Raw genomic sequence first — 57,671 nt, 5'->3', positions numbered from 1 at the left:
TTAAAAGGATACTCAAGATTTTTGTGGTGATAATTGGATTCCTTTACATCTTAAGTAATCTAAGATTTGATATAACAGCATTGTTGGCCGGTATATCGATAGGTGGTTTAGCCTTTGCTTTGGCCGCTCAGGACACCATCAAAAACTTCTTTGGATCGCTAATGATTCTATTTGACAAACCTTTCCAAATCGGTGACTGGGTAACTGCTGGGGATATTGACGGAACAGTTGAAGAAGTTGGTTTCCGCTCAACTAGGGTCAGGACTTTTAGAAACTCCTTGATTACTGTACCCAATGGTAAACTAGCTGATATGGCTGTGGACAATCATGGTTTAAGGAATTATAGAAGATTTTTTACTACAATTACTATTACTTATGATACCCCTGCTCATTTAATAGAGGCATTTACAGATGGATTAAAGAAAATTGTTGAAGAACATCCCAAAACTTGGAAAGACATGTATCACATCCGTTTCAATAACATGTCGGCATATTCCTTGGATATCATGTTTTATATCTTCTTTGATGTGCCAACATGGGGAGAAGAATTGCAACATAAGGAAGAAGTCCTTTTGAGTATAATGAAATTAGCAAAGGAGCTAGGAATTAATTTTGCATTCCCAACACAAACTTTACACATGGAAAACTTCCCTGGGCAGCCCTCGTTATCTCCAGAATATCAAGAGAAGAATCAGATTTCTGAAAAATTGAAAAATTACTTTTCGACATCAACCAGAAAATAAGGTTTATTTTTAATTTCAAAATTAAAAAAGTAACTAATGAGCAAGTCTAGTAAGTACAGATTTGGTACTAAAGCAATTCATGCAGGAGTAGAACCAGATTCTGCTACAGGAGCCATCATGACGCCAATCTACCAAACATCTACCTATGTTCAATCCGCTCCAGGCCAACATAAAGGATATGAATACAGTCGGTCACAAAACCCCACAAGAGAAGCGTTAGAGAAAAGCATTGCTGCTTTAGAAAATGCTGAATTTGGATTTTGTTTTGCTTCGGGACTTGCGGCCATTGATGCAATAATCAAAACATTAAAGCCTGGCGATGAAGTTGTAAGTACTAATGACCTATACGGGGGTACCTATAGAATATTCACTAATATTTTTAAGGATTTTGGCATCCATTTCAATTTTATTGGCATGCAAGATGCAGCTACGATTGCACAACATATTACAGATAAAACAAAATTAATTTGGGTAGAAACGCCCACTAATCCAATGATGAATATCATTGATGTTAAGGCAGTTTCTGAAATAGCAAAAAAACATAAGGTCTTGTTAGCAGTAGACAATACATTTTCTACACCCTACTTACAAAATCCCTTGGAATTAGGTGCAGATTTAGTCATGCATTCAGTTACTAAATATATTGGTGGTCATTCGGATGTCATAATGGGGGCATTGGCTACAAATGATGAGCAATTAGCTCACAGACTAAAATTTATTCAAAATGCCAGCGGAGCCGTCCCTGGTCCACAAGATTGTTTCTTAGTATTGAGAGGAATTAAAACCTTGCACCTAAGAATGCAGCGACACTGCGAAAACGGAGCAGCAGTGGCCAATTTCTTAAAATCCCATCCAAAAGTAAATAAAGTATTTTGGCCCGGATTTCAAACGCATCCTAATCACGAAATTGCCAGCAGTCAAATGCATGACTTCGGAGGAATGATTTCATTCTCATTAAAAGAAAATACAAAAGAAGCAGCAACGGAAATTCTAAAAAGATTTAAATTGTTTACTTTAGCTGAGTCTTTAGGCGGAGTTGAGTCTTTAAGCGGACACCCTGCAACTATGACCCACGCCAGCATCCCTAAAGCTGAGCGTGATAAAATCGGTCTGTCAGATTCTTTGATCCGCCTTAGTGTAGGAATAGAAGATATAGAAGACTTAATTTATGATTTAAAGCAAGCATTGTCCTAAACTGATATGAAGCTAAAACGCTACAGAAGCAAAAGAAAATATGACCCTATTTTACCCGGGCCACGTGAGTGGCCTGTAGTGCAATTAAGTCGTAACAGGAAGGAATTTCTCAAAGAAGTAGCCGAAGAAGCTTACGGACGCATTAAAAATAATACTAGAACTAAGACTGCACTCATTGAAGAGCTGGAAACGACTCTTTACAAAGAAAAAGCTAGAATAAGACAAAACCCATGGAAAGTAGATCCAGATGATGAACATCAATTTTGGGGGAAAGTCAAAAATGAACTTCTAGAGATTTCTCAACAAAAAGCTAAAGACGAGGAGAAAGCCAATAAAATCCTTTACGATATCATTGAGCGATACGCAGATGAGATTGCAGGAAATTTCAACACTAGTCACTATCGTTTTGCCAGAGGAATTGCCACATTTGGATTTAATAGGCTTTTAAACGCTGCAAGAGTAAAAAAACTAGGTGGTTTTTGGAGCAATGAGCTTACCATGAACGATAAAATCCAGATTAATGGTGAAGCTGAAAAGTTACGCACACTGGCTAAAAAAGGAACTGTTGTAATTGTTCCTACACATTCCAGTAATCTTGACTCCATTTTAATTGGCTGGGTGATCTACACTTTAGGATTACCACCAGTAATTTACGGAGCCGGACTTAATTTATTTAACATCAGCATTATTTCATATTTCATGAACAGCTTAGGTGCCTACAAAGTAGACAGGCGAAAAAGAAATTTGATCTATCTTGAAACACTAAAATCCTATTCAGCATTAGCCCTTAAGAAAGGTTGCCAGAGCTTGTTCTTTCCTGGTGGAACGCGCTCAAGAGATGGCAGAGTAGAAAAAGAACTGAAGCTCGGTCTCCTAGGAACTGCAATAGAAGCTCAAAGATCAAATTACGAAGAATTTGGAGAGAATGCTGAAAAGATATTTATTGTACCAGCAAGTTTGAACTATCACTTTGTGTTGGAAGCACCCAGTTTGATTCGTCAATATCTGGAAAAGCAGGGTCAAGAACGTTACTATGTAGAAAATGACGAGTTTTCCTCTTCCTATAAAATCATCACATTCCTTTTCAAATTCTTTACAAAAGGATCTGACATTAGTGTTTCCATCGGAGAACCTATGGATATTTTGGGAAATAAAGTAGATGATGATGGAAGAAGTTTTGATACAACTGGCAGGGAAATCCATCCTAAAGATTACTTCACTTTCCAAGATAAAATAACAGTAAATAAGCAAAGAGAAGCAGAATACACTAGAATGCTTTCAAAAAAAATAGTTGAGCAGTACAGTAAAATTGCACGTGTTTTTTCAAGTCACTTGATTGCCTTTACTGCTTTTGAAATGATTAGAAAAAGAAATAAAAAACTAGACCTTTTTGCTTTGCTAAGACTTCCTGAAGAAGATTTGGTGATTACTTTTAGTGAATTTAGGACCGTTTGTCAGAGAATTAAAAATAAAATTGAGGAAAGAATTAGTGAGGGTAGAATGTCGCAAGCGGAGCATATGAATGATAAAATCGACAATATCATTGAACACGGCTTGTTGAATTTGGGTATGTATCATTCAAAGCGACCTTTAATTAAAACCAAAGAAGGTGACATTACAACTATGGATATGAATCTTCTATACTTTTACAGAAACAGATTAGATGGATATGGCCTCGAAAAACACATTTGAAAAACCAATTGGAGTAATCGGAGCAGGGAGTTTTGGACTTTCCGTTGCCAATCTATTAGCTGAAAACTCTCAGGTGTTGCTTTATGCCCGAAATAAAGAAGCCCGTGAAAGCATAAACAAAAACAGAGAATGGAATGAATATCCAATTCATAACAACATTACTGCCATAGATGATTTAGAGCAACTAGCATCCTCATGTGATGTCATTTTTCCGGTAGTTCCCTCGGCAAATTTTAGGGACATGATAAAGGACCTTTCTCCTTTTTTATATCCTTATCATATCCTTATACATGGCACTAAGGGATTAAATCTTAACTTACCCGAAGGAAAAAAATTGGAGGATATGGAAGTGTTAGAAAGACGCCATATCAAAACCATGAGCGAGGTCATCATGGATGAAAGCGTAGTGGTGAGGATTGGTTGTCTAGCAGGACCGAATTTAGCAAAAGAAATAGCTCAAGGACTTCCTGCCGCAACGGTGGTGGCAAGCCCCTTCAACGAGGTCATTCAAATAGGACAACAATTATTGCGTAGTGACAGATTTCAAGTGTATGGTAATCCTGATCTAATTGGAATTGAGCTTTGTGGAGTATTGAAGAATATAATAGCTATCGCTTCAGGTGCATTGTCAGGACTAGGCTTGGGAGAAAATGCACGTTCTCTCTTGATTAGTAGAGGCATGGTAGAAATGATTTATTTGGGTAAAGCACTAGGAGGAAATGTAAGGACATTTATAGGATTAGCGGGAATCGGAGATTTAATGGCTACCTCCCATTCCACCCTAAGTAGAAACTTTACCGTTGGGAGAAGATTGGCAGAAGGTGAGAAATTAGAAGCCATCCTAGCCGATATGCGAGAAGTTGCCGAAGGAGTAAACACTATAATGATAGCTAAAAAAATTGCTGAAAGTTTTAAGGTGAGGGCTCCAATCACTGAAATTTTGCATAGAGTATTATTTGAAGGCCTAACTATGGAAGAAGCGGTGCAATATTTAATGAAATATCCTCTGAATGTTGATGTAGATTTTATATAAATCTGCCTAAAGCAAATTAAAAATCCATTCTATTTCTCATATAAAATTTTATCTTTGTGGTTCGCTAAAAAATTTGGTAGCTGATATTTACAATTGCTCAATTTTACATTTTTTGAACAAACCAAAACAAAAAAAGATCAGCTTGCCGAATAACTTTTAAAGCTAAAATTTATAAAAAATATGGGTAAAGTAATCGCTATAGCTAATCAAAAAGGGGGAGTTGGTAAAACCACATCGGCAATTAATCTTGCAGCCAGTTTAGCTGCTTTAGAGTATAAGACACTTATTGTAGATGCCGACCCACAGGCCAATTCCACTTCTGGAATAGGTTATAACCCCAAAGAAATAGAGAGCAGCATTTACGAATGCATGGTGGATGAAGTTGATGCCCAGGATATTATAGTAGAAACTGATCTTGATTACTTACATATTTTACCATCTCACATCAACCTCGTTGGTGCGGAGGTGGAAATGGTAAATATCAAAAACAGGGAAGAGCGAATGCGAGATGCCTTGAAAAAGGTGCGTAAGAAATATGATTTCATAATCATAGACTGCTCTCCTTCCTTAGGTTTAATTACAATTAACGCACTTACTGCAGCTGACTCAGTCATCATTCCGGTTCAATGTGAATATTTTGCACTGGAAGGATTAGGTAAATTGCTTAATACAATTAAGATTATTCAAACTCGTTTGAATAAAGATTTGGAAATTGAGGGTATCTTATTGACTATGTATGATGTTCGTCTTAATCTTTCCAATCAAGTAGTAGATGAAGTAAAACAACATTTTAGTAAAATGGTATTTGAAACCTTGATTCCTCGAAATATCAAATTGAGTGAATCACCAAGTTTTGGATTACCTGCAATTGCTCACGATGCAGAAAGTAAAGGAGCAATTAGTTATTTAAATTTAGCAAAAGAAATTATTAACAATAACGGATTAGGAAAATAGCGGATGGCGAAGAAAACCAGAAAAGCATTAGGAAGAGGCTTAGGCGCTCTTTTAGAAGATTCAAATACAGATCAGAAATCCTCTAGTAAAGAAAACAAGGATTTCACTGATATTTCTACAGGAGCTTCTATTAATGAAATTCCTTTAGATGCAATTGAAGTGAACCCATTTCAGCCTCGTACTGATTTTGATAAACAAGCTCTAGAAGAATTGTCAGAATCAATAAAGGTACAAGGTATTATTCAGCCGATAACGGTTAGAAAGTTAAGCAAAGATAGCTATCAACTTATATCTGGGGAAAGAAGAACACAGGCCTCTAAATTGGCAGGACTAAAGTCTATCCCAGCCTATATAAGAACTGCTGACGATCAGCAAATGCTAGAAATGGCATTGATTGAGAATATTCAGCGTGAAAATCTTAATTCTATTGAAATCGCATTAAGCTATCAGAGATTATTGACAGAATGCGATCTAAAACAAGAGCAATTGGGTGATAGGGTTGGAAAAAATAGAACCACTGTCAATAATTATTTAAGGCTATTAAAGCTTCCACCAGATATTCAATTGGCTATTCGCGATAAAAGAATTAGCATGGGACATGCTCGTGCTATCATCAATATTGAAGATGTAGACAAACAATTAGATGTTTTCAAGAAAATATTGAAGGATGATTTATCCGTACGAAAAGTAGAAGCCTTAGTACGGGAGTTAACAAGTGGTGAAGGAAAGGAAAAGGATAAAACTTCAAAAGTGGAAATGCCATATGAAGCCAAGCAAGTGCAAACTAAGCTCTCTTCTCACTTTGGCACAAAAGTTGGTATGAAAATCGACAAAAATAATAAGGGGGAGATCAAGATTCCATTTCTATCAAAAGACGATTTAAATAGGATATTGGATATTCTTTCAGTTGAATTGTAATATGCGCACTTTAGTTTTCTTTACTTTTATAATACTGCTTCCAATAGTTTCGATGGGGCAAGAAATACAGCCTACAGATTCCACTTTCTTAAGATTAGGAGATGGGAGTGACGATATCGAAACATTTCAAACACAAGACACGGTACATTCCCCGAGACTTGCTGCATTATATTCAGCAGTTGTACCAGGAATGGGACAGTTTTACAACGAAAAGTACTGGAAAATACCTATTGTTTACGCCTTGGGAGTATTAGCCGCATCTCAAATCAAATCTAACCATCAGAATTACCTCCTATTTAGGAACGTTAGCTTTATAATAGAAGATCTCAACCCCGATAATGATGCTGAGGTTCAAGATTATACCAATCTTTTATCAGCCGAAAATATTCAAAGGAGATACGACCGATATAAGAGAGATCGAGATTATTGGATTATTTTGGCAGGGATATTTTATGTTTTGAATATTGTTGACGCCACCGTAGATGCTCATTTGCGAGAATTTAACATCAATGAAGACCTCAGCTTAAATATTAAACCAAGTTTTCAACGAAGTCAATACAATGATATGCAAGCGGGTTTATCTTTAAATTTTAGATTAAAATAATGAAGATTCTATTAATCGGACATGGTAAAATGGGGCAAGCCATTGAGGAGTTTGCCATCCAAAGAGGACACAGCTTAGTAGCTACAGTAGATGTGAACGACACCTTGATGCCAACACTTGCAGAACAAGCTGATGTCGCTATAGAGTTCACCCATCCTGATTCAGCCTTTGACAATATCAAATTTTGTTTGGAGAATAAATTACCTATTCTTTCCGGTACCACTGGCTGGTTAAATAAAATGCCGGAAATCGAAAAAATATGCAAAGAAAATAACGGGACATTCCTCTATGCTTCTAATTTCTCTATTGGCGTTAATTTATTCTTTAAACTCAATAAGTTTTTAGCCAAGTTGATGAACCCTCAAAATCAATACAAGCCCTCGATGCTTGAGGTTCATCATACACATAAGAAAGATGCCCCTAGTGGCACTGCTATTACTTTGGCAGAAGGAATTATTGGTGAACATGAACAGTATAGCAGTTGGAAAAATGATACTCCAATGAAAGCTGGTGAGATCCCGATTTCCTCAGAAAGAATTGGTGAGATTCCTGGTACCCATAAAATAACGTATAAATCAGAAGTAGATCAAATTAGCATTGAGCATGAAGCTTATAGCCGAGATGGCTTTGTACAGGGCGCAGTTTTTGTAGCAGAATGGTTGCCTTCACAAAAAGGGATAGTTAATATTGATGACTTCTTAAAACTATAAAAATGAAAATTCCATTTTTCAATAAAAAGAAAAAACCAGCCAAGCCAAAATCTAAACTTAGAGAGTGGATAGATGCGTTAGTATTTGCTGTAATTGCAGCCACGCTAATTAGATGGGCTACCTTAGAGGCATTTGTAATCCCTACTCCATCTATGGAAGGAACTTTATTGGTAGGTGACTACCTTTTTGTAAGCAAATTACATTATGGCCCCAGAACGCCTAAAACCCCTTTACAATTACCTCTGACCCATCGAAGATTTTATGGGACTGAGGATGTTCCGGCTTACCTCGATTGGATTCAATTGCCACAAGTAAGGCTCCCGGGATTTAGCGAAGTCAAAAGAAATGATGCGGTAGTTTTTAATTACCCTGAAGAATTACAGTACCCACTTGATTTAAGGGAATACTATATCAAAAGATGTGTAGGTATTGCAGGAGATAAAATTCAAGTAATAAATGCTGAGTTATACGTCAATGATACAAAAACGGATCTTCCCGAAGATGTGCAGTTCAGCTATTTCATTAAAACAAAACAAAGCATTCGAGATAGAGTATTTGAAGAATATAATATTTGGGATAAAATGTATGAACCAGGTTATGGCTACAGAGTTCATGCTGAACCAAAAGAAATAGAAAAGATGAAATCCCTTACTTTTGTGGATGACATTATCTTCTCCCCTACTTATAAAAATGGTCAAATTTTAAGCACCGATAGTAGTGATGTTGACGATGCTACTTTCCCAAAAACTCCAGAGACTAATTGGAATAAAGACTTTTACGGACCCATCACTGTTCCAAAGGAAGGTCAAAAGATTGAGATTAACCATGAAAACTTGCTAATGTACGGTGATGTTCTGCGTTATTATGAGCACTTGGAAGACGTTCAGATAAAAAATGACAAGCTTTATATTGATGGAAAAGAAGTAAAAGAGTATACTTTTTCTCAAGACTACTTTTTCATGATGGGAGACAATCGTCATAATTCATGGGACAGCCGCTTCTGGGGATTTGTCCCTAAAGACCATGTGGTGGGTAAAGCCTTATTCATCTGGATGAGTATGGATCCTAACGAATCATTCTTTAGCAAGATCAGGTGGGAACGGCTATTTACCGGAATTAATTAATCTTATTTTATCATACTAGGGATACCTTCAAAACCCTTCAGGTTTGTACTTGATAGTATTGGTGAAATTGTTGTCTTAAATTTCTACAAAGCTGACAGGTTTTATTTCTGCGAATAGAAATGAACACCACTTTGGCGGTGTTTGTACTTGCAAAAATCCACCAGAAAATATTAGCCAATTTAGAAGTTGTTTAGGTAAAAACACCTAAACATTGGAAGGGAGCACTTAGACCGGAAAGCTTTCATTTAAAATTTTAAACCCCTCTTGAAATAATTTAAAAGGGTTTTTTGTTGATAATCAAGATACTAACTTGTAAACTTCAATTCTTATGCGGAATTTTACGCAATGAATAAAAAATCAGTACCTGCCAACCAGGAGCTAAACAGCTATATAATTCAAGAAGAAACAGAATTATTGAAGCATTTGATTGCCACCTATCCTCATAGAAAAAAGCCCTTATTGAAATCCGTAATGGGAGGAGGTCAAATCAGAATTAATGGTGACGTGATCACACAGTTTAATCATCCGCTTAAAAAAGGGGATGAAATACAAATCAATTGGGCAAAGCCTTCCAAAAAAGTAAAGCTGCAAAAACTGAACATCATTTATGAAGATCAGGATTTGATTGTAATTGAAAAAGAGGCAGGACTCCTTTCAGTTGCCTCTTTAAAAGAAAAAAACAAAAATGCTGTACAGATCCTGAAAGAGCATATGGAGGCAATTGACCCCAGAAATAAAGTCTACATTATTCATCGGCTTGAGAGAGAAGCTTCTGGAATTCTTCTGTTTGCCAAAAGTCAAAAGGTTCAGGAACAACTTCAAAACCACTGGGAGGATTATGTCATTGATAGGAAATATGTTGCAATAGTGGAAGGTAAAATCAAAGACTCTGAAAAAACCTTAAAACACTATTTAAGAAGTAATAAACACAATCAAGTATACATCGTAAATACTCCAGATAGCGCTACGGAAGCCATCACGCATTTTAAATTACTAAAGCAAAGCAACGCTTATTCTATGCTGGAATTTAAGCTTGAAACAGGCTTTAAAAACCAGATTAGAGTACAGATGGCTCACTATGGGTTCCCAGTAACGGGAGACAAAAAATATACAGCCAAGAAAAATCCTTTGGGAAGAGTGGCGTTACATGCAAACTTAATTGAACTGAAGCATCCAATAAGTGGTGAACATTTGAAGTTTGAGTTAGTTCCTCCTTCTAACTTCAGAAATTTAGTTGCAAAAGGTTAAATTTACAATATGCCAACAAAAAATATTCTAACCTACGGTCATTTATCAGAAGGTTTTCAAGCCTTTATAGCAAATGAATTCCCTGATTTAAATTGCTTATTAGCAAGCAGCAAAAGTGAAGTTGAAGAACTACTTCCAAATTCACATTACGTTGCTGGCTTCAACTTTTTGAGTAAGCTAGATATAAGTCATTTAGAATGGATACATTCTTTTGGAGCCGGAGTAGATGCCTTTATGAAATTGGATCTTCCAGAAAATTGCACTGTAACCAAAACGAAAGGTAAAATGGGGCAAAGGATGGCTGAATACTGCCTAACCTACATTCTTAAAGATCTGAACAAAACCGACTTATACAAAATTAATCAAGCCACTAAGGCTTGGGAGCAGGTTGTGCCCAAATCCTTATCAAAGCAAAGTGTGGTTATATTTGGCACTGGGAATATCAGTACAGATATAGCACAGGTTCTCCAGCCTATGGTTAAAAACATCGTGGGAGTGAATACGAATGGCAAAAACAAAGAGTTTTTCGATGTCTGTATTTCATTTGATAAAATGGAAGTTGAAAATCTTGAAGCTGGTTCGATCATAATTAACACGCTACCAGCAACAGAAAAAACGACAAATTTATTTAATAAAACCTTCTTCTCTGGACTTGAAGATGCACTTTTTATCAATATTGGCAGAGGAAACTCAGTGAATGAGGAAGATTTGATCGAAGCCTTAAATCAAAAAAATCTAAGACAGGCAATTTTAGATGTATTTAAACAAGAACCTTTACCCAGTGACTCTCCACTATGGGCACATCCAAAATCTATTGTTACCCCACATATTTCGGGAATTACATTGTTAGAAGATATAAAGCAAAGTTTTAGAATTGCCTACAATGCTATAAAGTCAGGAGAGCAAAGTAAATTATTGGTAGATACTGGGAAGGGTTATTGATATATTTTTGCCTACAAATTCTTGTTTAAATTATTTATACCCTTTCCAAAATGAAACATTTAGGAAAGGGTACTTGAATTAGAATAGCTTTAAAATGGCAATTCATCATCTTCACTTGGAGGTGGCGCATCTTGTTGTGAAGTCATCCCTCCAGTGGCAGGTGGGAAATTATCACTTTGAGCATTTGGAACACCTCCTACATTTCCATCTGAAGCCCTATCAACAGCCCAAACTTTCACATTAGTATACCATTTCCCGTTATACTCTCTACTGTCAATATTTATTTTAGCAGTTAGCTCTTCCCCTTCCTTGATATTAAAACCATCAATTTTATCTCCCCAAACCTCGGCACAAATTTTCTTTGGATATTGCTCCTGCGTTTCAAAAATATAAGATTGCTTTCTCCATTCTCCATTTTTACCCTGACCTTTTTCCTCGGGTAAAATATTTATAACCTTTCCTTTAAATTCCATATAAGTAATTTTTATAAATCGTGGCACAAAAATGTCAAATTTTAACTCCCTCACCTAATCAATTTTGCATTTTATATATGAAAAGTATTGGTTTACATATTAGGCAACCCTTTCTTTGTATTTCATTTAAAAGTATTTATTAAAATGATTAAAAACTTAAGAGTTATAGCTATTTTAGAAGGTATCTCCTACATATTGCTTGGCGTAACAATGCCGCTAAAATATATGCTGAATATGCCACAACCCAACTATTTTGTAGGAATGGCACATGGTGTACTTTTCATTGCTTATTGCGTTCTGGTAGTATATGCAGCTTATAAAAGAAATTGGACAATGAAGTTAACACTGCTTTCACTAGCCGCTTCTTTAATTCCTTTTGGCACTTTTTACGCAGAGTGGAAATGGTTCAGAAAAATGAGTATTCAACAATAACTCACCGTTTGGAAGATATCAGCTGAAATCCATTAATCTGAGATCAATTATCAATACTGTAAATCGTAACAGTTAAGTATTCTATTTCATATTAACTGCTTCAATAATCATAAAATACCTATCTTTGCACCTTTAAATTTTTATGCTCATGGATTTAACTACTTTAAGTGCCATTTCTCCAGTTGATGGTCGGTATAGAACAAAAACGCAAAGTCTTGCTCCCTACTTTTCTGAGTGGGCATTAATTAAATACAGAGTCCATGTAGAAGTAGAATATTTCATTGCCCTTTGCGAGCTTCCATTACCACAACTTAAAGCCTTTGATCATACCTTGTTCCCAAAAATGCGTGCTTTGGCATCTGATTTTAATGAAAAAGATGCGTTAGTGATTAAGGAAATAGAGAAAACCACTAATCATGATGTGAAGGCGGTAGAATATTTTCTAAAGCAAAAATTTGATGAGCTGGGGATCGGTGCCCAAAAAGAGTTTATCCATTTTGGACTAACCTCTCAAGACATTAACAATACGGCCACTCCACTTTTATTAAAGCACGCCACGGAAAAAGTGTATTTACCCTTTTTAACAGAAATAAAAGGTATTTTAGGGAAGTATGCCAATGAATGGAAAGATGTTCCAATGCTTGCAAAAACCCATGGACAGCCAGCTTCTCCAACTAGGTTAGGAAAGGAAATTGCTGTATTTGAAATTCGCTTGCAGGAGCAATTGAAGTTGGAGAAAAACATTCCTTTTGCTGCAAAATTTGGTGGAGCCACAGGAAATTTTAATGCTCATCATGTTGCCTATCCCGATATTGATTGGAGAAAATTTGGGAATAACTTCTGTGAGAAATATCTTGAGCTTAAGCGTTCAGAACCTACTACTCAAATTGAGCATTATGACCATTTAGCCGCTCACTTTGATACATTCAAACGATTAAATACCATCTTAATAGATTTAAGTAAAGATGTTTGGCAATACATTAGCATGAATTATTTTAAGCAAAAAATTGCCAAAAATGAGGTGGGTTCTTCTGCCATGCCACACAAAGTCAACCCTATTGATTTTGAAAATGCCGAAGGAAATCTAGGTATAGCCAATGCAGTTTTTGAACACCTATCAGCCAAACTTCCTATTTCAAGATTACAAAGGGATTTAACAGACTCTACAGTTTTAAGAAATATCGGAGTGCCGCTTGCCCATTCAATCATCGCTTTTGAATCATTGAAAAAAGGGCTAGGTAAGTTAGAACTAAATCCATCAGCCATTGAACAGGACTTAACAGAAAATTGGGCTGTTGTTGCGGAGGCCATACAAACCATTCTGAGAAGAGAGGCTTATCCTGCTCCTTATGAAGCACTAAAAGCTTTAACTCGTAAAAATGAGAAAATTACACAAAGTACCATTTCAGAATTTATTGAGCAGCTGGATGTGACTGATGCGATTAAAAATGAATTAAAAGATATTACACCATTTAATTATACAGGCATCTAGTATTGCTTAATCGGTCTTGTTTTACCTGGGCGATTTTTAGATTAACTAACATTGCTCCTGCTTAGAATATATTTTTTCACTGCATCCAACAAGTTTTGAGCTTTTGGTGCAGTGAAGTTCGCTTTCTCCTTCCCGCCTACTAATATACCCTTCACTCCTGCCTTTTCAGAAGCTTCTAGGTCTCTTAGAGAATCTCCTATCATATAAGATAGGCTTGGATCAATACTCCATTTGGCTACAGCTTTCTCTATCATCAGACTGTCAGGCTTTCTTAACAAAGATTCAGTTGTAATAGGGTGATGAGGAGAGAAAAAAATATCATCTATTAAGCCTCCTGTTTCCGCCTGTAAATAGTTGTGGCAAATCATCACATCTTCCTTTTCATAGCGCCCTTTGGCAATACCTGCTTGATTAGTAATTACAATTAACAAATAACCCAAATGCTTCAGCAGATTTAATGCTTCCTTAACACCATCAATAATCTCGAACTCGTCAATCTGAAAAGTGTAATCTCCTCTTTCTTTATTTAAAACACCATCTCTATCTAAAAACACACATTTATTTCTACTCATTGAATTCTTTTGTTTAATTGGTCCGCAATATCTGAAAAGATTTTATAGTTTTGAAGTTGATTAAGATTTATGAAGAATAATTTAGTCATCATACCAACTTATAATGAACGCGAAAATATAGAAGACATAATTCGTGCTATATTTCTATTATCAACAAGATTTGACATTTTGATAATTGATGACAATTCTCCTGATGGCACTTACGACATTGTTAAAAAATTACAGAGTGAATATTCAGATCAGCTCCACATCATTGAAAGATTAGGGAAACTAGGATTGGGCACAGCGTATATTGAAGGTTTCAAGTATGCTCTAAAACACAAATATGAGTATATCTTTGAAATGGATGCAGATTTTTCTCATAATCCGTTGGATTTACTTGAATTACTAAAATCTTGCAGTAGAGAAGATGTTCAGCTTTCCATCGGCTCAAGATACAAAACGGGTGTAAATGTTGTAAACTGGCCTATGGGTAGGGTGTTGATGTCCTATTTGGCCAGTAAATATGTTCGCTTCATCACGGGCTTACCAGTGTATGATGCCACTGCTGGTTTTATTTGCTACCATAGATCAGTTTTAGAAACTATTGAGCTCGATAAAATAAAATTTATTGGTTACGCATTCCAAATTGAAATGAAATTTACAGCATGGAAACATGGTTTTGGAATTGAAGAAGTGCCCATCATCTTTACAGATCGAAGTAAAGGCGTTTCAAAAATGTCAAAAAAGATATTTAAGGAGGCAATTTTTGGAGTAATTCAGATGAAGGTCAAGAGTTGGTTCAAAAAATACAAGCAAGCCAATACATTTGGCAAGGCCCAAAATGCTACTGCTCAATAATTTTTTTTAATGAATCCACATGAATATCATGTTTACCCTGAAATTCAATCTGCTTCACTTGCACATCTAATTTTTCGATTAATGCCTGTTGTTCAGCTTTCCTTTCTTCATTAATAAACTCATCTTGATCTCCTCTTAGCATAAAAACCTGCTTGTCTTTTAGTTGATTTCCAAGTCCCGAAAAATCAATATCAGGCGGGAAAGCACCTGAATGTAAAATTAATCGACTGAAAGCAAAATTGAGCTTTTCCGCCCATCTACAAACAGTAGCAGAGCCTTGTGAAAAACCAAACAAAGTAATTTTCACATCCTTATCACAGCTCAGAACTTCCTCTGCAACTGAATTAAGATAATTTATATAGTTCTCTATATCGAGCAATCTTTCCTCTTTAGTCATCCAAGTACTTCCAACTCTTCCTGAAAACCCGTCCAAGTAAAAACGTGATAGTCCACCAGGGGCAACAATAATCCTCTCTTTAGTTGAGATTTCCTTAAATTTCCTGATGAAGTACTGTGGGAGCTGTCCATAACCATGTAAAACAAACCAAATCTCATTTGTAGAAGAACTAATAGGTTCACTTTGGTAAAAGACTGCTTTGTGCTGAAAATGAACGGTATTTCGCATGAAGAAAAATTCAGAGAATAAAAAAAGCAGGCTAGGCCTGCTTCTAAATATATTAAAACTATCAAAAATAAATTACTATCTCTTAAATCCTAAAACACTTCCTCCGCAGTAATTTGAACTGCCTTCAAATGTAAAGGTTATATAATAAATCCCTGTGACTTGACACGGAAATGCAATACTAGACAAAGTTGATCCCTCATACATCGTTGAAGCTACTTTTTTCCTATTTGAATCATACAAGGTTAATACTATACCATCAGTCGCAGCACCATCGTTGCAAATCATTACCTGGTATGTTGCCCCTTTTGTAAATACATAAGAATATTCTACTTTGTCCTTAGCACCGCCTTGTCCATCTATGTTGTAGCTTTTCAAAAAAGTAAAGCCTGATTGTAATTTAGGAATACAAGCTTCTATATGCTTCTCAGTATTACACTGAGCGTACGTTTGCTGTACAGAGGCTGATATAAATATTATTCCTAATGCAAAGATTAGCTTTTTCATATAATTTCTTAGTTAATAATGTTCTCTCTAATTTCGTAAACCTGATTTCTTATTGCTTCAATATTCTCATCTTTCATGATGATTTCACTTGTACTGTTGTCTTTAACAACAAGCATGCCATCTACAACTTCATATGTCGGTTCACGATAAACAGTCTTTATTTCAATCTTATTAAATTCTTCTTGAAGCTTCTCAAATCTATCGGACAACTGTCTAATATTAGGATCGTTCTCTTTATAAAAAGACATCAATAAGACAACATTATCCATGATAACCTTTTGCTCAGCGATAGTCTCTTTAAGTTGCTCATTATCGGGATTTTTTTCTGAAACCCTAGCCACAATATATAAAGCTTCCAACCAACCACCTGATAATAACAGTATGCTTAAGTTAGAACGCTTTTGTTCTTGCAAATAATTATTAATGTTGTTGAAATTTTTGGTAGTTATTAACAAAAGTGAATCCAGATTTTTACTGTTGGTAGCTAATCTTTTTATAGTACCTATGTCAAAAAACTGCCCAATACTTAAATCATCCGCCAAAGATTTAATGGAATTCAAATAGAATAAAGCATCTTGGTTTTGCTCATAGATATTAGTATATCCTAAATCAGTACCATAAACACCTAAAGCCAATGCCTTTTTATAATTACTATTATAATCAGATATTTTTTCAGGGTCATTAAGATATTCTTTGTCGTATTTAGTTTCCGACTCCTTCAATAAAGTAGATATTTCTAAAGGAGAAGGAATCTGCTGAATAATATCAGAAATAACATCTTCGGAAATAGAGGGTTCCTCTATTTTAACAGAATCCAGAACACCGGATATTTCTTCTGCTGAAGGTTTTTTCTTCGAGTCACAGGAGGCTAGAACAGTAACAATTACAAGTAGCCCCAAGAGTATGTTTTTCATAAAAATGTTTTTTATCATAACAAAAATAGAAATTCCTTAAGTTAATACAAATTCTCTTTTTTCATAAATCCACTTTTTTCAATATATACCTTTTATATAAGCATCAAAAAAGTGAATTTAACAACAATTATTTATGATTCTTTCTTTTTCAGCTTAATATTCCCGAAAAATGAAATTGCCTTACCGAAAAGTTCAAAATACAAAGTAATATAAAGAATTAAAGACATGAACCATATTACAATAATATTAAAATAAAATGTATCAATGTAGGCTCCGGCAAAATACTTTTCCGGAGCAAAAAAGTGAGTTCGATAATTAAGAAGGTTATCTGGTTCCTTAGGCTTGTTAAATACAGGGTCAATTTGTTGAATTAACTCGCCTTTAAATTCAATTACTCGGTCTTCAACTGTTAAATTCCTCACTAAATCAGCCAAACTCTCATTGTAGTATTTATCTTTTGCTTCATTCAGGTCAAACTGGTATGAAGAATCATTTTCCATTAGAAATTGTAAAGTCTCTTTTTTCTTGATAGCCAAATTAAACTTTTTCAAGTAGTGATCCCTTAACTGATCTGTATAACTACTGATCTTATTAATCTTTTCTTGGTTAATTTTCTCAGGATCAAGGATTTCTTTCAAATCCTCCCCTTCCAAACTACCTTTGAATGGCTCTTTCTCAAGTGCGTTAAAAATTACTCTGGTTGCATACTCTATTTCCTGCTCCGCTTGCTCTTTATCAGATCCTAAATTATTTTCAATCACTCTCAATTTTTCCCTGATCTTCTTGGTCATAAAAGAAGATTTAAAATCCGCGGTCTTTTCATCGGATTCAATATCAAAAAAGAATTCTTGATAGGTATTATTTTTAAACATATCAACAGCCAATGCCTCATATGCCCATCTTGATGTCATTAAATCAGCCACTATGGGCACTTTACCTTTCGTGCTTATAAAATCATTCAATTTATCGAAACTAAACAACAAGCCACTTAAAATCATTTGCGGGATAAGTAAAAGTGGAATTAGGATATATACCGTAACAGCTGATTTGAATGCGGCACTTACATTTAATCCCAATACATTCGCAAAGCAGGAGGTGGTAAATAAAATAGCCCACATACTAAAAGTAGCATCTCTTATTTCCAGTACCAGCACTCCAATGATTACATAGGTCAGTGTTTGAATAGCAGATAATGTAAATAAAATTGTGATTTTAGAAAGTAAATAGCTATTCCAACTTAAATTCAGGAACGACTCACGTTTCAATATTTTCCTATCTCTGATTATTTCTTCCGCACTGACTGTAAGCCCCATAAACAAGGCAACAATAATACTCATTAAGAGGAAGGCCGGAAGGTTATCATTAAATCTAAAGATATACTCCTCACCTGATGGGGCACTCCTGTACTTGATTATGAAAGCCAGCAAAAGCGCCAAAAACGGTGCCTCCAACAAATTGATTAGTAAATACTGCTTATTACTTAATTTTGATAAGGTATCTCGTATGGTAAATATTACTGTCTGCTTGAGCTTGTTGGGGATAGCCAGAGTAGATGGTGGGGCTTCCTCTTCATCTTTTACAGGTTTGTGATCAAAACTTTCTAAGTAAAAGTCCCGCCATTGACTAGGGTTGATTTTTCGCTTATTGGTTAATTGACCATACTCATCTACCACTTTTGCCTCAACGATATTAAATATTTGTTCAGGATTCACATTACCACAAGTAGGACAAACCCCTCGATCGGCATCTACCTGATTTGTAGTTTTCTTAAAATAGGTAACCGCTTCTACAGGATGGCCATAGAATATTTGATATCCTCCAGTATCCATTATAATCATCTTATCAAACATTTTGTATATGTCTGATGAAGGCTGATGGATAACTACGAAAATTAGTTTCCCCTTAAGTGTTAATTCTTTTAAAAGATCGATTACATTTTCAGAATCACGAGATGACAATCCAGAAGTTGGTTCATCTACAAACATTACCGCTGGCTCACGAATTAATTCCAAAGCGATATTTAGCCTTTTTCTCTGACCACCTGATATCGTTTTATCCAACACGCCACCCACTCTTAAATCCTTCCTAGCTTCGAGTCCTAAGTTTTCTAAAGTATCCATTACTCTTTTATGGATTTCTTCCTCAGTCATCTTAGCAAAGCAAAGCTTAGCATTATAATACAAGTTTTGATAAACGGTTAATTCCTCAATCAATAAATCATCTTGAGATACGTATCCGATTATTCCCTGCAGCTCATCTTGATCTTGATTCAAATCAAGACCATTAATCTTAATATGACCTGAAGTAGGCGCCTGAATTCCGGCTAGAACATTTAAAAGAGTAGTTTTACCTGCACCTGAAGCACCCATTATACCCACTAATTCACCTGGGCCCTCAAAAACATTTACATTTCTGAGTCCAAGTTCTCCATTAGGAAATTGAAGGACAATATCTTCAGCATTAAAAGACAAATTGACTTGCTCTCCATCTGATAAGAATTTCCGTATCAACTCGGAATAATATAATGCCGCGCCTTTAGGCGTTTTAATTGTACTTCCATGAGAAAACAAATAAACTCCATCTGTTTTCATGATGAAGCCATTAAGATTTATTTCCTCTGAACCGGTATATTTAACGAAGTACATATCTACACTTCTTACATTCAAGAAGAGTATTTCACCATCGATATCAGCATGTACATGTAGATTATCTTCAATGGGGGTATCATTATTGACCGATAATATATCTTCAAACTCCTCAAGGTCAGAAGATTTTGTTTTAGTAACAAAGCTTTCAATTAGTTTGAATTCGTCTTTAACAATATTAAAAACATTGGAAACCGTATCAATGATTTCCATTCTTTGTGGTGTAAAATTCTTATCTGAGGAGACCATCTCCAAAAGCTTGATCAATACTACAACCTTTTGCTTTTGGGTAAGGGTTTTATTAATTTTTTTACATATAGCTAAAGTTCTAACCGAATCTCTAACTGAGGTAAGCTTTTTCTTTTTAGCTTTACCGTCTTCTTCCTCTTTTTCTGGTTCTTCTCCCCATCCCACCAATTTGTCATATAGCTCCAAATACTCTTTTATAGAGTCTTGGTCAAGCTCTTGCTGGAAGAAACCAATAACGAAATTTCTTTCCTTTTCTGTGGCTCCTCCATCCTGCTTGGTGATAATTCCAAATAATTGAGTTAAGGCTTTGAGTATCTCTTCACTCATATAAAAAGAGGGTTATAGCTTAGTAATAAAATAATAGGCCATTAATCGCATGGCCCATAATACAAATTAAAACTTCTCAGTATTAATTAATAGGTTTTGAATTCGAACGGAATTTCAACAAGTTCTGAAAACTCTTCACCTGCTTCTTCCATATCCTCGTCATCTTCATGAAAATACCAGTCGATGGTTACTCCATCAATATCTTCTAAAGCAGATAAAACATCTAGTATTAATTTTGAAGAGGCCGTATTGAAATATTCTAGTTTAAATGTAAATAGAGTTTCAGGATTCGGATCTTCACCATAGGCTGCAATCCAATCTAAAATTGGTTGATAGAATTCAGCTGAATCTTCTGGTAATGATCTTCCAGATATTTCAAAAATACCATTTCCTTTATCCAATAATATTTTAGGGGTATCCTCTGTTCCTTCAAGGTTAATGATTTCCATATTTAATTTTATGTTTTAAATTTAAAAGTTAAACTAAAATTCAGATTTTAAAATCTCAAAATCGTAGTGGTAAGTGAAAAGAAATGAAATCCTTCGCCCATGTCTTCAAAGTCATATTCTAATTTTTGACCAGACTTCCGAGCCATATCAACAAATCCCAAACCTGCGCCACCTTTGTTCGATAAGCTATTAGATTTAATAATATCCTTATACATAGCTTTCAAACCGTCCTTATCTAGTTTATTAATTTCATCTATTCTCTTTTTTAGTGATTCTGCCGCTTCTGTATCAACTGGATTTCCACTCGTTACTACATAACGATCATCTTCTTTTCCAATAATAAAAATAGCTGCATTACGCTTTGCTGAAAGTGGATTAAAATCATCAGAATGTTTCACAATATTCTGCAAACACTCTACCATTACATTAAACACCTTTCGCTTTATGCTTGACTCCTCACCCATAGAATCCATGTTTCGTTCTGCCATTGCCAAAACTGATTTTGTAATCTCTTGGGTAAATTCCCCTTCGTAAACCAGTATAAGGTTTCTGGACAGCATGGTTTTATGTAGGTCGTATATATACTTCATGTTGTTAATAGGTTAAAAAGCCGTACTCAAATTATAGCCAGATTCATTTCAAGCCTTAAATTAAATAATTTTATTTATAATTAAACTTTTCCCAGTTAAAATCTAATGCCAATTAATAAGACATCATCTGTTTGTTTGTAGTCCGCCTTCCAGTTTTCCCATGCTTCATCAAATATAATATGCATTTCGTCCATCGATTTACTGTGGTTGTCGACTATTGTCTGTCTCAAACGCTTAGGACCAAATTTTCTATTTTGTGGACCCCCAAATTGATCCGGGAAGCCATCGGAGCAGAAAAATACTGCGTCACCGGACTTATACTTAATTTTATGATTATCAAAATTGGTCTGATTTCGGTAAATACCCCCACCAATTGGGAACTTATTACCCTTTATCTCATCCAACTCTCCATTATTGTGTAAATAATATAATGGTCTGTGGGCACCTGAATATTCAATTTGATTCTTTTTCTTGTCAATCTTACAGAAAGCAATATCCATTCCGTCTTTAGTAGTAGAATCATCCCTATCTTGCCTTAAAGTAGAAGTAACTCCTGCATCTAATTTATCTAAAATCACGCCAGGGTCACTGATTTTTTGAGACCTAACGATGTCATTCAATAAGAAGTAGCCAATTAAAGAAATTAATGCTCCCGGTACACCATGTCCTGTACAATCAACTGCTGCAATATATATAACGTCATCAACTTCAATATACCATGGGAAATCGCCACTGACAACGTCTTTTGCTTTGTATAGAATGAAGGAATCAGGTAATTGTTGCCTAATCACTTGATTATTAGGAAGGATTGCTCCTTGAATTCTCTTGGCATAATTTATTGATTCCGTGATTTTCTTATTCTTACTGGCAATTTCTAATTCGATGGCTTTTCTATCGGTAATATCATGAGAAACTACTAGAACCGATTCCAATACTTTTTCCTCATCATATTCTGGTATGGCATTAACTTGCATCACCCTATCCCCCATCTCAGAAGGGAAGTCTACTTCCTCAGTTACTTTTTCATTTTGATCTCTAACCTTGTCTAATAATTGAGCCCATGCCTCAACGATTTTAGGTTCGATATCTGCCTCGTGCAATCCTTTTTGAATCACTTCGTCTGGTCTTTTTCCAGTATATCGCTCAATCATTGGGTTAACATAGAAGAACTTTCCCTCATTATCGATTCGAGTAATCAAATCGATTGAGTTTTCAGACAATGCCTGCATTTTACTTCTCATGCGCTCCTCTTGCTCAGCGCGTCTTCGTTCCGTGATGTCTCTAGTATTGAAAATAATACCTTGAATAGCGGGATCTTCCAATTGATTAGTTCCCGTTACTTCTACCCAAACATACTCATTGTCACTATTCAGGTATTGATGTTGCATAGTGACAGATTCATCCGCGTTGTCTACCAAATATAGAAATTGTTGATGTACCTCATCTTTAGAGTCTGGATGCACCTTATCCAATTCTGTTGTATCAATAATATCTTCTTGTCTGTATCCTAAAATCTTCTCAACAGAAGGTGAAATATAACGAACTGTTCCATCTTTCTCGTAAATAGTAATAACCTCAGAAGCATTTTCAAGCAATAATTGCATACGCTTCTGGGTACGGTTCACTTCCTCAATTTGATCTTCTAATCGTTGGTTGGTGCGTTTCAGTTCCTCTTGAGTTGCTTCCATTTCCTCAGCATTCTGTCTAAGAACTTCTTGTTGCTCTTGGAGCTCTTGACTCATAGTCTGCGATTCAGCCAATAGCTTCCTCGTTCTTTCATTCACTTTAATATTGAAGACAGTTCGGGCAATAATTAAGCTGATTTCCTCTACAAATTTTATCTGACTGGAGTCAAATTTATGAAATCCAGCGAATTCCAAAACGCCAAATACCTTTTCATCTGTAATTAAGGGAACGATTAAAATTGAACTCGGTCGCTGATCTCCCAAAAGCCCAGAAGTAACACTTACATAGTCATGAGGAATTTCTGTTCTTAATAATGTATCTTGTTCAATAGCAGACTGCCCTACTAAACCTTCTGCAAACTTGAACCTTGCCTTTAAATACTTCTTTTTATTGTAAGCATAACTTGATTTCATTTCTAAAAACAAGTTATCGGTATCATCATCGTTAAGCACATAAAAAGCTCCTTGTATAGCATCGATTTTTTTGGTGACATACATCAAGATCTCATCACCTAATTGCTCCAAGCTATCATTACTTCTCAGAATTTCTCCTATTTCTGCAACACCAGTAACAATCCAATTTCTTTCTTTGTCTCTTTTTTCTGCCTCCTGGATAGAATTCCTCATGTTAATTAAGGAATTACCCAAAGTATCTTCTTCTGAAATAGGTTTAAAATCAGCTTTAAAATCACCTTCTCCAATTTGCTTGGCAAAATTGGCAGTATTCTTTAAGGAAGAGACATAACCATCCAATATTGAAGCCATTTCTCCTATTTCATCATCTGATTTCTTGGGCACATTATTAGGTAAAATCCCTTTTCCCAACAATTTCAAAGTCTCCTTTAGAGAAATAATTGGGTTAAGTAATACTCTGGAAAAAATTATAGAAATGATTAACGAAATAATTAATATGATTACACCTGTGTAAATGAACTTAGTGATTAATCCATTCAATTGCTCATTAATTTCTGACTCATTGACATTGGAAGCTAAACCCCAGCCAACTGCTGGAATGCTATTCCAAGCAGACAACACATCTGTGCCATTATAATTTCTGTCTTTGGCATATCCCTTTTCGCCCAGTGCTGCTTTTTGCACACCAACAGAATTTTCATCTTTGATAGTTACCGAAGCGGGTGCCAAACTATCAGCAATCTGCTGTAAGGGGGACAGAAATAATGCTTGATTTCCACTTTGAACTGTCAAAATGCTTTCATAAGATTTAAAGCCAGTTGAATTAGCTCTGGTGATCTCATAAATAGGCTCCATATTTTTAGCTAAAACTAACAAGCCAGCAGGACTATTATAGTCATCTATCAATGGCAAGCCGTAAAGCACTATTTCACTGTCACTATATTTTTCGGGCTGATTAAATGTAGCTGAAGTCATGGATGAATTATAAAAATCTTCATCTAAATTTTTAAGATTATCTCCTACGGAAAGCTCACTAATAGCACTATTGGAGTTGAAGATAATATCACCGTTTAGATCAGTAAGAATTACAGCATTTACAGGATAATTTTCAACAAATGACCTTAAATCAGATTCAATATCAAATAAAATTGCAGATTTTAAGCTATCTACATTTAAACTTGTATCCTCTTCCTGATATCTTCTAATTCCTGATTGAATAGATAATAGCCCAGAAATATGATTCGCATTATTTTGAATACCCTGAAAAATATCATTAAGCTTCTCAGTTTTTTGGGAATTGTGCGACATCAACTTTTCAAAATTCAATTTTTCAATTGAATCGCGGTTCATGTTATAAGTAATAAAACTAACTGCAATAACACTCACCAAAACTACAAAAAGTAGAATTGTAGTTATTTTAGTCCCGATTTTTATGTTTTTAAACATATTGAATTCTTTGATACTAAAAAATGAATTATTTTTTCTCTTTTACCTTTTCTGGTCCTCTATCAAGGTCATTTGAAATCAATGCCAATGCTTTTTCAACCAACGTTTCATGAGATTTCGTAAAGCTTTTAAAGGAGGCGATTTCTGCTACTCCTAAAAGCTTTTTATCCTTCATGATAGGACATAATATTAAGTGTGCAGGATTTGCTTCCCCTAGGCCAGACAATATTTTGATATAACCCTTAGGGATATCGGAAATATTAATCAACTTTTGTTCCTTCGCCACTTGGCCAGCCAACCCTTCACCAAATTCATAAGAAACTGTTTGACTTTCTGGAAGCACAAAAGCATAAGCCGCAAACAGTTTTATAATATTCTTTTTGTCATCTTTATCAGTTACATAAATTGCCCCCTGACTTGCCTCCATTTGGTCTGCTAAGAATGACAGTAACTTCTCTGCTTTCGCTTTATTATCTGATTCCTTTTTGAGGCTAGCATTTATTTCTTTTAGATTTTCATCAATATTTTCATCACCTTCTTCCTTAGACTGTGCATTCTTTGACTCCTTTTTATCTTTGAATTTTTCAATGTAAACTACATTACTTTCATCTTTGCTACTTCTATTAAATAAATGCAATAGAATCGAAACAAAACCTAACAAAATGGAAATTGCACTAAATATATAAAGCTCTTCCAAAACGGGCTTCAATTCAGACACCTCCATCAAGCTGATGAGATGCGTTTGATTAGCAATTCTTTCCGGGAAAATAAACATGTAATATGCTAATCCTATGATGCTCATAGTAAAAAGCAATGAAGTGATAAGTGCTAAGTTTTTGTATAATGCTTTCATAAATGAATACTTCCGAGATAAAAATCCTATCTACTCTTAATCCTTAAAATCCTAAGAAATAAATAAAAAAATTCCACTCTATGTTTTAATCACTTTTAATTCAAAAAAATCAATCATTCTTAATGGCAAACATCACCAAATATATATAATTGTATTGCTTTTAAGGCAATAATTCAGAAATCATTTATACAATTTATCCAATTCCTTTAGGAATTGAACAATCTCTTGAACTTTCAAGGTGTAATCGATTTCAGTAATTTTCTTTGCCGCAGTAGGCATGGTGTCGATCATACATTCCTCTGGGTCCTGAATGATTGTAAGTCCTTTTCTATCTTTAATTCTCTTCATCCCGAGCGCACCATCCTTATTAGCCCCTGACAATAATATTCCTATTAGTTTATCTCTGTAATTATAGGCTGCAGTTTCTAAGGTAATGTCGATTGAAGGTCTTGAATTGTTGAACATTTCCTCAGTTGATAAAGCAATAGAGTTACCTAACTCAATTGATAAATGATAATTTGCAGGGGCTAAATAAACCTTACCCCTTTTTATATTTTCTTTATCATATGGCTCAACCACTGGCTTAATACTCTTAATAGATAAAGCCTCAACAAATCCATTGCGCACATGCTTTAATCTATGCAAGCATAGGATAATAGGCAAGCTGAAATCTGCAGGAATGGAAGATAGAATTTGGGTTATCCCTTGAAAACTACCTGCCGATCCTCCGATTACTATCGCTTTATATTTATTATCAAGATTGAATCGAGCCATTGAGTACTAATTTGCAGAGACCTCAGTCTTTAATTTTCTTATAAATTTTTTCTTCGTTATTTACTACAATAAACTTATTGGCAATTTCACACCATATTAAAGATTCTTTGGACCCAATAACTAGGTAGCCGTATTTGAATAGACTTTCATGATGCTTTTTCAATACTTCATTTTGGAGGTTCTGATTGAAATAGATCATCACGTTTCTGCACAAGATTAAATCAAACTTGTTGAATACCACGCCTTGAACTAGGTCATGTTCACGGAAGGATACATTTTGGATCAAAGATTTATCCATCACTGCCTTCCCGTTTTCTTCCTTAAAATAATCTTTGAAATTGTTCTTACCCTCAAAGCGGATGTAGTTCTTTTCGTTTAATTCCATGTTTTTCATGGAATAATGACCCTTTTTTGCTTTTTCAAGTATTACTTTATCGATATCGGTAGCTATGATTTTAGCTTTATCCAAAATACCCATCTCTTTGAGTAGAACGGCCATAGAAAATACCTCTTCACCGGAGGAGCAGCCGGCATGCCAAATGCTGATGGTATTATGATTCAATAAAATATTTGGAATTACATTATCCCGTAATTCTCTCCAAAAAGGAGGGTCTCGGAACATTTCAGTAACATTTACAGTGATCTCTGCTATAAATTCATCAAAGAAAGATTTATCATCTTTCAGCCTTTTGATCAATAAATCTGCAGACCCGAATTTATAGAGCTCCATAATTCGAAGTATCCTTCTTCGAAATGAGGACATGGCATAATTGGTAAAATCATATTTATATTGCTCCTTTACCAATTCTGTGATGCGCCTCAAATCCGATATTTCTATATCCTGTCTATTCATGTGGATTATGCATCAGTTCTACTTTAAAAAACAAATCTTTCCTAATTAATGAAAATCAATCGAAAAAACATGCTTCATGTATGTTTTAAATTATTATTCATTATTAACTCCGTCTATCACCGCTAATAATCAATGATGTTCAAACAAATGTTTTTAATATTAAGATTAATAAATTATATCTGCAATAATAAAGACCTGTTCTTACAAAATGTTACTTATTTTACATTTTTCGACTAACTTTTTTTGACTCTCGGTTTTTTGAGGAATTCATATTAATAACTTTGCTTCCTTGGAAACTAAAAGAACTATGCAAAACATTTTATTATTAGGAGCAGGAAGGTCTGCTACTTCATTAATTAACTACCTGAAAAAACATGCCCCGGAAGAAAACTGGCATATTAGAATTGGAGATTTTGACATTAAGCTAGCAGAAGACAAGGCTGGGAACCATCCTAATACTTCTGCTATTCAATTTGATATCTTAAATGAAATCCAAACCAAGGATGAAATTGCAAAAGCTGATTTGGTCATATCTATGCTTCCAGCCAGGTTTCATCCAAAAGTAGCTACGGTTTGCGTGGATCAAGGCAAACATATGGTAACTGCATCTTACAACAGCACTGATGTAGATGAATTATCCGACATTGCAAAAAGTAAAAATATTATAATTTTAATGGAATGTGGTTTAGACCCAGGTATTGACCACATGACTGCAATGGAAGCTATGGACAAGATAAGAGAAAAAGGCGGTAAATTGACTTCTTTTAAATCTTATACCGGAGGATTAGTTGCTCCTGAAAGTGATAATAATCCTTGGCATTATAAATTTACTTGGAACCCAAGAAATGTGGTTTTAGCAGGACAGGGAACTGCTCAGTTTATCAGAAACGGAAGATACAAATACATTCCTTATCATAAACTATTTACTAGATATGAAACCATTGAGGTAAATGGATTAGGTGATTTTGAAGGCTATCCAAATCGTAATTCTTTGGCATATAGAAAAGTTTATGGCATTGAAGAAATTCCCACTTTAATCAGAGGTACATTCAGAAAAGCCGGCTTTTGCGATGCATGGAATATCTTTGTTCAACTAGGGGTCACGGATGACTCTTACCAAATGGAAGGTCTAGATGGGATGTCCAAAAGAGACTTCTTCAATGCATTTTTACCGTACAATAAATCAGCGTCAATTGAAGATAAATTGTGCAAAAACCTTGGGTTCAGCAGGGATGCAGAAATTTTTAAAAAGCTTGAATGGTTGGGAATTTTTGAAGATAAAAAGGTACCAATTAATGAAGGTAGTCCTGCTCAAGTTATGCAAGCGATCATGGAAGAAAAAATGAGCTTAGAGCCACAAGATAAAGATATGATCGTAATGCAACACCAATTTGAATATGATCTGAATGGTAAAAAATTTCGATTGGATTCCTCTATCGTTTCAAAAGGAGATGACCAAATGGAAACAGCCATGTCTAAAACTGTTGGTTGGCCTTTAGGAATTGCCATAAAAAATGTTTTGAACGGAAATATTAAATTGCGAGGGGTACAGATTCCAATCAAAAAGGAAATATATCAACCGATATTGCAAGAGCTTAACAGCATAGGAGTTCAATTTAAAGAAAATGAGATTACAATTGAGGATTAGAAAATAGTCAAGTAATCTTTCATTAATTTAATATAGGAGGGGTGGAAATCATTATTTTCATCCCTTACATATATTTTAACATAAGGTGCTGGGCTTCGATGCTCTACTCTTTCATAAATATTGAAAGTCCGAATTATTTTACTATTGGGTTTATGCATTAGTTCAATGATGTTTTTGCAAAAAAGGCCCAATTCATTCATTTCTTTATCTAACAAAGACATTTCATAGGGAGGAAGCATAATATGGGCTTCTCCATTTCGTGATAAATGCAAATTTATTCCTTTTGCTAAATTTGCAAATGAAAGACTATTGGTGTGATAGGCTATATTTTTACCATGATTTACTTCTGACTGAAGGTTGTTTTGAAAAAACGGTGGGTTAGAGAATATAAGATCATACTCTTTTGAGCTTTCAAATTTATTAAAATCTACCAAAAGGGCTTTTAATCTAGAACTCCATCTTGAGTTTTTGAAGTTTTTATCTGCTACTTCAAATGCCTTGGGGTTTATTTCTAAAGCTTCAATTTCGATTTCAGGATATCGTTGGGCCAGCATTAAAGATAATACTCCTGTTCCCGTCCCAATTTCTAAAACCCTCTTTACATCTGAAGAAATATGAAGTGATGAAGCAAAGACTGTGGCATCAGTTGTGATTTTTGCTGGACTACTTTCCTGATTTACCGAAAATTGCTTAAAACGAAAAATACTCATGATTTCACCCTCTTAATTCGACTGAAAAAGTAAAACAAAAGCAGTACAATAACAGCCGATAACCCGAGTAATATTATATATTTCAAATCCATCCAGGTTTGCTTTTCTTGTTTTATCTTTCCATAGTAAGTGAAACCTGCCCAATAGTATGGTGATTTTTCAATACCACTAATAGAAGTGTCATCCAAGTATGAAATTTTCGCTTTTCTAATTGCGATAGAAGGAGCTTTATTTTTGACTAATTCTTTGTAAAAATCCTCCATCAATTTTGAAGTGGCAAAATCATTAACTTTCCACTGCGTCATCAATATATTTTGAACTCCGGCATATTGAAAACCTCTTGCTAGACTCATGGGAGTAGCTCCCTTAATGATTTGTCCTACACCAGTTTCACAGGCACTCAAAACTACTAAATCTGCGTCCAAATTTAGGGAGTATAACTCTGGTAACAAGATTACATCATCCGCGAATTCTATGTACGCAGGAATTGCAAAACTACCTCCCATAGCATGTGTTGATAAATGAAGGATATCATATTGATTTGCTTTAGTCAAAAAATTGGAGCGAGTAGCATTTTGGTATGTATCGAAATTATCCTCAAAAATTCCAGCAATCAAATCTAATTCATGCTCAGAGTATTTTAAATACCGCTTAGATTCTTTAAAAACTGGGAATACTCCATACAGACTTTCTAAATCTAATTCCTTCTGGTTCTCTATATAAAAACTTGAACTCAGATTATAGGACAGCTTGTATTTTCTAATCAAAAACGGCATCTTACTGTAATTTGAATGCTGCACATCTTCTGTTAGCAAAGCTTCAAATGGTAAAAAACTTAAGAGTCCATCTGGGACAATTACTAAATTTTCTCTTTCCTGATTTAAGCCAACTCCTAATATTTGATTCAATTCAAATGCACTATTTACATAATTTTCTGTATTACTATTGATTACAGTTGGAGATTCAAATGACCGCACGAAATGAACCAACTGCTCTGTAAATCTATCCTGAAGGGAGATTTTCTGCCAAATGGCATCATTTTCATCAATATGAAATAAATACAGGTCCTGCTCGCCATAAAAATAATAAAGCATCTGAGCGTCATCGATCTTTAGTTGTTGTTGTAAAGCTTCTAAATCGGATTCGGTATTCTTGATTTCTGGGTATTTTTCTTCAATATTTTTTTGAACTTCACTCAACTGATAACTCAAATCAATAAAATCTTGATTTATCCTATTTAATGTATCTTCCGAATTAGAAAGTCGCCTGCGAATCAATTCTCCAATAAAAGATTGCTGTTTATTCAATAATACTTCCTTTTTAATGAGTAAACTATCCTCCGGATTTCGTTTTAGCAATGACTTGCTGTTTGCAGATTCTTTTAAAACTCTAGTCTTACTATTTTCAGCATATTCGAAAGCAATCCTTATCAAGCTATCGTTTTGATTGCTCTGGAATTCATCGTAAAGCAATTTTAAGCACTTTTCACTTCGCTTTCGGTAAGAAGTTTGAAAAATGAGCTTCGATTGAGGATCATTGATCTTCTTTAATAATAATTCTTCAACATAGAAACTCAACTTGAAATACTCAAGCTTTAAATTAAGCTGTTCGGAATACAGTGCAAAAGCATCGAATATATCTATAAAGGTGTTCTCTGCATAGAGCAGTGAATAATTCTTCCTAATTTCTTCTAATTCAATATTCGGAAGCAATAAGTTCAGGGCACTTTTCAGAAGAATTTGCGCACTGTCCTTTTTGGAAATTAGATGATAAAAACTAGCTTCTTCCACATAAAATTTTGCTAATTGTCGACTACTATTATCTTTGATCAACAGCTTTTCAATCTCCTTAAAAAGTGTACGGGCTGCAGCATATTTTTTCTCCTCTATATAAGATTGTACCTTAATTTTTAAGGCTGAAATTGATTTGGCTCCATTTTCCTTTATTTTATCTTTAACCTCCTTGTGCTTATCCAATGCTAACAAATTGGAAGCAATATTATTCTCAATGAGTTCCTTTTGGTTTTTATTAGGATTTGCCTTCTTCAGATGACTTCTCAGTAATTCGAGCGCCTCTTGGTAGTTCCCGATGTTATTATAGACCACGGATAGATTAATTACCCCTGCAGTATAGCTTTCCTCGTCATTATCAGATTCTGCCATTTCCATATATTGTACAATGACGTTTTCCGCTTCAGCAAAATTTCCTGTCATCGTTAATAAATTCCCTAATGGTTTTAAGCAATATTCAATAATGTCATAATTTTTTAGATTATGTGAATGATAGAGCTTCCAGGCTTTTTGATATTGCTGAATTGCATCGTAATGCTTCTCATATTCTTTTAAATAAAAAGCTAAATTACATCGCATGATAACCAAAGCTAATCGCTCTTCATCGGTTCTCAGATTTGAGTAGTGCTCATCAATTCTTAATTGTTCCGTATTGATTGAGCTTAAGGAAGGATAGCTTTCTACCAATTGATCCAAATCATTATAGATACTATCTGCGAGGTTTTGAGCTACTAAATTAGTGCTTAATAAATGTATAAATAGTAAAAGGAAAAAGTAGAATATTTGACGGGACATAAGTACTAAAATTTCCAGATGGCATAGAATTGCCATTGATGTCTGGGTGCATTAAAATAGTGGTGATATCGAAGCCCGACACTGGGACCAATTCTCACCTTCCCGATATTCAAATCTATGAATGTAGCAGCTCTAAAGTTAGTAAATGTATCCGATTCAGTAAATTCTTCAAAAGTATCTTGTTCAGGATCTCTCATTTCAAAATTTTCTGACTCTACTACCATGGTATATTCTCCATTTCTTTCTCTCTCTAATTTACTTTTTATATCCCATTTTATTTGAATTCCTCCACCAACGGCCAAAAAATCCGTTAGGTTATATCGATAGGAAGTCGGCACAACATAAAAGCTAAGATTCTGAAATTCGGATTCTTCTTGATAATCATAAACATCTACAAAAAATTCATCCCTCCTATTTTCCTCAGTATAAAGCCTACTAGCTGTATATTGATTGCTCGAAAGCAATACTTCGGATTGAAAATATCCCTTAAATGCTTGATAGCTGGATAGGGTAGCACCAAAAAACCATTCCTGAAAATTTTCTAAACTTCCAATTCGCATATTACCAGCCTTTAGCCCAATTGACAGACCGGGTGTAAAGCGTGTGGTAGCGTAGTTCGTGATGATGGGCTCATTTTTATCAAAATATATAGCCGTTTGACTTTGAGACTTTTGCTTTTTAATCTTTCCCTTCAGCGGGATTTTGTAACTTACAAAGCCCTTGGTTGAATCATACGAATTCACTCCTTTTTGATTACTTCCGGGCAGATAAATATTTTTAAAAGTAAATATGACTTTATCTTCAACGAAGCTTGTATCCAAACAACTATATGTGACATCCTCTTCAGGGCAAATATCGCATTTGGGATAGAAATCCAGTAGCTCGATGTCCTCTTGATTAAATATCTCAGGAATATTCGTTTCAAGACGGACAGTGTTGGCAGGCCCTTCCCCATTATTTTGAAACTGAATTTTATATTTAAAATTCTTTTTGTTTCTGTTCCTAAAATCCATCAAATTGGCATTGGTGGTCATTTTATTTGGGTCATGAGATGTTACGATCTCCATTTCCATTTCCTTCACGCTATGATTGGCAGATTTGGAGTTTGGAACATAAATCCCTCTGATACTGATAATAGCACTGGTGTCTTTCAACATTTCCGGTGTTGTTCTGAGTTGAAAGAAAATATTTCTTTCTTCCCCTGGCTCAAAATTAGAAAATCCAATCTGCTTCATTTCCCTATAATCTTTCTTAGAATTTTCAAGCTGCTCTTTAAGTTCTTCTTGGGTACTAGTATCCTGGATGATAAGGGGTGACTTCATGAAATTACCACCATTAAAGGCCAGCATGGATGAAAAAGGATTATCAATATCAAGCGCCAATCGATCTTCAGAGATGATGGGATATTCTCCATTATATGTACGGACATCTATTAACTGAAAATTGTCGGTTTTATACTTAGCTTCATTATAAAAGAAATAGAGTCTCCCGTCTGTCAATTCCTGATAAGGATTTTTATAGGTCAAAACAACCACTAATTCTTCATTAGGAATGGGTTCTCGGTTTTTGGTAAAGTCAAACACTTCCTCCTCATCTAATATCGAGGCTGAGGCATTCTCCTTCATGTCTACTTTATCAATTTTCACACTTTTAGGTCGCGTTGTGGGAGTTTTCCCTGCATCATAATTATTGGTCACCCAAAGCTTGACATTATAGTCTCCCGTCTTCTCATACGAATGCTCAGGATTTTCTTTTTGACTGAATTGGCCATCACCAAACTCCCAAAAAAAAGTATAGTATCCCTTTGGAGCGCCCGATATTTGAATTAAAGGCGGAGTTGTCACAGAGAAATTGACTTTATTCTCTTTAACCTCTGTGTCAAATTTTGCTTCTCTGATAACGCTATCAACTTGTTGAAGTTGTTGAGCTTTGCCTTTGTAGGCGAAGAAAAGCAGGAAAAGAAATAAATATTTGTACATCGTCTTAGTTCAGAATTTATTCAACTTTGAAATTAAAAAATTATTCGAAACTTATATAAGTTTTACCGAAATAAAATACTTTTGTAATTATAAGTATTATCAGCAATCTTGGTTTGCCTGTCTTTAATGATATTGTCACAAACAATAATAGTAGCAGCCACAATCACTAGTAGAACTAAAACCCATTTAGATTTCTTTTTATAAAAATACATCTTGCAAAATCTATAATGAAAATGACCTTACCATTTTCGATAAAGTCATCTTCAGATTAAATATTATGGCAAATCATCAATTGCATTATAAACATCACTCTCAGATCCAATGATTAGATCCTGCTGATCAAATGTATAGATATCACCGTCTTCAACAGTCTGTGGTTGAATTGAGTACTTCCATTCCCCATTTTCTTCTGTTACAAAAACTACGTGCATTTCTAATCCTATCGGAATTTGACCATAATGCTCAGAGAAAGAATTACTTCCTTCATTGAAAGTATCCAGCTGAGCTAAAGCATTTGGCTCCCCATCATAGTATAAGTATACAGAGCAATTTTCAATATTATAACCAGTTGGGACCACCACTTCTAAAGTCGTTTTAGGTCTTGAGTCATTATAAAATCTATCAACATTAGTCCAGCCAAAATCAGATAGAAAGGAAAAATATTGATCTCCTTCTACAAACAGATTTCCTGCTCCATCTGCTCCTATTCTATCTTCTTCCCATGTTAGATTCTCATTTTCATCAATTTGACCTGTCCAAAGTTTCATGTCTTGATCTGCTCCACCTGTTAAATCGGTTGGCACAACTAGCTGCATATGATTCGTAACATCCACTTGCTGTCCATTTTGTGTCACATTCACGTAGAATTCCCCTCCAGAAATCAATAAAGCTTTACTACCATCCTCTTTCAAGCCCATTGTTGGCTTATTTGTAGTTAACATGCTGCCTGCATTAAATATTTCCACGAACTCTAAGTCCACTGGTCCACTAACCGGCTCGCCATTTAAAGTTAATGTGCCTTGAAATATTCTAAGCGTTACGCCTTTTTCAGATTGAAACTCAATTCCGTCTTCTGCTTCAAACTGGGATTCCTGAATAATTGCTTCGATTGCCGTTGTTTGAAGTTGCCGAAACTCTTCTTTAGATGGGGCTTCAATAATTTCATCAGGTACTATTTCGTTTACTTCATCATCATTATTGCATCCGTAAAATAGTACCATGGCCATAAGGCTAATTGCAAATAAGTTTTTTAAGCTTTTCATAATTTTCTGTTTTTATTTGATTCGCCCTTAGATCAATGTGCTTCATACTTTGTTACCCCAGTTTGATATATTTTTTTTACTTTCGTATAAAAATATCTGAGTATGCCCGAGGAAAACCATCCGGATCAATACCTAATTGATGGAATAAAGCATAATGACAGTCGGATTATTAGAGAAATCTATGACCGCTTTGCAGAAAAAGTTATACAGTATATCTGCAAGAATAATGGAGATGAATCTCAAGCATCAGACATTATTCAAGAGGTCCTAATCACTATTTACAAACAGGCCATCAATAATGACTTGCAGCTTACATGCCCTTTTGATGCCTACTTCTTTTTGCTATCCAAAAGAAAATGGCTAAATGAGCTGAAAAAAAACGGAAAGGAATGGGTAACAAGCAAGAGCGAAAATTTATCTATAGTTGATAATGCTTATGAAATGGCCGAAGAAACAGCTCTTTATGAAGAAAAAGAATTATTGTTTCAGGAAATGTTTCAAAAACTATCTGATGCTTGCAAAGATTTATTGAAAGCTTCTTTTAAGTTAAAAAGCATGGAAGAAGTAGCTAAAAAACTGGATATCTCATATGCCTACGCTAGAAAAAAGAAATCATTGTGCATTGGGAAATTAACCGAGTTAGTTAAATCATCACCTAAATACGATTCAATAAAAAGAGACTAAAAATGACAGAGCAAGACTACCAAATATTTGAAACTTATCTTACAGGTGATTTAACTAAGGATGAACTTGCAAGACATCAAAAACGAATTGAAAATGACGAAGATTATAAGGAAAATTTTGAACTGTTTCAATCTGTAAATAATCATCTTGAAAAAGGTTCTGCTACTGAATCGGAAATAAATGATTTCAAGGGATCCGTTTCCAGGATATCAAAAGAGTATTTTGATTCTAGACAGAAAGCAAAATTACCATGGTTAAAAATGGCTATAGCCGCTAGTGTTATAGTTGCAATTGGTCTATATTTTTATTTAGGTAATATTTCTAAACCACAGTATGACGAAATAGCTCAGATCCCTAATCTCCATTTAACTGTCAGAGGTAATGATAATGGTATATATACTAAAGCTGAAAATGCATTTAACGAAAAACAGTATGCTGATGCAATCGAATTCTTCAATCAAATATTAGAGCAAAACGAAGAAGAGCAATCAATTAAATTATACCGAGCCATAGCCTACATGGAACTTGGGGCTGAAACTAAAGCAAGAGATTTGTTTGAAGAAATCCTCCAGACGCAAAGTGGCTATGCGGAGGAGGCCCTTTGGTATGCAGCATTAAATGAATTAAAAGTAAAGAGATATTCGGCCTGCAAAGTATATCTTTCAAAGATCAAACCCTCTGCAAGCCGATATGAAGATGCTAAAAATCTTCTGGAAGAATTAGATTAAATTATACATTTTTATCAAAAATATAATCTAAATGAAACTCCACCACCAAACCACAATCTTGGTTCAGGAGCAAAATCAAAAGTTGGTTTCATATCTACTCCTATCGCAAAGGGTATATCGGTCAAAGTGTATTCCAATCCAAGAATACCATCTAAGCCAACTGTAAAACCTCTACCCCTGTCATTGTAAAAGTACCCAGGTCTTGCGATGTTATTATCGAAAGCTCCAATATGTCCCCCAGCCCCGTAATACCAGTTCAAATACGGTACATCAAAGGCGTTAGCATGCTTCTCATAAAGGCCAGTAATTTCAAAACCGCCTCTATATCCAGACAAAAGACCTTCTAATGCATCGGTTTTATTGATAAAATGCTTGCCAGTAATAGCAGTTGGAAAACCACCTCTAACTCCAATCGCTGTTTTATAATCTTGGCTGAAAAGAGCTGAGCTACTCATTAAAACAAAAACTAAAATTAATTTTACTTTATTCATATACATCCTATTGGTTTAATTTCTCCTTGTAACGAAATAATTTTTAATCCGATACTTTATTTTCAAATCCTTTATCAATTAAATGAGGTCCATTTTCCGCTTTTGCCACTGCCAATCTATCGCAACGTTCATTATCTCGGTTTCCGGCATGTCCTTTCACCCAATGAAAATGTACATCATAACCCTTTGAAACATCTAAATATTGTTTCCACAGATCAACATTTTTCTTGCCCTTAAATCCCTTTTTGACCCAGTTTGACAGCCAACCTTTTGTGATTGAATCAATTACATATTTTGAATCGCTGTAAATATGAACGGGATACTTATTAGTCTTAAGGTTTTTCAAAGCCACTACTATCGCCAGCAACTCCATTCTATTATTAGTGGTATTTCTGTACCCTTCCGATATTTCCTTAACCTTCTCCCCAAAACGAAGAACAATCCCATAGCCTCCAGGGCCAGGGTTTCCTAAAGCAGATCCGTCTGTATATATGGTTATCATGAGTTCAGTGATTTTATTAAAAAGACCAATGTTATCCTACAAATCCAAGTAGTCAGCATTGCAAGATCAAAGATAATTTTGTTCTTTTTAAGAAATACTAAAGAAAATTTTTGACTGTTTCTTGATCGATTACCCCTAGCTGACAATAATCAGTCCCTACTAAAAAAAGTTTTTAAATAATTTGATTGATATCGCCAAAAGTATAATACCAAACACTTTGCGTAGAATGCTAAACCCTGCCTGACCGATCTTTCTTTCAAGCCATCCACAAGTTTTTAAGACAATAAATACCAAAATAAGATTGATTACTATTCCCACTATTATGTTTAAAGTCTGATACTCTGCCTTTAAAGAAATCAGTGTGGTCATGGTTCCAGCTCCGGCAATTAGCGGAAACGCAATGGGCATAATGGAGGCACTGCCAGCTGAAGCATCTTCATGCTTGAATAGCACTATACCTAGTACCATTTCCATACCAATTAAAAACATTACGATGGCTCCAGCAATAGCAAAAGAAGCAACATCTAATCCGAATAAATTGAGAATAGATTTTCCTAAAAAAAGAAAAGCAATCATAATAATTCCGGCTACAATAGTAGCCTTACCGGATTGAACATGACCTAATTTCTTTCTTAAATCGATCACAATCGGGACTGATCCCAAAATATCGATTACTGAAAACAGGATGAGAGAGACTGAAATAATTTCTTTAAAATTGAGCATATTTTTAAAATTTGCGCAAAAGTACAACAAGAAACTCAGCTTTCAATTCTTTATTTCAAAACGTAATAAGAAATTAATGAGGTCTTTATAATCTTGATTGGGGATAGCTGGAAAATTAGCCACTCTTATCGTACTATCTTTCATTACTCCATATCCATTTCCCAATATTATCCCCTCGTTTAGAGCAGTTTGTATTACCATTCGAATAGACTCTTGAGGTCCCTGCAAACAAAAAACCGTATCAGATTGAACCTCTGAAGAATTTATCAACGGTTTTAGGATTTCTACTTTTTTCAGGTCTGTATAAAAATCTTTTTTTCTTGACTTAAGGTTATTATGTATTGCGGTAATATTTTCAACATTCTCTAATAGTCTACCCAATAAAAAAATATTACTAATATTTGGAGTATGATGTGTTTGATCCTTTCTGGTATTTTCTAAAATTAAATTAAAGGAATTGTAATGAGCTTCATCTCCAATTTCTTTTGCTCTAGTAATGGCTTTTGGGCTAACGACCATAATTGCCATTCCAGCAGGAAGACCAAAACATTTTTGCACAGATGCATACCAAATATCTCCATTTTCCCAATCAAATTCATACCCAGCCATAGAGGAGGTGGCATCAAATGCAATCATGCTATCCGGAAACCGTTTTCGGATATCTTTTTGGAAACCAAGTGGAATAGCCGTTCCATTCGAAGTTTCATTATGAGTCAGCGCAATCAATTCAGGCTTTTGGCCAAAAGATTCTATTTGGGGTAATTCATTTACTGAAAAGTTAGCCCCTATTGATTTGGGATGAATTTTCTGGGAATACTTCCACCATTTCTCACCAAAAGCACCGTTAAAATAATGTGAAGACCTTTTTTGAACAAAAGATTGCGCAATGATTTCCCAGCATTCAGTTGCAGAGGAAACCATTGCAATCTCATAATCCAACGGGATGTTCAATTTTGACTTAAGTAATAATTTTGTCCTAGAAAATAATTCTTGAAAAGAATCTGATCTATGATTTCTTTCGAAGATTCCTAAATCCATTCCCTCTTGAAAGTATCTCGCTACTTGAGGATAAATCTTTGAAGGGCCGGGATAGAAATTATACTTCATCAATATTATTTACCAGTAAATTCTGGCTTTCTTTTTTCTACAAATGCTTTCATGCCTTCAGTCTGATCTTCGGAAGCAAATGTCAAATAGAAATTTTTACGTTCAAAGTGTAAGCCCTCATCCAAATGAGATTCAAACGCTCTATTTACAGCCTCCTTAGCTAATTTAGCAGCTACTGGGGACATCTGTGCAATCTGTTCAGCTAATTCTAAGGCTGCTTCTAAATACATTTCTGCTGGCACTACTTTATTAACCAATCCGTAATGCAGGGCATCATCAGCACTTAAAAAATTACCCGTTAAAACCAACTCCATAGCTTTGGCTTTACCAAGTGCTTTGGTTAACCTTTGTGTTCCTCCAGCACCAGGCATTACTCCAATTTTTATCTCTGGCTGGCCAAATTTAGCAGATTCGGAAGCTATAATCATATCGCACGTCATAGCAAGCTCACAACCTCCACCTAATGCAAAACCAGATACAGCTGCAATTATAGGCTTTTTGGTTTTCTTAATTTGATCCCAAGTGCTAAACTGATCTACATTCAGCATATCAATAGCCGTTTTCCCAGCCATTTGCTTAATGTCTGCACCTGCTGCAAAGGCTTTTTCATTACCTGTTAAAACGATTACTCTCACATCCTCATCTTCATCCAATGCCTTCAGCGTGTCCTTTAATTCCGTCATTAACTGCAAATTCAAGGCGTTTAATTCCTTAGGTCTGTTAAGATTGATGAGTGCTATATGCTTCTTAAATTGTGTATTTACTTTTATGAATTCCATAACGTAAATATGAAAAAGCAAGAGAGTATAAAAAAGAAAAACCTTCTTTTTTCAAAGAAGGCTTTTCGTGTTAAACAGGTGTATGAATAAAATTTGTGTTTGTAATAGTATATACTGTGAAAGGATAAAAAGTAACCCCTATCTAAAAAATAATTTTCTTTTTTTGTAAGAAATTTTTTAAAGCACTCATTTACAGAGATTTAATAGATAGTGAAATGGAGAAAAAAATTAGAAAAACTAAAAGTACTATTGAACAGTCTCTTGTTCGGTGTTTTCTCTTTTGTCTTCTTTTTGCTTTTTCTTTTTATCTTCTGTTAGGTAGTCATTTATTTTTGACCTGATTTCCTGATTTGATAGGTTATGGTAAATTGTCCCATTTCTAGCAACAGACAATTGCCCCGTTTCTTCTGAAACTATCAAAACAATAGTATCAGTAGCCTCCGACATACCAATTGCAGCTTTATGACGCAATCCAAATTGAGCTGGCACATCCTTCTCTGAAACAGGCAAGACACATCTTGCTGCTTTTATTCTTCCTTTATATATGATTACAGCACCATCGTGTAATGGGCTTGTTTTGTTGAAAATAGATATCAATAATCTTTTAGAAACAATTGCATCAATTAAATCACCAGATTCAGAATAAAACTTCAATTCCGAGCCTTTCGAAAGCACGATCAAAGCACCTGTATTGGTACCTCCCAATGACTTGGAAGCCTCTATTAAAGGAGTTATATTAAATTCATCAGCTCTTTTGCGTTTTTTCCAAGGGAGATTGGATAAAAAACCATTTTCGGAGTTGAAGGAAGTAGTCTTTCCTAACAAGAGTAAAAATTTACGAATTTCCTGTTGAAATAAAATAATGGCAGCAATCACCCCAACCCCCATGAACTGTCCTAAAATAGCTGATAACAATTCCATTTCTGCCGCTCTTACAACCAAATAGATTAAGTACAGAGATAAAAAGCCGACAAAAATTCTTACTGCAACACTACCGCGCATCAGATTATACACTTGAAACAGCAAAAAGCTGACAAGTGCAATATCCAAGACATCCACCAAACTAACTTCTAAAAACCCTATGGTAAAACCTAAAATCAATTTTTTAGCTTATTAAATATTTTAACTGTCTCAATTGCTTCTTTTACATCATGAACTCGCAAAATATTGGCTCCATTCATTAGTGCGGCCATATTTAGCGCGGTAGTTCCATTCAAAGCTTCTTTCGCTTCTGTTCCCAAAAGTCTATAAATCATTGACTTTCGTGACACGCCCACTAACAATGGACATTCTAATACTTTAAAATAGGATAAATTATTAAGCATTTCATAATTCTGATCGAGTGTTTTAGCAAATCCAAAACCTGGATCAATAATAATATCATTAATTTGCAAAGAACGCAACTTTTTAATTTTTTCACTTAATTCCAGTACAACATCTTTAATTAAATGATGATAACTACTTAAGGACTGCATAGTAGCAGGTGTTCCTCGCATATGCATTAAAATGTATGGTACAGCAAGTTTACTGACCGTCTGAAACATTTTATCATCCAAATTGCCCCCAGATACATCATTAATCAAAGAGGCTCCTGCTTCCACAGCTTCATGTGCGACTTCAGACCTAAATGTATCTATAGAAATTACGAGATCTGGAAATTCTCGGATTAAACTACTAATAAGAGGAATCACTCTTCTTCGTTCTTCTTCTAAAGAAACTTCTGATGCATTTGGTTTGGTCGAATAGCCGCCTACATCAATAATATTGGCGCCATCTGCCAGCATTGCATTTACCGTTTTCAATGTCTTACTTACATCTACGTTTTTGCCACCATCGTAAAAGGAGTCTGGAGTAGCATTGATAATGCCCATTACCTTTGGAACAGAAAAATCCATTAAGTTCCCTTTAAGGAGTAGTGTTTTTTTATGAGAAAATGCTTTATCTTTCGCTTCCAAATAGTATTTAACTAAAAATTATATAAAACGGTAGTTGATGACACAAACCGAGAGCGAATATAAGCAAGTTATTGCGCTGTGTAAAGATGTTTTCGAAAAGAAAACCAAAGATTATGGTACAGCATGGAGAATTTTAAGATTAACATCCATAACAGACCAATTATTCATTAAAGCGCAGAGAATAAGATCAATTCAGGAAAAAGGGGCTCAAAAGATTGATGAAGATATTAAGAATGAATTTATTGGAATTATTAATTATAGCATAATAGCAATAATTCAAGAATCGCTTTCGGTTGATGCTCCGCTTGAAATACCCGTTGAAGACCTGATGCCGAAATATGAAGCCGTTGCTGAGGAAACTTTGCAATTACTAATAAATAAAAATCATGACTATGGCGAGGCTTGGCGAGATATGAGGATAAGCTCTATAACAGACATTATTTTAATGAAACTTTATAGAGTGAAACAAATAGAAGACAACCAGGGTAAAACACTCATGTCCGAACCGGTAAAAGCCAATTATCAGGACATGATTAATTATGCAGTTTTTTGCTTAATCAAATTAGATGAAATTAATTAAAAAGTTAATCTGCAGGATATAGTAATCAACTTAAAATCAGAATAAGAGAATAATATTATGAAAGTAATAATCGATATTGTTAGGTATATAGTAGGTGGCTTATTCATTTTTAGCGGCCTGGTAAAGGTCGTTGATCCAGTTGGAACTGCCATAAAACTGGAAGAGTATTTTGCCGTTTTTGCCGGTGATATTGCTTCCTTCTTCTCCGTATTCGAGCCCTATGCATTAGTTATTGGAATCATTTTAAATGTATTGGAAGTGACCTTAGGAGTTGCTTTGATTATTCGATGGAGAGTTAAATACACCATGAACCTATTAAGCATAATGATTGTATTCTTTACTTTTCTGACATTCTATACAGCATATTTCAATAAAGTAACAGATTGCGGATGCTTCGGTGATGCTATAACCTTAACCCCTTGGCAATCATTCACTAAAGACATTATTTTAGTTGTGCTTATTGGTTTCTTATATCTAAATATCAAAAAGATTAAGGAAAGTACATTTGCTGCAAAGAACATTATAGTAATCTGTGTTACAGGCATAAGTTTTCTACTTTGCATTTATGCAGTCAGGCATTTGCCACCAATCGATTTTAGAGCCTATAAAATAGGTACACATATACCTAGTGCAATGCAAGCCAAAGAAAGTCCGAAATTTCAATATACCTTTGAAAAAAATGGAGAAAAGCTTAAGTCTTTTGACTACAAATCTGAAGAGGACGGCTATAAACTGGTTGGTCATGCAGTAATTAATGAAGAGGCCTCAACTCCTAAAATCACTGATTTTGCCACTTGGAATGAATCTGGGGATAAGACAGATATGGTTTTGAGCGGAAAAAAGTTGTGGATAGTAGCTTATGATATTTCAAATTCAAACACGGAAGGTTTAATTGACGTAAATGATTTGATTTCAAGATTAAGTCCAGGAATTGAACCAATAATTTTGACATCATCGTCTGCGGAGGATGTCTTGCAAGTTAGAGCTCGAAGAGGGATGAAAACTGATTTCTATTATGCTGATGCTACCGTTTTAAAAACAATTATTCGTTCAAACCCTGGTCTGGTATTAGTGGAAGACGGGACTGTTAAAGCCAAATGGCACTTTAATGACGTCCCTGATCCTATTGACATCACTGAAAAATTAAAATAATGCGCTATTTCCTAGTAGGATTGCCAGGAAGTGGGAAAAGTCATTGGGGAAAAATATGGTCGGAAAAAATCAAACTTCCTTTTTTTGATTTGGATGATATCATTGAAAATAATGAAGGTTTTCCTATAACTGAAATTTTCAAAAGCGAAGGTGAAGATTATTTTCGCAATCTAGAATCTTTTTACCTGGAGAAATTGGCCGATAATTATCAAGCCATGATGCTCTCAACAGGAGGAGGTACACCATGCTTCAATAATAATATGGAGTTAATGAATAAAAAAGGCTCAACAATATTTCTTAACCCTCCACTACAGCTTATAGCAAAAAGAATATGGGATCCAGCAAAAAACACCAGACCTCTTTTTTCGCATTGCAATAAGCAAGCAGATATTTTCAATAAATTAGAACAACTGAAAAACAAAAGATTTGATTATTATAACAAAGCAACTCATCACCTAAAAGACTGGGATGAAACAACTATACAGGCGCTTTCTTAAAACTAAAAGCGCCTTAATCCAAAAGATCCTAGAAATTCTTTCCTAGCGTAATCCTAACATTTGAAATATTTGATTCTGATGTTATAATATCGCTTCCTGCATATGCAGTAATATTGGGGTTGGTTAAACTACTTACAGTGTAAGTGGCATCTACAAAAAAGCCGCTTTTTCTTATTATTCCCACACCTCCCGAAATAGACTGTCTATTGTGATCAAAGCTTCTGTAGGGGTTATCGAAATATGCAAAACCAGCTCTTGCTCTTAATATATTCCACCTGCCCTCTACTCCTAACCTCAAATTAAATGTATTTTGCAATTCACTTCCAACATCAGGGGCATCACCGCCAAATGCTCCATTCGTACTGCTATACCTAGCCGAGGAATAATCTACATACTCTAAATCAGCCGTTACAAAACCGTACTTAGATAAAAATGCAGTAGCGCCTACAGATACCTTCTGTGGTAATCTTAAGCTATAAGCTGGGACTTCATTTAGTACTTCCTCTTCATAGCTAACATCTTCCTCATCTGTTTCAGGATTATATATAAAGAAGCTTTCCATTGATATTTCTTGAGTTTCTGTCATAGAAATAAATGTTGGAGTTGTGTAGGAGAAGCCTAAATTCAAAATATTTATAGGCTTAAAAATACCACCAATCGTAAAGGCAGCTCCAGTGCCTGAAATAATGGTCTCCTCATTTAGCTCCATATAGTTTAACAAGCTGTTGTCCGGTGTCTCCCTAAAATTTCTAACTTGACGATAATTAAGAAAGTTTACATTAAGAGCTGCTCCTAAATAAAGTACATCATTGTAATTGGCGCCATAAGACAAATCTAAGGTGGTTAAACCACTATAACTATCTATATTTTCTCTGTGATTAACAGACTGTGTCAAGTAACCGTCAGTATTTCCATCATAATCATACCTATCAACAATAAATGTATCATCATTTGTAGTAAAAGTCTGCAACAAATAAGTCTGATAAGCTAAATAGGTGTAAGTATCGGAATTTGCTACATCTTCGATTTCATTTCTAAAATTAAATTCTCTAAATCCATTATCCGTCAGGAACGGAAATAAAGAGCTTTCAGTAAAATCATATATGAAGCCATCGTTTCCCTGTTCGACCGTGCCTCTATAATTTATATTATTGTAAAAGCTCTGCTTTTGATTAATAGCAATACCAAATGTACCTGATATCCATTTTGATCCAGCATATTCTTCATACCTATTATGAAAAACCATTCCCATATTTGGGATTTGAAAGTTACCCCCCATATTTTGGTTGTTTTGTCCTTCGTATTCAGCGCTGAAGTCGCCAATTCTTAATACAGGTGAAATTGCCCAAGTCGACCGATTATAGAAACCTAAACCTGCAGGATTACCTGAAATACTACTTATATCGCCACCTAAGGAGACATTTGCGCCCCCCAATGCTACAAATCTTGCAGAACCTCCGCCATCAGTCTGACTGAACCTCACAGCATCAGCGGTATAAAGTGGGACTTGCCCCAAAGAATTGAATGAATATAACAACCCTATAAATATTAGGGAAAAATATTTGAGCGTTTTCATTGAATAAAAGTTAATAGTGCTAAAATAATTTGATATAGAATTCCTGTATTCTCAAAGAAATTTTTAAGGATATAATTAGATAACGTTAATAAAAAAAGCACCTTGGTATAAGGTGCTTTATATATTATCATCCACCTCTTCCGCCTCTAGATGATGAGCTGCTTCTAGATGAGCCACTACTTCTTGAGCTGCTACCAGAGGAAGATCTACTAGAAGATGAAGATCTTCCCACTGAACTACTACTTCTAGAGCTTGAAGATGATCTCCCAAAAGAAGAACTTCTACTTGAACTATTGGACGATCTTCCGTAGGAGCTATTGCTAGATCCTGATGATCTTCCAAAAGAACTACTGCTTCTATTTGAGCTATTTCCAAAGGTTGCGCTTCTATTATTACTAGAGCTTCTTCCTGAGGAGTATGAAGATCTATTAGTTCTGGAACTATTATAGTATCTAGAACTATTATTAGCACTGGTATTTGCTCTACTTACAGTTGAGGCATTGTTTGCAACCGTTCTACCTCTATTCCCAGAGTAAGAAGCAGTTCGTACATTATTGTCAGATGCAGAGCGAGCATACTGTGCCGTTCTTGAAGTTCTGCTATACATCGAGCTATTAGCATTGTTAACACTAGCCGTTCTTGCTGTAGCACTTGATCTGCTAGAGACATTGTTGGTTCTAGCTGACCTGTCCGCCACTTGCAATGCGCTTCTACTTCTTTCCGTTCCCACATTTCTGCTTACACTATAATTATCGCTTACATTTCTTGTCCTACTACTAGCCACTCTAGCATTCGTAGCAGATCTGCTAACTCGTGGATTACTGGTATAAGTTCTACTTCTCCTATTCAAAGTATTATCAGCTAATAAATGACCATTATAAAGTCCTACATTATAACCATCATAGAAGCCGTTTCTATATCCATTATTGTAACCCCATCCGTAGCTTGAACCCCAAAATGGTCTTCTCCATGAGTTCCTGTACGCAAACGGACTTCCCCAATAAGGGTCGAAGAATGGGTCATAGAACGGATCATAGAAGCCTCGACCGTATCCAATTGACCATGAATTCCTTCCCCAGGAATTAAATCCAAACCCAACGTTAAAACCAGGGCGGAACATGAATGGGTCATAAAACCCTCCATACATCATCGGATTCATTCCACCATACATCCACGGATCGTTCCAACCATACATCATTGGATTCATTCCACCATAGTAATTATGGATTTGAGTTTGACCAGTCTGAGGATTTAAACCTCTTCTTGCTGCATTTTCATCATAATACCATCCTTGCTCTTCTGACTGCTCTGCAACAGGTGGCTCCTGATTTAATTCGGCATTTTGTTTCTTTTCATTGCTTTTTAAATCATTTAAGCCTTCATTGGAAGATTCAAATTGATCATAAGCGTAGCCTGATTTTTTTAATTCCTCAGCCTTACGCTTTTCTTCTAAGGCAATTTTCTCGTTTAATACCTTTCTATCTTTAGAAGTAAAGTACAAATCATCGTTTTCTACCTTCAGATCAGATTGTCCAAATCCGACCTCTGGAATAATAAATATACTGATAAGTAATATAAAGCTTAAGGTTTTCATGGCTACATAATTTAATGTTTCTAATTTTACAACGATTAATATTGTAAATTGATTTCAATATATGAAAATCATTCGAGATATTAATCAAGAATATTGATACAAACTTCATACCAAAAATTATAAAATGGCGAAAGTATTACCAAAAAGAAGTGAAGATTATTCACTATGGTACAATGAATTAGTGAAAAAAGCAGATTTGGCTGAAAATTCTGCAGTAAGAGGGTGCATGATTATAAAACCTTATGGATTTTCAATTTGGGAAAAAATGCAAAGAGAATTGGATGATATGTTCAAAGAAACAGGACATCAGAATGCTTATTTCCCTCTATTTATTCCTAAATCATATTTAAGCAAGGAGGCAGATCATGTTGAAGGTTTTGCTAAAGAATGTGCAGTTGTTACTCATTACCGATTAAAAAATGATGAAAATGGGAAAGGAATTGTAGTAGATCCTGATGCAAAACTGGAAGAAGAGCTCATTGTTAGGCCTACCTCAGAGACCATAATCTGGAACACCTACAAAACCTGGGTGCAATCATATCGAGACTTACCATTACTAGTCAATCAATGGGCAAATGTAGTAAGATGGGAAATGAGAACTCGCTTGTTTTTAAGAACAGCTGAATTCTTGTGGCAAGAGGGCCATACCGCTCATGCTACCAAGCAAGAGGCTATTGAAGAAACTGAAACAATGATTAACGTATATGCCGAATTCGCAGAAGAATTTATGGCTTTACCAGTAATCAAAGGTTTAAAATCTGAAAGTGAAAGGTTTGCAGGTGCCATGGAAACCTATTGCATTGAAGGATTAATGCAAGATGGAAAAGCCTTACAGGCAGGCACTTCTCACTTCTTAGGTCAAAATTTTGCCAAAGCCTTTGATGTAAAATTTGCTACGAAGGAAGGAAAACAAGAGTTTGTTTGGGGTACTTCCTGGGGCGTAAGTACTCGATTGATGGGCGCATTGGTTATGGCTCATTCTGATGATGAAGGATTGGTTTTGCCACCAAGATTGGCACCAATACAGGTCGTTATAGTTCCTATCTTCAAAACAGAAGAAGAACAAAATAAAATAGCTGAAGTAGCTGAAAAGCTAAAAAAGACATTAAAAAAGAAAAGGATTTCTGTAAAGTTTGACGATAGAGATACTCATAAGCCTGGATTTAAGTTTGCAGAATGGGAATTGAAAGGAGTTCCATTAAGAATTGCCATTGGCCCTAGAGATTTGGCTAATGGTACGGTAGAATTAGCAAGAAGAGACACTAAAGAAAAGCAAACCGTTAATATCGAGGGTATTGAATCCACTATTGAGAACACATTAGAATTGATTCAAAACAATATCTATAAAAAAGCTTTAGATTTTAGAACTTCCAATACCTATAAAGTAGATTCTTATGAGGAGTTTAAATCTCAACTCGAGAAAACAGGTGGTTTCATCAGTGCACATTGGGATGGGACTGCAGAAACTGAGGAAAAAATAAAAGAAGAAACTAAAGCCACAATCCGCTGTATTCCGTTGGACGCTAAAGAAGAAAATGGAAAATGCATTTATTCAGGTAAGCCTTCAAATAAAAGAGTGCTTTTTGCAAAAGCTTACTGATTTTAATTATTTTTAGGCTTAATTTTAAATTATGATAGGAATTATTTTTCTAATCCTTGCTGGTTTACTGCTAATAATTGCCGAATTGATTTTTGTACCTGGTACAACTTTCGTGGGCGTAATTGGTCTTCTGCTCACTATTGTGGGGATTTTCATGGTTTTTGATGACTATGGAAATGTTGCAGGCTATTGGACCGTTGCAGGTACTGCTCTAGTTACAATCCTTGGAATTGTTTACAGTTTTAAATCCAATTCTTGGGATCGGTTTTCTTTAAAATCAAGCATTAAAAGTAAGGTGAATGATGAAGATATATTCTCTTTTCAAGTAGGTGAAAAAGGAAAAACAGTTTCCGATTTAAAACCAATTGGAAAAGCCGAAATTTTTGGCAAGATTTACGAGGTCAGAAGCAAGGGAGAGTGGATCGGTGCTGGGCAAGAAATTCAAATAATTAGAATAGATTCAAAACGAATATTTGTAGAACCAATTAAATAATATGGACACTTCATTAATTTTTATTGTTATAGCAGGAATAGTCTTATTTTTCGTATTCCTGTACTTTGTACCTATAAACCTGTGGATTACTGCAATTTTCTCAGGTGTTAAAGTAGGTTTATTCGAACTGGTTTTTATGCGAATCAGAAAGGTTCCTCCTCGAATTATAGTGGAATCAATGATTACTGCGACCAAAGCTGGATTAGAAGTGACCACCAATGAACTGGAAACCCACTACCTGGCCGGTGGTAATGTACCCAATGTCATCAAGGCATTAATATCTGCAGATAAGGCCAATATTACACTAGGATTCAAACAAGCCACTGCAATTGACTTAGCAGGTAGAGATGTATTTGAAGCAGTTCAAATTTCAGTTAATCCGAAAGTAATCACTACCCCTAAAGTAGCAGCAGTTGCGGCAGATGGTATTCAATTAATTGCGATTGCAAGAGTTACTGTTAGAGCTAACATTCAACAATTGGTCGGGGGAGCAGGAGAAGATACTATTCTAGCCAGAGTGGGTGAAGGTATCGTAACTTCAATTGGTTCTGCTAATTCACATAAAAACGTATTGGAAAACCCTGATAAGATATCGAAATTAGTATTGCAAAGAGGTTTGGATGCAGGAACTGCTTTTGAAATTCTATCTATTGATATTGCAGATGTGGATGTAGGAGCCAATATTGGAGCGAAACTACAAACAGACCAAGCATCTGCCGACTTAAAAGTAGCTGAAGCCAAAGCAGAGGAAAGAAGAGCGATGGCGGTTGCAGAAGAGCAAGAAATGAAAGCCAAAGCACAAGAAGCTAGAGCAAAAGTAATTGAAGCAGAGGCACAGGTTCCTCAAGCTATCGCTGAATCATTTAGAAGCGGTAATTTGGGAATTATGGATTACTACAGAATGCAAAATATTCAAGCTGATACTGACATGAGAGATTCAATATCCGGAAGTGATAAAGGATCAAGTTCGGCTAAAAAATCATCTGGCGGTAAAAAAGGAGATGATAAATAAAGCTCTATTACAATTATTACAAATGGCTCAACTTTTAATTAAGTTGAGCCATTTTTTTTCTTAGGCATAAACATACGATTAGTTAATATTACTATTTTCCTTAATCTTTTTTCTTAATTTCGGATATGGCTAAGACAATAAAATTTAAGCTTATTGATGTTTTTACTTCAGAGCCTTTTGGCGGAAACCCACTGGCAATTTTCGATAATGCCGAAGGCTTGAGTGCTGAACAAATGCAAAAAATAGCAAAAGAATTAAATTTATCGGAATCAGTTTTCTTGAACAAACCTAGTGCCGAAGCTGATATTAAAATGCGAATTTTCACGCCTGGAATGGAATTGCCCACTGCCGGTCACCCTACAATTGGCACTTCATATTACTTATTAAAAGAAAAAGGAATAAAGCCTAAGAAAGCTAATGAACTATTGCTAGAACAAAATATTGGAAAGATTAAGGTCCAATTCGAGCAGCACGATATGGAGATTTCTAAAATACTAATGGAGCAACCATTACCTAAATTTGAACAGAGCTTCAAAGACAAAAAACTTGTTGCCTCGCTTCTTTCAGTTGAAGAAGAGGAGATTTCAAAAGATTTTCCCTGCAGAATAGTGAATTGTGGAAATCCATTTTTAATGGTTCCAATTCAAACATTAAATTCAGTAAAAAACCTAAAACTAAACAATGAGCTTTTTACTGAGATTTTAGATGAAATTTTTATCACGGGTGTAATGGCTTTCACTATGGAAACGGAGGATAAAAATCATCTGACTCATAGCCGTATGTTTGCACCCCATATTGGAGTACCTGAAGACCCTGCAACAGGAAGCGCCCACGGTCCTTTAGCCTCTTATATACATAACTACAACATTGCTGATTTAAGTGAATTATCCATTGGTGAACAGGGATACGAAATGGGTAGGCCAAGCCAAATAAAAATGCAGATAGTGCAGGAAGACGGAAAAATATCCAAAGTTTTAGTAGGTGGATCATGTGTTCACATGGGGACTGGAGAAATCAGGATACCAGAATAAATGAAGCCTCGTAAAATACTTTTTATTTGCCCCTACCCTTTTGATGAAGCTCCTAGTCAGCGTTTTCGATATGAGCAATATCTCAACATCATAAAAAATGAAGCATATGCATTTCGATTAGCCCCATTTTTAAATCTTAAAGCCTGGAAAATCCTCTATAAATCAGGAAATAGCGCCAAAAAAATAGCATGGCTTATCATATCTTTTATCAAACGCTTTTTATTGTTATTTCAGCTTCATTCTTATGAGTTTATATTTATCCATAGAGAAGCATCTCCAGTAGGCCCGCCCTTTTTTGAATGGATTGTTCGCTTTATATGGAGAAAAAAAATCATCTATGATTTCGATGATGCAATTTGGCTAGAAGACCCTGGCGAAAAAGGTAGCTTAAAAGCAGTTTTAAAATGGAAATCGAAAGTCAGAAATATCTGTAAGTGGAGCTATAAGGTGAGTTGTGGGAACGAATATTTAGCTGAATTTGCCAAAAAATACAATGATAAAGTTGTAGTTAATCCAACTACTATAGATACAACTTACCACCGAGCTTTGGAAAAAAAAGACTCCGAAAAAACCGTTATTGGTTGGACTGGAACGCATTCTACACTCCAATATTTAAAACTAGTCCTACCTGTTTTAGATCAACTCTCGACTAATTATGACTTTGAATTGTTGGTAATTTCCAACCAAAAGCCTGATTTTGATGTCCATTACATGCGGTTTATACCATGGAGTAAAAGGTCAGAGATAGAAGACTTAAATAAAATAGATATCGGTATCATGCCACTAAGCAATGATATTTGGAGTCAGGGAAAATGTGGTTTTAAATTATTGCAATATATGGCAGTTAAAAAACCTATTGTGGGATCACCGGTCGGAGTTAATGAAAAATTACTTACAGAAAGCAGAGCTGGGTATTCTGCAACAAATGAAAAGGAATGGACACAGAAATTATCAGATCTAATAGAAGACTATAATTTACGAAATCAGTTAGGAAAAAAAGGTCGAGAGTATGTTGAGAAAAACTATTCAGTACTTTCGAATAAAAATATTTTTTTAGGTTTAATGAAGTGAAGAATATTAAAATTAAAAAATTCAATAAAAATTCAATACTTTTATACATATGTATCACCAAAACACAACACTATGAAAAGAATATTTACAGGAATAATTTTAGCTATTTATAGTTTAGCTAACTTGAATGATACTCAAGCGCAAGACTTTGAGCAAGTTGTAAATTCAGGAGTGGCAGATGCCAATACCTATTTAGAACATTATATGAACCCAGTGGCTACCTCAATAGGTAATGGTTTAGCGAATGGTTGGTATAACACGGCAAAACCGCATAAGACCTTGGGATTTGATTTGACTTTCAATATCAATATGGCCACTATCCCGGATGCGGCAAAAACATTTGAGTTCGTGGCTTCAGAATATGATAATATATCACTAGCCGACCCAAGTAATACCAGCTTACCTACTTTTGTAGGAAGTAGTACAAATCAGCAGCTACAGATAAGTGGAGAGAGAGAAATCGCAGCAGGTCAAAGCGTTTCGTACACGGAGAATATTGGTGCACCAGACGGTATACTGGGAGATTTGGATTATCCTGGTCCTTTAGCTATTCCAACCCCTACTGTACAGCTAGGAATTGGAATTGTTAAAAGTACTGACTTAATAATCAGATTTACACCAGAAATAAATGTTGGGGATTTTAGTTTTCAATCATTCGGGTTTGGAGTAAAACATGATTTCAAACAATGGATCCCGGGAATGAAATTATTACCTTTTGATCTGTCTGGATTAATTGGTTTCAATAGAATTTCAACTAATTACCAAATTGATGAGAGTCAAGGTCAATTTGCAGAATTCGGTGCCAGTGCAACAACTATTCAAGCTATAATTTCAAAAAAGCTATTATTTTTCACCCCATATGCGGGTCTCGGAGTAAATATTGTGAGATCAAATTTCGCTATGAAAGGTGATTATGAATTTTCCGGAGGAGGAGAATCTTATACCGTTACAGATCCAATTGATTTAACTTTCGATGGTAGCGGTGGACCTAGATTTACTGTTGGTGCACGAGTAAAGATTTTGTGGGTCTTGGCATTAAATGTTGATTACACGATACAAAAGTACAATACACTTTCAGTTGGTATGGGATTGAATATCCGATAAAATTTAAAGACGCATATTTCACTGTTCATAGCACAGATCAATAGATTGGTCTGTGCTTTTTTATTATTTATGGTAAAATAATACATGATATAATAAATCTTGAATCTTTCAGTTAATATTGCAGTACAACTAAAATAGAAAAAAAATATATGAAAAAAGTAACTTTGATTTTGCTCGTTATAATCTTTTCTCAGCAAGCTTTTGCTCAATTAGGAAGTGGAAGTATTCTAATTGGCGGTAGTGCTCAATTTCAGAATATAGAGAATGCTGACTTTCAAGAAATAAGATTATTGCCTAATGCACAGTATTTCTTAAGTGATAATTTATCAGTTGGTGGAGCAGTGGGATTTACAACTCAAAGAAATAACTTAGGAGAAGATGACTATGTGAGAACAAATAGCATTTCATTTAGTCCTGAAGCAAGATACTATTTCGGATTAGGAGAAAATGTTCACTTATATGGTGCTGCTAGAATTGGTTTTGGTTTTGGGGGATCTACTGCCATCAACGGAAATGATAGAACAGATTTGAATGATCGTTCTTCATTTAATCTTGGTCTTAACCCCGGAATACTTTTTACTCCAGGGTCCAAAGTCGGATTTAATTTTGAGTTAAATATGATTTCATTTAGCAGAAATGCTGTTACTCCAGCTGGCGGAAATACGACCACTGTTTCAAATGGAATAAATTTAGGAACCAATACTTTTGCTCCTACTTTTGGTTTATACTTTATATTAGGAGAATAAATTCAAAACAGTCTAGTGAAAAAGCCTCATTGATTTTAAAATCAATGAGGCTTTTTCACTACTAATCTCTTTACTTAAACATGCATAGGGACATAAATCTTAACTTTTGTCCATTCCCGGTCTTTACTTTCAATATTCATTGTGCCTCCTATTTTCTTCAATATTTCCCTACTATTATACAGTCCCATTCCATTTCCACTTGATAGCTCTGTTCCTCTGTAAAACATATCAAAGACGTATGGCATTACTTTATCTGGAATACCAATACCATTATCTATAATTTCAATTAAATGGAAATCTTCATTTTGCTTTACTTTAAAATCGATTCTAAAATCATCTTTACGGCTATCTCTATATTGAAAACTGTTCTTCAATAAAGATTTAATTACCATACCAAAACGGTTTGAATCTGTTTTTATGCTGTACGAAGCAGGAATTTCAAAATTAATATTTGGTTTGATTTCATAAATATCATCAACAAATAATACCGTTTGTTCTAAAATATCCCTAAGATTGACTTCTTCATAATTAACATGAGTGTGAATATTAGTTGCAACATTATTGATGTCACTCACAAAACCATTTAATAGTCTTAGATTCAACCTAAGATGATGCTGTAATTCATTAACTGTATTTACATCAGAGATTTCAATAACCTTTAATAAACCTTCTAATGAAGCGATAGGTCCTCTTATGTTGTGCGATACACTATAAAGAAATTTATCCAACTCGTGATTGATCTGATTCAAGGCCAAATTTTGTTTAGTAATTTCTTCAGAGAAATGCATATTTTCAGTTTTGTCTTCTAAAATAAAAACAAAACCATCTTGTAGTTGCTGGTCCTTTCCTACCGCCATGGCCGTAGCATTAATGAAAACCTCACTCGATTTCTTTACATTATGAATTACAAAGGAAAATTTAACTTGCTCCTCTCCCGAATTCAGTTTTTCTATTTTTTCCCAGAACTGCGATATATTTTTTACATAAATCGCATCAATAAAGTTAAACTGCTCCTCGATCTCACGGCCAAATAATTTCTCTAACTTATCATTGAACCAAAGTGCCTCAAAATTCTTATTTGTATGTATGATACCGCACGGCAATCTGTTAATGAATGACTTATTAGAGGCAATTTCATCAAATGGATGCTTTGAGGGAATAGAACCAGAATTTTCCTGAGCCGGCTCTGGCTCAGATTCTAAAATTTGAACAAGAGCTTTTTTCTCCTTCTCAAATACAATATTAAACAGAATTATTTTTTCATCTTGCTTCACACTAAATGATCGTGAACCATTGCATTCTCTTAATTTTGATTCAAATAAGCTAAGGGCATGTTGCGATGAATATTGCTCATTGACAAATTGACGATTTACATTCAGCAGTTGATGGGAATCTAAATCAATTATAAACATGGGATTATTTGCTGACTCAAAAAAGTCCTTAAAAGCCGTGAAGCTATTTTCCATTTTGTTGTTAACGGAAAAACATTTTTTTTGATTTACAAGTAATCCACCCTCCAGATTCTGAAACATAAAGCAAAACTAGAGGGATATATCGGTTAAGAAAATTGGGTTAGCCTTTAAACATTACAATTGTACAAATATTTGATAAATAGATAGATATTAAAGTTCTAACCTTCCAATTAAACTATCAACACCAATTTTCGATATTCAACTTCTTAAAACTGTCATTCATTTTAACCTGAGTTCCATTAATATAACTACTCTATTACCGGTATATTAAGTCTAAATTTTTAAGAAGTCATAATTTGTGCGATAGCTTCAATTAATTACCAACTTGAGAGTTCCATCATTTTTCTTTCTTTGAAAAAATGAAATGAAAATTTATGAAATGATGCCTTTAAGGGATTAATGCATAATTTAAGATCGAACTTCGTTTTGTTGTTGCAGTTAATGTTTAAATGGCTAGTTGGCCTGTAAAGATAATTTTCATTAAACAAATTATCTATACAATCCTTTCTATGTAGACATGAGCTAAAGGTTATAAATAACTTCGTATTTATGTAAATATTGAAATCAATTATAAAATTCACTGAGATAATACCTTCTGGATCGACATTTAAAATTTTCAGTCTGTTTGAAAACTTTATTAATTAATGGTGATTCGTAGAAGGAAGCTTATCTTTGTTCAAAAGAAAAATTTCAGGAAATATGTACGGAAATCTTCAGAAAAAATTACAAGGCGAACTTGAACAACTCAAAAAAGACGGCCTTTATAAAAGAGAAAGAATTATTACTACTCCACAAGGAGCTGCAATCAAAACAGACAGCGGGAAAGAGGTTTTAAATTTCTGTTCCAATAATTACTTAGGGCTTTCTTCGCACCCTAAAGTACTGGAAGCAGCCAAAAGCACCTTAGACTCACACGGATTTGGGATGTCATCCGTTCGATTTATTTGTGGAACTCAGGATATTCACAAGGAACTTGAAAAAAAGATTGCTGATTTTTTAGGCACTGAAGACACGATTCTTTATGCAGCAGCTTTTGATGCTAATGGTGGAGTTTTTGAACCTATTTTAGGTCCAGAAGATGCTATCATATCAGATTCTCTGAATCATGCCTCTATAATAGATGGCGTAAGGCTTTGTAAAGCTGCCAGGTATCGTTATCAAAATAATGATATGGCAGACTTAGAAGAGCAGTTGAAAAAAGCAAAAGATGCCAAAAGTAAAATCATTGTGACTGATGGCGTGTTCTCCATGGACGGTTATGTAGCACAATTAGATAAAATTTGTGATTTGG

General features: G+C 35.0%; 54 protein-coding genes (2 of these 54 only partly in view). 28 read left to right on the top strand and 26 right to left on the bottom strand.

Annotated elements, in window-relative coordinates; all coding sequences use genetic code 11:
• From AAC601_RS04370 to AAC601_RS04320, 11 genes are all read left to right on the top strand, one after another.
• A protein-coding gene (locus AAC601_RS04370; RefSeq protein ID WP_303268437.1) for a mechanosensitive ion channel family protein crosses the window boundary here: on the top strand, positions 1 to 743 show its final stretch. The gene continues 871 nt to the left of window position 1, outside the view; the window shows 743 of its 1,614 coding nt (coding positions 872-1,614); its start codon lies beyond the left edge, outside the window; its stop codon occupies positions 741 to 743.
• A 36-nt stretch (positions 744 to 779) separates the two neighbouring features.
• Complete coding sequence (locus tag AAC601_RS04365) at positions 780 to 1,937, top strand: cystathionine gamma-synthase (protein WP_340152566.1); 1,158 nt, start codon at positions 780 to 782, stop codon at positions 1,935 to 1,937.
• Positions 1,938 to 1,943: 6 nt separating this feature from the next.
• The gene (locus AAC601_RS04360; protein WP_303268435.1) at positions 1,944 to 3,629 is read left to right on the top strand and encodes a 1-acyl-sn-glycerol-3-phosphate acyltransferase; all 1,686 of its coding nucleotides are present in this window, start codon (positions 1,944 to 1,946) and stop codon (positions 3,627 to 3,629) included.
• Positions 3,607 to 4,662 (top strand): NAD(P)H-dependent glycerol-3-phosphate dehydrogenase, encoded by a 1,056-nt coding sequence (locus tag AAC601_RS04355; protein ID WP_303272104.1) that lies wholly within the window; start codon positions 3,607 to 3,609, stop codon positions 4,660 to 4,662. Before AAC601_RS04360 ends, AAC601_RS04355 begins: the two co-directional genes overlap by 23 nt.
• A gap of 180 nt (positions 4,663 to 4,842) precedes the next feature.
• The gene (locus AAC601_RS04350; RefSeq protein ID WP_013455864.1) at positions 4,843 to 5,616 is read left to right on the top strand and encodes an AAA family ATPase; all 774 of its coding nucleotides are present in this window, start codon (positions 4,843 to 4,845) and stop codon (positions 5,614 to 5,616) included.
• Positions 5,617 to 5,619: 3 nt separating this feature from the next.
• Positions 5,620 to 6,534 (top strand): ParB/RepB/Spo0J family partition protein, encoded by a 915-nt coding sequence (locus tag AAC601_RS04345; RefSeq protein ID WP_303268434.1) that lies wholly within the window; start codon positions 5,620 to 5,622, stop codon positions 6,532 to 6,534.
• Position 6,535: 1 nt separating this feature from the next.
• Complete coding sequence (locus AAC601_RS04340) at positions 6,536 to 7,138, top strand: DUF5683 domain-containing protein (RefSeq protein ID WP_340152565.1); 603 nt, start codon at positions 6,536 to 6,538, stop codon at positions 7,136 to 7,138.
• Complete coding sequence (dapB, locus tag AAC601_RS04335; protein ID WP_340152564.1) at positions 7,138 to 7,848, top strand: 4-hydroxy-tetrahydrodipicolinate reductase; 711 nt, start codon at positions 7,138 to 7,140, stop codon at positions 7,846 to 7,848. Before AAC601_RS04340 ends, dapB begins: the two co-directional genes overlap by 1 nt.
• A gap of 2 nt (positions 7,849 to 7,850) precedes the next feature.
• Positions 7,851 to 8,972, top strand: a complete 1,122-nt coding sequence (lepB, locus tag AAC601_RS04330) for a signal peptidase I (protein ID WP_340152563.1) — start codon at positions 7,851 to 7,853, stop codon at positions 8,970 to 8,972.
• Between the two features lie 345 nt (positions 8,973 to 9,317).
• On the top strand, positions 9,318 to 10,220 hold the full coding sequence (locus AAC601_RS04325; protein ID WP_303268428.1) for an RluA family pseudouridine synthase: 903 nt from the start codon (positions 9,318 to 9,320) through the stop codon (positions 10,218 to 10,220).
• A 9-nt stretch (positions 10,221 to 10,229) separates the two neighbouring features.
• Entirely contained in the window at positions 10,230 to 11,162 is a 933-nt protein-coding gene (locus AAC601_RS04320) for a D-2-hydroxyacid dehydrogenase (protein WP_340152562.1), read from the top strand.
• An 89-nt stretch (positions 11,163 to 11,251) separates the two neighbouring features.
• Here AAC601_RS04320 and AAC601_RS04315 read toward each other — a convergent pair whose 3' ends face one another.
• On the bottom strand, positions 11,252 to 11,635 hold the full coding sequence (locus AAC601_RS04315; RefSeq protein WP_340152561.1) for a DUF3127 domain-containing protein: 384 nt from the start codon (positions 11,633 to 11,635) through the stop codon (positions 11,252 to 11,254).
• A 144-nt stretch (positions 11,636 to 11,779) separates the two neighbouring features.
• Between AAC601_RS04315 and AAC601_RS04310 the strand changes: the two genes are divergently transcribed.
• Positions 11,780 to 12,067, top strand: a complete 288-nt coding sequence (locus tag AAC601_RS04310) for a DUF3817 domain-containing protein (protein WP_303268425.1) — start codon at positions 11,780 to 11,782, stop codon at positions 12,065 to 12,067.
• 148 nt (positions 12,068 to 12,215) lie between these two features.
• Entirely contained in the window at positions 12,216 to 13,559 is a 1,344-nt protein-coding gene (purB, locus tag AAC601_RS04305; protein WP_340152560.1) for an adenylosuccinate lyase, read from the top strand.
• A gap of 41 nt (positions 13,560 to 13,600) precedes the next feature.
• Here the strand turns inward: purB and AAC601_RS04300 are convergent, their stop codons facing one another.
• Positions 13,601 to 14,131 (bottom strand): HAD family hydrolase, encoded by a 531-nt coding sequence (locus AAC601_RS04300; protein ID WP_340152559.1) that lies wholly within the window; start codon positions 14,129 to 14,131, stop codon positions 13,601 to 13,603.
• Between the two features lie 69 nt (positions 14,132 to 14,200).
• Here AAC601_RS04300 and AAC601_RS04295 point away from each other — a divergent pair, with 69 nt between their 5' ends.
• Entirely contained in the window at positions 14,201 to 14,971 is a 771-nt protein-coding gene (locus tag AAC601_RS04295) for a polyprenol monophosphomannose synthase (protein ID WP_340152558.1), read from the top strand.
• On the opposite strand, the gene AAC601_RS04290 is transcribed toward AAC601_RS04295, so the two are convergent.
• From AAC601_RS04290 to AAC601_RS04245, 10 genes are all read right to left on the bottom strand, one after another.
• Positions 14,958 to 15,596: a hypothetical protein gene (locus AAC601_RS04290; protein ID WP_340152557.1), complete on the bottom strand. Its 639-nt coding sequence runs from the start codon at positions 15,594 to 15,596 to the stop codon at positions 14,958 to 14,960. The two genes, AAC601_RS04295 and AAC601_RS04290, sit on opposite strands and share 14 nt — an antisense overlap.
• Before the next feature lie 75 nt (positions 15,597 to 15,671).
• Positions 15,672 to 16,100, bottom strand: a complete 429-nt coding sequence (locus AAC601_RS04285) for a hypothetical protein (RefSeq protein ID WP_303268419.1) — start codon at positions 16,098 to 16,100, stop codon at positions 15,672 to 15,674.
• 8 nt (positions 16,101 to 16,108) lie between these two features.
• A complete protein-coding gene (locus AAC601_RS04280) occupies positions 16,109 to 17,014 on the bottom strand; it encodes a hypothetical protein (protein WP_303268418.1) in 906 nt (301 codons plus the stop codon).
• 131 nt (positions 17,015 to 17,145) lie between these two features.
• Entirely contained in the window at positions 17,146 to 20,235 is a 3,090-nt protein-coding gene (locus AAC601_RS04275; protein WP_340152556.1) for an ATP-binding cassette domain-containing protein, read from the bottom strand.
• 86 nt (positions 20,236 to 20,321) lie between these two features.
• On the bottom strand, positions 20,322 to 20,684 hold the full coding sequence (locus tag AAC601_RS04270) for a DUF1987 domain-containing protein (RefSeq protein WP_303268415.1): 363 nt from the start codon (positions 20,682 to 20,684) through the stop codon (positions 20,322 to 20,324).
• Between the two features lie 47 nt (positions 20,685 to 20,731).
• On the bottom strand, positions 20,732 to 21,274 hold the full coding sequence (locus AAC601_RS04265) for a SiaB family protein kinase (RefSeq protein WP_303268414.1): 543 nt from the start codon (positions 21,272 to 21,274) through the stop codon (positions 20,732 to 20,734).
• A gap of 95 nt (positions 21,275 to 21,369) precedes the next feature.
• Entirely contained in the window at positions 21,370 to 24,819 is a 3,450-nt protein-coding gene (locus AAC601_RS04260; protein WP_340152555.1) for a PAS domain S-box protein, read from the bottom strand.
• Positions 24,820 to 24,847: 28 nt separating this feature from the next.
• Positions 24,848 to 25,672: a GAF domain-containing protein gene (locus AAC601_RS04255; RefSeq protein ID WP_340152554.1), complete on the bottom strand. Its 825-nt coding sequence runs from the start codon at positions 25,670 to 25,672 to the stop codon at positions 24,848 to 24,850.
• 180 nt (positions 25,673 to 25,852) lie between these two features.
• The gene (locus AAC601_RS04250; RefSeq protein ID WP_303268410.1) at positions 25,853 to 26,446 is read right to left on the bottom strand and encodes a chemotaxis protein CheB; all 594 of its coding nucleotides are present in this window, start codon (positions 26,444 to 26,446) and stop codon (positions 25,853 to 25,855) included.
• A 22-nt stretch (positions 26,447 to 26,468) separates the two neighbouring features.
• On the bottom strand, positions 26,469 to 27,299 hold the full coding sequence (locus AAC601_RS04245; RefSeq protein ID WP_303268409.1) for a protein-glutamate O-methyltransferase CheR: 831 nt from the start codon (positions 27,297 to 27,299) through the stop codon (positions 26,469 to 26,471).
• Positions 27,300 to 27,606: 307 nt separating this feature from the next.
• On the opposite strand from AAC601_RS04245, the gene AAC601_RS04240 reads away from it, so the two are divergent.
• On the top strand, positions 27,607 to 28,947 hold the full coding sequence (locus AAC601_RS04240; protein WP_340152553.1) for a saccharopine dehydrogenase C-terminal domain-containing protein: 1,341 nt from the start codon (positions 27,607 to 27,609) through the stop codon (positions 28,945 to 28,947).
• Here AAC601_RS04240 and AAC601_RS04235 read toward each other — a convergent pair.
• The 4 genes from AAC601_RS04235 to AAC601_RS04220 all read right to left on the bottom strand — a co-directional run bounded on the left by AAC601_RS04235 (position 28,944) and on the right by AAC601_RS04220 (position 35,483).
• On the bottom strand, positions 28,944 to 29,657 hold the full coding sequence (locus tag AAC601_RS04235) for a methyltransferase (RefSeq protein WP_303268406.1): 714 nt from the start codon (positions 29,655 to 29,657) through the stop codon (positions 28,944 to 28,946). The two genes, AAC601_RS04240 and AAC601_RS04235, sit on opposite strands and share 4 nt — an antisense overlap.
• Positions 29,654 to 32,242, bottom strand: a complete 2,589-nt coding sequence (locus tag AAC601_RS04230) for a CHAT domain-containing protein (RefSeq protein WP_340152552.1) — start codon at positions 32,240 to 32,242, stop codon at positions 29,654 to 29,656. The genes AAC601_RS04235 and AAC601_RS04230 overlap by 4 nt, the downstream gene beginning before the upstream one ends.
• A 5-nt stretch (positions 32,243 to 32,247) precedes the next feature.
• Entirely contained in the window at positions 32,248 to 34,221 is a 1,974-nt protein-coding gene (locus AAC601_RS04225; protein ID WP_340152551.1) for a PKD domain-containing protein, read from the bottom strand.
• Positions 34,222 to 34,496: 275 nt separating this feature from the next.
• Complete coding sequence (locus AAC601_RS04220) at positions 34,497 to 35,483, bottom strand: hypothetical protein (protein ID WP_340152550.1); 987 nt, start codon at positions 35,481 to 35,483, stop codon at positions 34,497 to 34,499.
• 102 nt (positions 35,484 to 35,585) lie between these two features.
• On the opposite strand from AAC601_RS04220, the gene AAC601_RS04215 reads away from it, so the two are divergent.
• A complete protein-coding gene (locus AAC601_RS04215; RefSeq protein WP_303268400.1) occupies positions 35,586 to 36,167 on the top strand; it encodes a sigma-70 family RNA polymerase sigma factor in 582 nt (193 codons plus the stop codon).
• A 2-nt stretch (positions 36,168 to 36,169) separates the two neighbouring features.
• Positions 36,170 to 36,895 (top strand): tetratricopeptide repeat protein, encoded by a 726-nt coding sequence (locus tag AAC601_RS04210; RefSeq protein ID WP_340152549.1) that lies wholly within the window; start codon positions 36,170 to 36,172, stop codon positions 36,893 to 36,895.
• A 14-nt stretch (positions 36,896 to 36,909) separates the two neighbouring features.
• Here AAC601_RS04210 and AAC601_RS04205 read toward each other — a convergent pair whose 3' ends face one another.
• The 7 genes from AAC601_RS04205 to folP form a co-directional block, all read right to left on the bottom strand.
• Positions 36,910 to 37,386: a hypothetical protein gene (locus AAC601_RS04205; RefSeq protein ID WP_340152548.1), complete on the bottom strand. Its 477-nt coding sequence runs from the start codon at positions 37,384 to 37,386 to the stop codon at positions 36,910 to 36,912.
• A gap of 43 nt (positions 37,387 to 37,429) precedes the next feature.
• Positions 37,430 to 37,888, bottom strand: coding sequence for a ribonuclease HI (gene rnhA / locus AAC601_RS04200; RefSeq protein WP_340152547.1), 459 nt, complete (start codon positions 37,886 to 37,888; stop codon positions 37,430 to 37,432).
• Positions 37,889 to 38,047: 159 nt separating this feature from the next.
• Positions 38,048 to 38,611, bottom strand: a complete 564-nt coding sequence (locus AAC601_RS04195; protein ID WP_303268393.1) for a MarC family protein — start codon at positions 38,609 to 38,611, stop codon at positions 38,048 to 38,050.
• 42 nt (positions 38,612 to 38,653) lie between these two features.
• On the bottom strand, positions 38,654 to 39,718 hold the full coding sequence (locus AAC601_RS04190) for an aminotransferase class V-fold PLP-dependent enzyme (protein ID WP_340152546.1): 1,065 nt from the start codon (positions 39,716 to 39,718) through the stop codon (positions 38,654 to 38,656).
• A gap of 5 nt (positions 39,719 to 39,723) precedes the next feature.
• The gene (locus AAC601_RS04185) at positions 39,724 to 40,497 is read right to left on the bottom strand and encodes an enoyl-CoA hydratase-related protein (protein ID WP_340152545.1); all 774 of its coding nucleotides are present in this window, start codon (positions 40,495 to 40,497) and stop codon (positions 39,724 to 39,726) included.
• A 246-nt stretch (positions 40,498 to 40,743) separates the two neighbouring features.
• On the bottom strand, positions 40,744 to 41,598 hold the full coding sequence (gene cdaA, locus AAC601_RS04180; protein WP_303268389.1) for a diadenylate cyclase CdaA: 855 nt from the start codon (positions 41,596 to 41,598) through the stop codon (positions 40,744 to 40,746).
• Complete coding sequence (gene folP / locus AAC601_RS04175; RefSeq protein WP_340152544.1) at positions 41,595 to 42,392, bottom strand: dihydropteroate synthase; 798 nt, start codon at positions 42,390 to 42,392, stop codon at positions 41,595 to 41,597. Before folP ends, cdaA begins: the two co-directional genes overlap by 4 nt.
• Before the next feature lie 94 nt (positions 42,393 to 42,486).
• On the opposite strand from folP, the gene AAC601_RS04170 reads away from it, so the two are divergent.
• Genes AAC601_RS04170 through AAC601_RS04160 form a run of 3 tightly spaced genes read left to right on the top strand, consistent with a single transcriptional unit; the run spans position 42,487 to position 44,681 of the window.
• On the top strand, positions 42,487 to 43,032 hold the full coding sequence (locus AAC601_RS04170; RefSeq protein ID WP_340152543.1) for a DUF1599 domain-containing protein: 546 nt from the start codon (positions 42,487 to 42,489) through the stop codon (positions 43,030 to 43,032).
• 57 nt (positions 43,033 to 43,089) lie between these two features.
• A complete protein-coding gene (locus tag AAC601_RS04165; RefSeq protein ID WP_303268386.1) occupies positions 43,090 to 44,184 on the top strand; it encodes a BT_3928 family protein in 1,095 nt (364 codons plus the stop codon).
• Entirely contained in the window at positions 44,184 to 44,681 is a 498-nt protein-coding gene (locus AAC601_RS04160) for a shikimate kinase (RefSeq protein ID WP_303268384.1), read from the top strand. The genes AAC601_RS04165 and AAC601_RS04160 overlap by 1 nt, the downstream gene beginning before the upstream one ends.
• 28 nt (positions 44,682 to 44,709) lie before the next feature.
• On the opposite strand, the gene AAC601_RS04155 is transcribed toward AAC601_RS04160, so the two are convergent.
• Positions 44,710 to 46,257, bottom strand: a complete 1,548-nt coding sequence (locus AAC601_RS04155) for a hypothetical protein (protein WP_303268383.1) — start codon at positions 46,255 to 46,257, stop codon at positions 44,710 to 44,712.
• Between the two features lie 127 nt (positions 46,258 to 46,384).
• Positions 46,385 to 47,851 (bottom strand): hypothetical protein, encoded by a 1,467-nt coding sequence (locus tag AAC601_RS04150; RefSeq protein ID WP_303268382.1) that lies wholly within the window; start codon positions 47,849 to 47,851, stop codon positions 46,385 to 46,387.
• 124 nt (positions 47,852 to 47,975) lie between these two features.
• On the opposite strand from AAC601_RS04150, the gene proS reads away from it, so the two are divergent.
• From proS to AAC601_RS04115, 7 genes are all read left to right on the top strand, one after another.
• Complete coding sequence (gene proS / locus AAC601_RS04145; protein ID WP_303268381.1) at positions 47,976 to 49,451, top strand: proline--tRNA ligase; 1,476 nt, start codon at positions 47,976 to 47,978, stop codon at positions 49,449 to 49,451.
• 31 nt (positions 49,452 to 49,482) lie between these two features.
• Positions 49,483 to 49,944, top strand: coding sequence for an NfeD family protein (locus AAC601_RS04140; RefSeq protein WP_303268380.1), 462 nt, complete (start codon positions 49,483 to 49,485; stop codon positions 49,942 to 49,944).
• A gap of 1 nt (position 49,945) precedes the next feature.
• Complete coding sequence (gene floA / locus AAC601_RS04135) at positions 49,946 to 50,956, top strand: flotillin-like protein FloA (protein WP_013455820.1); 1,011 nt, start codon at positions 49,946 to 49,948, stop codon at positions 50,954 to 50,956.
• 125 nt (positions 50,957 to 51,081) lie between these two features.
• Entirely contained in the window at positions 51,082 to 51,987 is a 906-nt protein-coding gene (locus AAC601_RS04130) for a PhzF family phenazine biosynthesis protein (RefSeq protein ID WP_303268379.1), read from the top strand.
• Positions 51,988 to 53,058 (top strand): glycosyltransferase, encoded by a 1,071-nt coding sequence (locus AAC601_RS04125; RefSeq protein WP_303268378.1) that lies wholly within the window; start codon positions 51,988 to 51,990, stop codon positions 53,056 to 53,058.
• Positions 53,059 to 53,130: 72 nt separating this feature from the next.
• Positions 53,131 to 54,162: a DUF6588 family protein gene (locus tag AAC601_RS04120; RefSeq protein ID WP_303268377.1), complete on the top strand. Its 1,032-nt coding sequence runs from the start codon at positions 53,131 to 53,133 to the stop codon at positions 54,160 to 54,162.
• Between the two features lie 149 nt (positions 54,163 to 54,311).
• Positions 54,312 to 54,908 carry an outer membrane beta-barrel protein gene (locus tag AAC601_RS04115; RefSeq protein ID WP_303268376.1) on the top strand — a complete coding sequence of 199 codons (597 nt, stop codon included), beginning with the start codon at positions 54,312 to 54,314 and terminating at the stop codon, positions 54,906 to 54,908.
• Positions 54,909 to 54,982: 74 nt separating this feature from the next.
• Here the strand turns inward: AAC601_RS04115 and AAC601_RS04110 are convergent, their stop codons facing one another.
• The gene (locus AAC601_RS04110) at positions 54,983 to 56,374 is read right to left on the bottom strand and encodes a HAMP domain-containing sensor histidine kinase (RefSeq protein WP_303268375.1); all 1,392 of its coding nucleotides are present in this window, start codon (positions 56,372 to 56,374) and stop codon (positions 54,983 to 54,985) included.
• Between the two features lie 705 nt (positions 56,375 to 57,079).
• Between AAC601_RS04110 and kbl the strand changes: the two genes are divergently transcribed.
• On the top strand, positions 57,080 to 57,671 hold the start of the coding sequence (gene kbl, locus AAC601_RS04105; protein WP_303268374.1) for a glycine C-acetyltransferase. 596 nt of this gene lie beyond the right edge of the window; the window shows 592 of its 1,188 coding nt (coding positions 1-592); it begins with the start codon at positions 57,080 to 57,082; its stop codon lies beyond the right edge, outside the window.

The sequence above is a fragment of the uncultured Marivirga sp. genome (assembly GCF_963974845.1).
GTDB lineage: Bacteria > Bacteroidota > Bacteroidia > Cytophagales > Cyclobacteriaceae > Marivirga > Marivirga harenae.
This window is presented reverse-complemented; position numbering and strand designations above follow the sequence as displayed.

Bases quoted from the DNA above. Each gene is read 5' to 3' on its own strand.
- AAC601_RS04240 (WP_340152553.1), top strand. From the start codon at position 27,607: ATGCAAAACATTTTATTATTAGGAGCAGGAAGGTCTGCTACTTCATTA.
- AAC601_RS04215 (WP_303268400.1), top strand. From the start codon at position 35,586: ATGCCCGAGGAAAACCATCCGGATCAATACCTAATTGATGGAATAAAG.
- AAC601_RS04365 (WP_340152566.1), top strand. From the start codon at position 780: ATGAGCAAGTCTAGTAAGTACAGATTTGGTACTAAAGCAATTCATGCA.
- AAC601_RS04260 (WP_340152555.1), bottom strand. From the start codon at position 24,819: ATGTTTAAAAACATAAAAATCGGGACTAAAATAACTACAATTCTACTT.
- floA (WP_013455820.1), top strand. From the start codon at position 49,946: ATGGACACTTCATTAATTTTTATTGTTATAGCAGGAATAGTCTTATTT.
- AAC601_RS04235 (WP_303268406.1), bottom strand. From the start codon at position 29,657: ATGAGTATTTTTCGTTTTAAGCAATTTTCGGTAAATCAGGAAAGTAGT.
- AAC601_RS04185 (WP_340152545.1), bottom strand. From the start codon at position 40,497: ATGGAATTCATAAAAGTAAATACACAATTTAAGAAGCATATAGCACTC.
- AAC601_RS04325 (WP_303268428.1), top strand. From the start codon at position 9,318: ATGAATAAAAAATCAGTACCTGCCAACCAGGAGCTAAACAGCTATATA.
- AAC601_RS04220 (WP_340152550.1), bottom strand. From the start codon at position 35,483: ATGAAAAGCTTAAAAAACTTATTTGCAATTAGCCTTATGGCCATGGTA.
- AAC601_RS04150 (WP_303268382.1), bottom strand. From the start codon at position 47,851: ATGAAAACCTTAAGCTTTATATTACTTATCAGTATATTTATTATTCCA.
- AAC601_RS04125 (WP_303268378.1), top strand. From the start codon at position 51,988: ATGAAGCCTCGTAAAATACTTTTTATTTGCCCCTACCCTTTTGATGAA.
- AAC601_RS04350 (WP_013455864.1), top strand. From the start codon at position 4,843: ATGGGTAAAGTAATCGCTATAGCTAATCAAAAAGGGGGAGTTGGTAAA.
- AAC601_RS04295 (WP_340152558.1), top strand. From the start codon at position 14,201: ATGAAGAATAATTTAGTCATCATACCAACTTATAATGAACGCGAAAAT.
- AAC601_RS04120 (WP_303268377.1), top strand. From the start codon at position 53,131: ATGAAAAGAATATTTACAGGAATAATTTTAGCTATTTATAGTTTAGCT.
- rnhA (WP_340152547.1), bottom strand. From the start codon at position 37,888: ATGATAACCATATATACAGACGGATCTGCTTTAGGAAACCCTGGCCCT.
- AAC601_RS04210 (WP_340152549.1), top strand. From the start codon at position 36,170: ATGACAGAGCAAGACTACCAAATATTTGAAACTTATCTTACAGGTGAT.
- lepB (WP_340152563.1), top strand. From the start codon at position 7,851: ATGAAAATTCCATTTTTCAATAAAAAGAAAAAACCAGCCAAGCCAAAA.
- AAC601_RS04115 (WP_303268376.1), top strand. From the start codon at position 54,312: ATGAAAAAAGTAACTTTGATTTTGCTCGTTATAATCTTTTCTCAGCAA.
- AAC601_RS04190 (WP_340152546.1), bottom strand. From the start codon at position 39,718: ATGAAGTATAATTTCTATCCCGGCCCTTCAAAGATTTATCCTCAAGTA.
- AAC601_RS04205 (WP_340152548.1), bottom strand. From the start codon at position 37,386: ATGAATAAAGTAAAATTAATTTTAGTTTTTGTTTTAATGAGTAGCTCA.
- AAC601_RS04300 (WP_340152559.1), bottom strand. From the start codon at position 14,131: ATGAGTAGAAATAAATGTGTGTTTTTAGATAGAGATGGTGTTTTAAAT.
- AAC601_RS04245 (WP_303268409.1), bottom strand. From the start codon at position 27,299: ATGAATAGACAGGATATAGAAATATCGGATTTGAGGCGCATCACAGAA.
- AAC601_RS04275 (WP_340152556.1), bottom strand. From the start codon at position 20,235: ATGAGTGAAGAGATACTCAAAGCCTTAACTCAATTATTTGGAATTATC.
- AAC601_RS04155 (WP_303268383.1), bottom strand. From the start codon at position 46,257: ATGAAAACGCTCAAATATTTTTCCCTAATATTTATAGGGTTGTTATAT.
- AAC601_RS04110 (WP_303268375.1), bottom strand. From the start codon at position 56,374: ATGGAAAATAGCTTCACGGCTTTTAAGGACTTTTTTGAGTCAGCAAAT.
- purB (WP_340152560.1), top strand. From the start codon at position 12,216: ATGGATTTAACTACTTTAAGTGCCATTTCTCCAGTTGATGGTCGGTAT.
- AAC601_RS04225 (WP_340152551.1), bottom strand. From the start codon at position 34,221: ATGTACAAATATTTATTTCTTTTCCTGCTTTTCTTCGCCTACAAAGGC.
- AAC601_RS04360 (WP_303268435.1), top strand. From the start codon at position 1,944: ATGAAGCTAAAACGCTACAGAAGCAAAAGAAAATATGACCCTATTTTA.
- AAC601_RS04160 (WP_303268384.1), top strand. From the start codon at position 44,184: ATGCGCTATTTCCTAGTAGGATTGCCAGGAAGTGGGAAAAGTCATTGG.
- AAC601_RS04230 (WP_340152552.1), bottom strand. From the start codon at position 32,242: ATGTCCCGTCAAATATTCTACTTTTTCCTTTTACTATTTATACATTTA.
- AAC601_RS04255 (WP_340152554.1), bottom strand. From the start codon at position 25,672: ATGAAAGCATTATACAAAAACTTAGCACTTATCACTTCATTGCTTTTT.
- AAC601_RS04285 (WP_303268419.1), bottom strand. From the start codon at position 16,100: ATGAAAAAGCTAATCTTTGCATTAGGAATAATATTTATATCAGCCTCT.
- AAC601_RS04290 (WP_340152557.1), bottom strand. From the start codon at position 15,596: ATGCGAAATACCGTTCATTTTCAGCACAAAGCAGTCTTTTACCAAAGT.
- folP (WP_340152544.1), bottom strand. From the start codon at position 42,392: ATGGATTTTTCTGTTCCAAAGGTAATGGGCATTATCAATGCTACTCCA.
- AAC601_RS04310 (WP_303268425.1), top strand. From the start codon at position 11,780: ATGATTAAAAACTTAAGAGTTATAGCTATTTTAGAAGGTATCTCCTAC.
- AAC601_RS04265 (WP_303268414.1), bottom strand. From the start codon at position 21,274: ATGAAGTATATATACGACCTACATAAAACCATGCTGTCCAGAAACCTT.
- AAC601_RS04320 (WP_340152562.1), top strand. From the start codon at position 10,230: ATGCCAACAAAAAATATTCTAACCTACGGTCATTTATCAGAAGGTTTT.
- AAC601_RS04280 (WP_303268418.1), bottom strand. From the start codon at position 17,014: ATGAAAAACATACTCTTGGGGCTACTTGTAATTGTTACTGTTCTAGCC.
- AAC601_RS04130 (WP_303268379.1), top strand. From the start codon at position 51,082: ATGGCTAAGACAATAAAATTTAAGCTTATTGATGTTTTTACTTCAGAG.
- dapB (WP_340152564.1), top strand. From the start codon at position 7,138: ATGAAGATTCTATTAATCGGACATGGTAAAATGGGGCAAGCCATTGAG.
- AAC601_RS04345 (WP_303268434.1), top strand. From the start codon at position 5,620: ATGGCGAAGAAAACCAGAAAAGCATTAGGAAGAGGCTTAGGCGCTCTT.
- AAC601_RS04355 (WP_303272104.1), top strand. From the start codon at position 3,607: ATGGCCTCGAAAAACACATTTGAAAAACCAATTGGAGTAATCGGAGCA.
- AAC601_RS04250 (WP_303268410.1), bottom strand. From the start codon at position 26,446: ATGGCTCGATTCAATCTTGATAATAAATATAAAGCGATAGTAATCGGA.
- AAC601_RS04195 (WP_303268393.1), bottom strand. From the start codon at position 38,611: ATGCTCAATTTTAAAGAAATTATTTCAGTCTCTCTCATCCTGTTTTCA.
- AAC601_RS04140 (WP_303268380.1), top strand. From the start codon at position 49,483: ATGATAGGAATTATTTTTCTAATCCTTGCTGGTTTACTGCTAATAATT.
- proS (WP_303268381.1), top strand. From the start codon at position 47,976: ATGGCGAAAGTATTACCAAAAAGAAGTGAAGATTATTCACTATGGTAC.
- AAC601_RS04165 (WP_303268386.1), top strand. From the start codon at position 43,090: ATGAAAGTAATAATCGATATTGTTAGGTATATAGTAGGTGGCTTATTC.
- AAC601_RS04270 (WP_303268415.1), bottom strand. From the start codon at position 20,684: ATGGAAATCATTAACCTTGAAGGAACAGAGGATACCCCTAAAATATTA.
- AAC601_RS04315 (WP_340152561.1), bottom strand. From the start codon at position 11,635: ATGGAATTTAAAGGAAAGGTTATAAATATTTTACCCGAGGAAAAAGGT.
- AAC601_RS04340 (WP_340152565.1), top strand. From the start codon at position 6,536: ATGCGCACTTTAGTTTTCTTTACTTTTATAATACTGCTTCCAATAGTT.